The 54,581-nt window shown below is 57.4% G+C and carries 44 protein-coding genes, 2 tRNA genes and 1 pseudogene; 21 read left to right on the top strand and 26 right to left on the bottom strand.

Annotated features, from left to right (window positions below):
* Nucleotides 1–239 (top strand): annotated as a pseudogene (locus HDF15_RS25615) (nucleotidyl transferase AbiEii/AbiGii toxin family protein); the annotation flags it as partial.
* A gap of 216 nt (nt 240–455) precedes the next feature.
* On the opposite strand, the gene HDF15_RS24175 reads toward HDF15_RS25615, so the two are convergent.
* Both HDF15_RS24175 and HDF15_RS24170 read right to left on the bottom strand, forming a co-directional pair.
* Nucleotides 456–767, bottom strand: coding sequence for a HEAT repeat domain-containing protein (locus HDF15_RS24175; protein WP_184260592.1), 312 nt, complete (start codon nt 765–767; stop codon nt 456–458).
* Between the two features lie 226 nt (nt 768–993).
* Entirely contained in the window at nt 994–3,189 is a 2,196-nt protein-coding gene (locus tag HDF15_RS24170; RefSeq protein ID WP_184260588.1) for a winged helix-turn-helix domain-containing protein, read from the bottom strand.
* A gap of 423 nt (nt 3,190–3,612) precedes the next feature.
* Between HDF15_RS24170 and HDF15_RS24165 the strand changes: the two genes are divergently transcribed.
* The 4 genes from HDF15_RS24165 (at nt 3,613) to HDF15_RS24150 (ending at nt 12,431) form a co-directional block, all read left to right on the top strand.
* Nucleotides 3,613–6,861, top strand: a complete 3,249-nt coding sequence (locus tag HDF15_RS24165; RefSeq protein ID WP_184260585.1) for a TonB-dependent receptor — start codon at nt 3,613–3,615, stop codon at nt 6,859–6,861.
* Nucleotides 6,862–6,939: 78 nt separating this feature from the next.
* Complete coding sequence (locus HDF15_RS24160; protein WP_184260582.1) at nt 6,940–8,307, top strand: CehA/McbA family metallohydrolase; 1,368 nt, start codon at nt 6,940–6,942, stop codon at nt 8,305–8,307.
* A 172-nt stretch (nt 8,308–8,479) separates the two neighbouring features.
* Complete coding sequence (locus tag HDF15_RS24155; protein WP_184260579.1) at nt 8,480–11,194, top strand: glycoside hydrolase family 2 TIM barrel-domain containing protein; 2,715 nt, start codon at nt 8,480–8,482, stop codon at nt 11,192–11,194.
* 181 nt (nt 11,195–11,375) lie between these two features.
* Nucleotides 11,376–12,431 (top strand): hypothetical protein, encoded by a 1,056-nt coding sequence (locus HDF15_RS24150; protein WP_184260576.1) that lies wholly within the window; start codon nt 11,376–11,378, stop codon nt 12,429–12,431.
* A 532-nt stretch (nt 12,432–12,963) separates the two neighbouring features.
* On the opposite strand, the gene HDF15_RS24145 is transcribed toward HDF15_RS24150, so the two are convergent.
* From HDF15_RS24145 to HDF15_RS26095, 3 genes are all read right to left on the bottom strand, one after another.
* On the bottom strand, nt 12,964–13,329 hold the full coding sequence (locus HDF15_RS24145) for a hypothetical protein (protein WP_184260573.1): 366 nt from the start codon (nt 13,327–13,329) through the stop codon (nt 12,964–12,966).
* A 141-nt stretch (nt 13,330–13,470) separates the two neighbouring features.
* A complete protein-coding gene (locus HDF15_RS26100) occupies nt 13,471–13,995 on the bottom strand; it encodes a LysR substrate-binding domain-containing protein (RefSeq protein WP_260331326.1) in 525 nt (174 codons plus the stop codon).
* 60 nt (nt 13,996–14,055) lie between these two features.
* Complete coding sequence (locus HDF15_RS26095) at nt 14,056–14,487, bottom strand: LysR family transcriptional regulator (protein ID WP_260331322.1); 432 nt, start codon at nt 14,485–14,487, stop codon at nt 14,056–14,058.
* Nucleotides 14,488–14,857: 370 nt separating this feature from the next.
* On the opposite strand from HDF15_RS26095, the gene HDF15_RS26530 reads away from it, so the two are divergent.
* Entirely contained in the window at nt 14,858–15,100 is a 243-nt protein-coding gene (locus tag HDF15_RS26530) for a helix-turn-helix domain-containing protein (protein ID WP_409254887.1), read from the top strand.
* Nucleotides 15,101–15,264: 164 nt separating this feature from the next.
* On the opposite strand, the gene HDF15_RS24135 is transcribed toward HDF15_RS26530, so the two are convergent.
* The gene (locus HDF15_RS24135) at nt 15,265–16,131 is read right to left on the bottom strand and encodes a 2-dehydropantoate 2-reductase (protein ID WP_184260570.1); all 867 of its coding nucleotides are present in this window, start codon (nt 16,129–16,131) and stop codon (nt 15,265–15,267) included.
* 173 nt (nt 16,132–16,304) lie between these two features.
* Between HDF15_RS24135 and HDF15_RS24130 the strand changes: the two genes are divergently transcribed.
* A complete protein-coding gene (locus HDF15_RS24130) occupies nt 16,305–16,559 on the top strand; it encodes a hypothetical protein (RefSeq protein WP_184260567.1) in 255 nt (84 codons plus the stop codon).
* Nucleotides 16,559–17,332 (top strand): hypothetical protein, encoded by a 774-nt coding sequence (locus HDF15_RS24125; RefSeq protein WP_184260565.1) that lies wholly within the window; start codon nt 16,559–16,561, stop codon nt 17,330–17,332. Before HDF15_RS24130 ends, HDF15_RS24125 begins: the two co-directional genes overlap by 1 nt.
* A 34-nt stretch (nt 17,333–17,366) precedes the next feature.
* Here HDF15_RS24125 and HDF15_RS24120 read toward each other — a convergent pair whose 3' ends face one another.
* The 10 genes from HDF15_RS24120 to lon all read right to left on the bottom strand — a co-directional run bounded on the left by HDF15_RS24120 (nt 17,367) and on the right by lon (nt 25,649).
* On the bottom strand, nt 17,367–17,798 hold the full coding sequence (locus HDF15_RS24120) for a site-specific integrase (protein WP_409254886.1): 432 nt from the start codon (nt 17,796–17,798) through the stop codon (nt 17,367–17,369).
* Nucleotides 17,799–17,823: 25 nt separating this feature from the next.
* Entirely contained in the window at nt 17,824–18,408 is a 585-nt protein-coding gene (locus HDF15_RS26090; RefSeq protein WP_260331320.1) for a hypothetical protein, read from the bottom strand.
* A 143-nt stretch (nt 18,409–18,551) separates the two neighbouring features.
* Nucleotides 18,552–18,638, bottom strand: a tRNA-Leu gene (locus HDF15_RS24115).
* Between the two features lie 53 nt (nt 18,639–18,691).
* A complete protein-coding gene (locus HDF15_RS24110; RefSeq protein WP_184260560.1) occupies nt 18,692–19,729 on the bottom strand; it encodes an Asd/ArgC dimerization domain-containing protein in 1,038 nt (345 codons plus the stop codon).
* Between the two features lie 43 nt (nt 19,730–19,772).
* A complete protein-coding gene (gene pssA, locus HDF15_RS24105) occupies nt 19,773–20,603 on the bottom strand; it encodes a CDP-diacylglycerol--serine O-phosphatidyltransferase (protein WP_184260557.1) in 831 nt (276 codons plus the stop codon).
* Nucleotides 20,603–21,229 carry a phosphatidylserine decarboxylase family protein gene (locus tag HDF15_RS24100; RefSeq protein WP_184260554.1) on the bottom strand — a complete coding sequence of 209 codons (627 nt, stop codon included), beginning with the start codon at nt 21,227–21,229 and terminating at the stop codon, nt 20,603–20,605. The genes pssA and HDF15_RS24100 overlap by 1 nt, the downstream gene beginning before the upstream one ends.
* Before the next feature lie 9 nt (nt 21,230–21,238).
* On the bottom strand, nt 21,239–21,730 hold the full coding sequence (rimI, locus tag HDF15_RS24095; protein WP_184260550.1) for a ribosomal protein S18-alanine N-acetyltransferase: 492 nt from the start codon (nt 21,728–21,730) through the stop codon (nt 21,239–21,241).
* Nucleotides 21,727–22,368 carry a tRNA (adenosine(37)-N6)-threonylcarbamoyltransferase complex dimerization subunit type 1 TsaB gene (tsaB, locus tag HDF15_RS24090; protein ID WP_184260547.1) on the bottom strand — a complete coding sequence of 214 codons (642 nt, stop codon included), beginning with the start codon at nt 22,366–22,368 and terminating at the stop codon, nt 21,727–21,729. Before tsaB ends, rimI begins: the two co-directional genes overlap by 4 nt.
* Complete coding sequence (locus HDF15_RS24085) at nt 22,365–22,934, bottom strand: DUF488 family protein (protein WP_184260544.1); 570 nt, start codon at nt 22,932–22,934, stop codon at nt 22,365–22,367. The genes tsaB and HDF15_RS24085 overlap by 4 nt, the downstream gene beginning before the upstream one ends.
* Nucleotides 22,935–23,216: 282 nt before the next feature.
* Entirely contained in the window at nt 23,217–25,649 is a 2,433-nt protein-coding gene (lon, locus tag HDF15_RS24080) for an endopeptidase La (RefSeq protein WP_184260541.1), read from the bottom strand.
* 344 nt (nt 25,650–25,993) lie between these two features.
* On the opposite strand from lon, the gene HDF15_RS24075 reads away from it, so the two are divergent.
* The 6 genes from HDF15_RS24075 (at nt 25,994) to HDF15_RS24050 (ending at nt 32,986) form a co-directional block, all read left to right on the top strand.
* Nucleotides 25,994–26,075: transfer RNA gene (locus tag HDF15_RS24075), tRNA-Leu, on the top strand.
* Between the two features lie 23 nt (nt 26,076–26,098).
* On the top strand, nt 26,099–26,431 hold the full coding sequence (locus HDF15_RS24070; protein WP_184260538.1) for a DUF3467 domain-containing protein: 333 nt from the start codon (nt 26,099–26,101) through the stop codon (nt 26,429–26,431).
* Between the two features lie 4 nt (nt 26,432–26,435).
* Complete coding sequence (locus tag HDF15_RS24065; RefSeq protein WP_184260535.1) at nt 26,436–28,040, top strand: glycosyltransferase family 39 protein; 1,605 nt, start codon at nt 26,436–26,438, stop codon at nt 28,038–28,040.
* A gap of 73 nt (nt 28,041–28,113) precedes the next feature.
* Nucleotides 28,114–28,482, top strand: a complete 369-nt coding sequence (locus HDF15_RS24060; RefSeq protein ID WP_184260532.1) for a hypothetical protein — start codon at nt 28,114–28,116, stop codon at nt 28,480–28,482.
* A 191-nt stretch (nt 28,483–28,673) separates the two neighbouring features.
* Complete coding sequence (locus HDF15_RS24055; RefSeq protein WP_184260529.1) at nt 28,674–31,529, top strand: TonB-dependent receptor domain-containing protein; 2,856 nt, start codon at nt 28,674–28,676, stop codon at nt 31,527–31,529.
* A 53-nt stretch (nt 31,530–31,582) separates the two neighbouring features.
* Entirely contained in the window at nt 31,583–32,986 is a 1,404-nt protein-coding gene (locus HDF15_RS24050) for a PepSY domain-containing protein (RefSeq protein ID WP_184260526.1), read from the top strand.
* 8 nt (nt 32,987–32,994) lie between these two features.
* Here HDF15_RS24050 and HDF15_RS24045 read toward each other — a convergent pair whose 3' ends face one another.
* The 10 genes from HDF15_RS24045 to HDF15_RS24000 all read right to left on the bottom strand — a co-directional run bounded on the left by HDF15_RS24045 (nt 32,995) and on the right by HDF15_RS24000 (nt 48,170).
* Nucleotides 32,995–33,453 carry an N-acetyltransferase gene (locus tag HDF15_RS24045; RefSeq protein ID WP_184260523.1) on the bottom strand — a complete coding sequence of 153 codons (459 nt, stop codon included), beginning with the start codon at nt 33,451–33,453 and terminating at the stop codon, nt 32,995–32,997.
* On the bottom strand, nt 33,450–34,634 hold the full coding sequence (locus tag HDF15_RS24040; protein WP_184260520.1) for a VanW family protein: 1,185 nt from the start codon (nt 34,632–34,634) through the stop codon (nt 33,450–33,452). The genes HDF15_RS24045 and HDF15_RS24040 overlap by 4 nt, the downstream gene beginning before the upstream one ends.
* A gap of 134 nt (nt 34,635–34,768) precedes the next feature.
* Nucleotides 34,769–35,929, bottom strand: coding sequence for an aminofutalosine synthase MqnE (gene mqnE, locus HDF15_RS24035; RefSeq protein WP_184260517.1), 1,161 nt, complete (start codon nt 35,927–35,929; stop codon nt 34,769–34,771).
* Between the two features lie 240 nt (nt 35,930–36,169).
* Nucleotides 36,170–38,173: a hypothetical protein gene (locus HDF15_RS24030; protein WP_260331319.1), complete on the bottom strand. Its 2,004-nt coding sequence runs from the start codon at nt 38,171–38,173 to the stop codon at nt 36,170–36,172.
* Nucleotides 38,174–38,391: 218 nt separating this feature from the next.
* The gene (locus tag HDF15_RS24025; protein WP_260331318.1) at nt 38,392–39,975 is read right to left on the bottom strand and encodes a hypothetical protein; all 1,584 of its coding nucleotides are present in this window, start codon (nt 39,973–39,975) and stop codon (nt 38,392–38,394) included.
* 973 nt (nt 39,976–40,948) lie between these two features.
* Nucleotides 40,949–42,652, bottom strand: a complete 1,704-nt coding sequence (locus tag HDF15_RS24020; RefSeq protein WP_184260508.1) for a hypothetical protein — start codon at nt 42,650–42,652, stop codon at nt 40,949–40,951.
* Between the two features lie 264 nt (nt 42,653–42,916).
* The gene (locus HDF15_RS24015; protein WP_184260506.1) at nt 42,917–43,534 is read right to left on the bottom strand and encodes an NADH-quinone oxidoreductase subunit B family protein; all 618 of its coding nucleotides are present in this window, start codon (nt 43,532–43,534) and stop codon (nt 42,917–42,919) included.
* Between the two features lie 178 nt (nt 43,535–43,712).
* Nucleotides 43,713–46,292, bottom strand: coding sequence for a [protein-PII] uridylyltransferase (gene glnD / locus HDF15_RS24010; protein ID WP_184260503.1), 2,580 nt, complete (start codon nt 46,290–46,292; stop codon nt 43,713–43,715).
* A gap of 145 nt (nt 46,293–46,437) precedes the next feature.
* Nucleotides 46,438–46,776 (bottom strand): P-II family nitrogen regulator, encoded by a 339-nt coding sequence (locus HDF15_RS24005; protein WP_014266498.1) that lies wholly within the window; start codon nt 46,774–46,776, stop codon nt 46,438–46,440.
* A 35-nt stretch (nt 46,777–46,811) separates the two neighbouring features.
* On the bottom strand, nt 46,812–48,170 hold the full coding sequence (locus HDF15_RS24000) for an ammonium transporter (protein WP_311733198.1): 1,359 nt from the start codon (nt 48,168–48,170) through the stop codon (nt 46,812–46,814).
* Between HDF15_RS24000 and HDF15_RS26085 the strand changes: the two genes are divergently transcribed.
* From HDF15_RS26085 to HDF15_RS23970, 7 genes are all read left to right on the top strand, one after another.
* Nucleotides 48,151–48,273, top strand: coding sequence for a hypothetical protein (locus tag HDF15_RS26085; RefSeq protein WP_260331317.1), 123 nt, complete (start codon nt 48,151–48,153; stop codon nt 48,271–48,273). The two genes, HDF15_RS24000 and HDF15_RS26085, sit on opposite strands and share 20 nt — an antisense overlap.
* Nucleotides 48,274–48,493: 220 nt before the next feature.
* Nucleotides 48,494–48,856, top strand: a complete 363-nt coding sequence (locus HDF15_RS23995; RefSeq protein ID WP_184260497.1) for a cupin domain-containing protein — start codon at nt 48,494–48,496, stop codon at nt 48,854–48,856.
* Nucleotides 48,857–48,998: 142 nt separating this feature from the next.
* Nucleotides 48,999–49,874 carry an N-acetylneuraminate synthase family protein gene (locus HDF15_RS23990; RefSeq protein ID WP_184260494.1) on the top strand — a complete coding sequence of 292 codons (876 nt, stop codon included), beginning with the start codon at nt 48,999–49,001 and terminating at the stop codon, nt 49,872–49,874.
* A 125-nt stretch (nt 49,875–49,999) separates the two neighbouring features.
* Nucleotides 50,000–50,539: an HAD family hydrolase gene (locus tag HDF15_RS23985; protein WP_184260491.1), complete on the top strand. Its 540-nt coding sequence runs from the start codon at nt 50,000–50,002 to the stop codon at nt 50,537–50,539.
* Nucleotides 50,540–50,600: 61 nt separating this feature from the next.
* A complete protein-coding gene (locus tag HDF15_RS23980) occupies nt 50,601–52,430 on the top strand; it encodes a thiamine pyrophosphate-binding protein (RefSeq protein ID WP_184260488.1) in 1,830 nt (609 codons plus the stop codon).
* A gap of 86 nt (nt 52,431–52,516) precedes the next feature.
* Complete coding sequence (locus tag HDF15_RS23975) at nt 52,517–53,374, top strand: sugar phosphate isomerase/epimerase (RefSeq protein WP_184260485.1); 858 nt, start codon at nt 52,517–52,519, stop codon at nt 53,372–53,374.
* Nucleotides 53,375–53,555: 181 nt separating this feature from the next.
* A complete protein-coding gene (locus HDF15_RS23970) occupies nt 53,556–54,413 on the top strand; it encodes an SDR family oxidoreductase (RefSeq protein WP_184260482.1) in 858 nt (285 codons plus the stop codon).
* Nucleotides 54,414–54,581 lie beyond the last annotated feature (168 nt).

Below are 54,581 nucleotides of genomic sequence, written 5' to 3'. Positions count from 1 at the left end.
ACCTAACGTTGCTGAGATCGGTTGTCAAATTCAAGGAGCGGTTCTACTACTCTTCCTGGGCGCGTTACGACTTGGCTGTCCCCGGCTCATTCCGGTTGAGTCCTCCTGATAGCCAACTCCCAGCACTCGAAAGGGACTACCGTGCCATGCGCGAAATGTTCTACCGGGAACCTCCAACATTTGGAGCGATCCTGGCTGGCTTGGCGTCATTGGAACATGAAATCAATACTGAGAAATGAGCCCGTTAGGGCATACATCGGGATCGTCCATGAGAAACTTCCAAGAAGACGACTTGCCGTTCCTAATACATTCTTGGCATCAGCGGCGTGTGAGCGGTCGGCCGGTCATCAGACCCTCAAAGTCTTTTGCGGACGGGCGATCGACGGTGTAATTATAGTGCTGGGTTGTGGGTTCTATGTCTCGCGCGTCGAACCGTCGGTGGAAGTGTCTCGTGCCTATTGCTCAGCGCGGTGGAGTTCTCTTAGCGTTTCCACTGCTGCTGAACGTACAGCAGGATCAGCATCGCTGATTGCTTTTTCTGCTAGTTTCAGCCCTTCCGGTAACGGAACCCAGCGTTGAGCCAGCGAACGGACGACGCGTGCTCGCACCTCGGAAAATGCAGCGCGCAGGAGTCTCACAAGAGATCCAGCTAGTCGGTCCATTTCTTGCTGGAACTCCCCAAGCAGAGCGTCAAGGACTTGCACAGCGCCCCTGGCTTCAACGAAGTTGATCGCAGATTCCAGTGAGTGGTCGTCCTCGAAGGCCATGGATGCGACACATGCAACTGAGACATTTCGCTCGGGAGAACCCTCTGCTTCACTGGTCTCAAGAAGCTCAGACAGCGTCACGGAGCCAGCCTTTGCCAGTAGGAATAGCAATTCCTCTCTCGGGTTCGGAGGCACAATATTGCAGCGGGAAGATGTGATAAGGCTGTCCCACCTCGTTTGGAAGACTGAAGTAGAAATGAAGATGGCCCTGCGAGCTTTCACCGTTTCAATGCATTCGAAGATCCGTTGCCTGAATATTTGCCGATACAGGATCCGCAAGAACGACTAACAATTGTCGCTCGTCTGGAGAAAGCGAGAATCCAGACAAACCTACAGGTGGTAGGTTTCCATTGAATTCAGCGACCACTGTCTCTTTGCCTGAAGCGAGGTCATGAAAACAAATGACCGGTCTTCCCGAGATCATTTTGATAAAAATCAACCCTTTAGACGTAAGAATCCAAGAGTCAGAATAACCCGGCATTAAAGACGAAACAACAATGTTCTGGTGTTCAGTCGACGGATCAAGACGAGAGAGTGTCGGGTCCATTCGCCCTTGGGCAAAGTAGAGAGACCGGCCATCTGTGGATTGAATTGCTGGCGTTCCCCCCTGATCTGTGATCTTCAGCACAGCCCCATCGGCAATAGAAATCCGATAAACAAAATTGCTATGGCTTGCAAATACAAATTTCCCTTCAACCGGACAGGAGGGATGACTCAATGGAATATCGGTAAGGTGACGAAGACCGTGTTCTTGCGACAAAGAGACCTCAAAAAGTCCAGGAGCTGAAATCGATGAAAAGATGAGAGCTTGGCTGTTGCGTTCCCAGCAATAAACGGAAGGAATCAACTTCCCCGTATCGATCTTCGCGGCGCCAGTACCATCTTTTTTGCTGACCCAGAGTTGGACACGCCCGGAGGTGTCCGAACGAAAGGCAATCTTTTCACCATCGGGAGAGAAGGACGGCTCGAAATCCTGTCCCGGTGTTCTGATCACAGGTCCCCAATCTGCCGACAAGGGCGGTTTTTTTGCGAGAGGAACAGACCAGATATTGAGATCGGAGCTATGTGCTGAAAAGGCAATCTGCTTCGCGCGTCGTGAGATAGAGAACTGTGACGGCATGTCTGTGCCAACAGATGAAGCAAGGACGGCATAAGGTTCTGTAGCGTTTAGATCCTGTCTCCAAAATTTGAATTCTCGATCTAGTCTTCCACTAAATATGACGCTGTCATTCGTCGCCCAATCCACGTCTCCCAGCGAATGCGATTGCTCTGTCAGCTTGCGCGCCTCACCACCGCCTACGGATAATACGAAGACGTCATTTTCAAATTGATACTTGACTCTGATGAATGCGACATGAGTTCCATCTGGAGAGAATCGCGGTGAGACATCGCCGATAATATCCATCGTGGGGTACGTTAGACGGAGCTTCTTCCCATCGGCAACGCGGACCAGATAAAGACTCAGAGGATCAATCTCATTGTTCTTATCATCCACGACCAGAAAGCCTCCGTCGGGGGACCAATCGAGGTGGCGATAATTCAGTCCATAGCGATGAGGAAATAGGGTCGTTAAGCTTCTCTGTTTTGCATCAGCAATGGAGACCACAAGAATTTCTGCCAGGTCATCCTGCAGATGGATGAACGCCAGCGACTTGCCATCCGGCGACCAGGCGGGACTACTATATTCTCCAGTGCCAGAAACAATCTGCTGCGGTCGCAGCTCATCAGACGACTGGATATAGATAGAGAAGCGGCTATTGTTCGAATCGGCGCTGATAAAAGCGAGCTTAGTTCCGTCTGCGGACCAGGAAGGTTCGTACTGCGCTCCCTCCATCCTGGTCAATGTTGTGACTTCCGCAGGTTGACTTGCTACTGCAGGAAGATTTTTCCGCCTCATTTTAATCAAGAGGATGAGCAAAAGAACACTAAGAGCAATACAAACAAGCAATACGACAACTGAACTATTTCTCTTTCGGTCCTCCTCGTAATTTTGTCTAGCGCCAGGTGGATTTGGAATCTCGAAATTCGAGGCGGATGCTCTCTCCGTCTTTACATCGGTGGAAGTATCCTCTACGGAAACGATATCCGTTGCGGCAAGCAGAGGATGACCGCCATCCACCGAAACTGGCTCGACGAATCGATAGCCGTGCCCATGAAAGGTAGCAATATATCTTTTTCCATAGGTAGTTTCTTCAAGGGCCTTCCGCAGAATCGAGATGTTTTGAGTTAGGTTGGCTTCCTCTACGGTTTGGTGCGGCCAAATATGCTCAAACAACTCATCCTTGCTCATGACGCGGGTGTGGTTTTCAACCAGGACAAGCAAAGTCTGGAAGACTTTAGGTGTCAGGGTAACGATGTCATCACGACACCGTAGAGTCCGTGTATCAACGTTTAGAGTGTAGCGATCAAATTTGAAAATCATGATTGTTACATTCGTGTTGAGACGCCTTAACTCGGCCTTTTTTGATTCTAAAACGCAATTTTGAGCAGGCTTTTAGGACATATACTCTGCTTTCCTGCCAACCTACTGCTATCGATCTCGATATACAAAATCTTATTCCACACAGCATTAACACCATGTGAATAGCCTTTCCGTGCCTCCAACTCCGGCAGATCTGAGCTGGCCATGTCGACGCAAGAAGCATGGTTCGAAATAGAAGCTTTGGTTGAATGTTTCCCCGTCAAGCCAAGATCTGCAATCAGATTTCACGTAAGTGGCAAACAGTAAGTTATGCGATACAAGTCACCGACACTGCCTGAATTAAAAACAGAATCGATCCAGAGCTTCAAGATCGTCACGTAGGTACTACAACAGTTTCACCCTGATAACTGGAGGAGAGATTCCATGAAACACGAAAGCCTGCCGCGAAATCGATTTGCAGTCCTTGCCGTCCTCTTTGCCCTTATCTTAATGGTCGCACGGCCTGCGTCCAGCCAGACCGTTACAGGTTCGATCTATGGCACCATCTCGGATATCACCGGGGCCATCATTCCGCAAGCCAACGTCACGGTCACAAATATCGATACCGGCCAATCGCTCTCGGCCAAAAGCAATGCTTCCGGTGCTTTTGTCTTTCCTGTGCTTGATCCAGGCAACTATAAGATCTTTACGGAGGTCCCCGGCTTCCAAAGCATGACGCAGAATGATCTCCGGCTCTCCGCTAACCAGAATATTAATGCCAGCTTCACATTGCATGCTGGTTCTGTGGATACTCAGGTCGTCGTCGAGGCCGGGACCACACTGATCGACACGCGCGAATCACAGCTTGGCGAGACCATCGACCAGCGTCGCATCCAGGATCTCCCTCTTGTTGGCCGGAGCGCGTACGACCTAGTACAGACCGTCGCCGGAGTCACTAACTATACGGCCAGCGCCCAGATTGGAGATAACGGTGGCACGCAGTTCAGCGTGAACGGCCTTCGCCCCAATTTCAATTCCTACTATCTGGATGGCTCCTACGACAACGAGTTCTTCCGCGGCGGCGGTAATATTATTCCTAATCCTGATGCATTGCAGGAGTTCCGGCTGCTCACTACCAACTTTGATGCTGAGTTTGGCCGTTATCCAGGCGGAGTCGTCAACGTCATTACCCGTTCCGGTGCGAATCAGTTTCACGGTGTTGCCTATGATTACCTGCGCAACACCATTCTTAATGCACGCAATTACTTCGTCACCGGCGGAGTAACCCACCTCGTCTACAACGTCTTCGGCGGTGGCGTGGGAGGCCCGATTCTTAGGAACAAAGCCTTCTTTTACATAACGTATCAGGGAACGCGCATTGGCTCGCCCACTGTCATTACGTCTTCCTCATTGGTGACAGCGACCCAGGCGGAGCGCATGGGAGACTTCTCTGGCGATTCCGCGAAGGTCAAGGCCTCGCTGACCAACCTGACTACCTGCGGTAAAGCCTACGTCATCTGCCCCACGGCCTTGGATCCAGTCGCCCAGAAGATGCTGGCTCTGGTTCCAGTAGGTGCGCCAGCCACATCCTCCACTCCCGGAGCTCCAGCGCAACAGATACTTGGCAGCCCGACCAAAGCTGATCAGGGAACGGCCCGAATCGACTATGAATTGAACCCCGCACACAAGTTGCAGTTCACCTACTTCAACTCGCAAGGCTCAGGCTATGGCCTTACCGGTGGCGGCAATCAGATACTTGACTATGGTGGCAACACAACTTATGCCGGCCAGTCAAACTATGTACTTGGCGATACCTGGATTGTTTCGCCAAACGCTGTCAACAGCGCTCGCGTCTTCTATACATTGAACAAAACGATTCTAGGCAATGCCGTTCAAGGTAACACCTGGGCAGATTTCGGCAGCTCCGTAGGAGAAGGCGCACCTATCAGCGGCCAGCCAATGATTGCCATCACAGGTTATTGGACGATGGGCACCGGCGGAAGCGGCCAGGACAATCAATCACAGAGCGCATACGGCATTCTGGACACATACAACTACACCAAAGGCAATCATGCACTGAAGCTTGGAGGCTCCTTCATTCTGGACCGGTATTCGGAGACAGCCGAATTCCTTGGGTCCGCGAAGCTCGCTTTCAGCGGAAGCACGACGGGCAATGCGCTCGCCGATTTTCTTGAGGGCCACGCCAATACCTTCCAGCAGAATAACGGCAGCTACCATCGGCTTCACGCTCCCGACCCCTCGCTCTTTGCCCAGGATGACTGGCACATCGCACCCCGACTGACGTTGAACCTGGGAGTCCGCTGGGAAGTGTACTATCCCTTCGCCGGACAAGATAACTTCACCACCTTTCAGCAGGGGGTGAGATCCACGCGTTTCCCGACGGCTCCCCTTGGAGTGCTCGTATCCGGCGATCCTGGTGTTCCTGACGGCATCCTGCAAACGTCTTATACAAAGTTTGCACCACGTATCGGTTTTGCCTATGACGTCTTCGGCACGGGTAAGACTTCCCTGCGCGGCGCTTACGGCATCTTCTACTCAGCCAGCCAGGAGACGCTGGTCGGAAATCTTGAACAGCAACCCTTCGCACTCTCCATTACAGTCAATAAGACGCCTAACCTGAGCACGCCCTATGCACCGGCTGCCGACCCATTTCCCTACACAGTCAATCCTCAGCATCCCACCTTTGTTGCAGGCGCGACGATAGCCGGCATGCCTGCCAGTACGAGCGCAATTCCCTATCTGCAGCAATACAACCTTACGGTCGAACAGCAGTATGGAAACAACTGGAGCACACGCATTGCCTACGTCGGCAGCGCCGGACGTCACTTCTATCTGGTTCGCGATCAGAATGCTCCGGTGTATGCTCCAGGTGCAGCTACGACCACCGCCGGCCTCAATGCACGCCGTCCCATTCAACCTTACGCTGCGATCAGTCTCATCGACCCTTCCAGCAACTCATCGTTCAACTCTCTGCAGGCAACCATCACGCGCCGCTTCGCTCATAGCCTATCGATCAACGCCAGCTATGTATGGGAGAAGGAGATCGATAACGCTTCAAGCGATCCCACCAGCACTACGGCGTACACTCTGGCGAATCAGAACTGCATCTCCTGCGACCGTGGCTTGTCCTCCCTGGACACGCCGCAGCGATTCGTCGCCTCCTATCTCTATAGCCTCCCGGAGATTCATCGGTGGGGGCTCCTCGGCAAAGAGCTGGTCAATGGATGGCAGATCAACGGCATTACGACGCTTTCTACTGGCGGCCCTTTCAACGTAACTTCGAATGTGGATACGAATCTGGACGGGATCAGCACGGATCGGCCCAACCTGACCGGCAATCCACGACTTGGAAACGGCCGCAGCCGGGCCCAGAAGATCGCGGAGTACTTCAATACAGCGGCGTTCACGGTTCCCTCAGCAGGCACGCCATATGGCAACTCGCCGCGTAACCCACTGGTTGGCCCCGGCACCGTCAACACGGATATCTCGGCCTTCAAGCGGTTCGCACTTTACGCGAAGAGTGATCTGTTATTCCGTGGTGAACTCTTCAACGTCTTCAACAACGTGAACCTCAGTGGCCCCAACGGAACAGTCGGCAATGCGAAGTTCGGCCAGATTACCGGCGCCGGCAGCCCGAGGGTAGTGCAGTTCGCATTGAAGTATGAGTTCTAAACCTCAGTAGGGGAGAGGGGTTCTCCCTCCCCTTTCAACCTCGAAATTATCAGCCAGGTCACTCAAGAGGAAGATCCGATGTCTTATCGTTCTGCTTCAATCGTTCGTATCGTTGCCGCTGCTGCGGCAAGCTTGGCACTCCCCCTCTCGGGAGTTGCTCATGCTCAGATCAACGCACAGCCTCATGCTACGGCAAGATCTAAACCGCATGCCGCTACCCCTATGTCTGAATATCACATCTACGCGGGCAACACGCATGCGCACACCAGCTATACCTGGTCCCACGGCGACCAGTATCCCAAGAGCGACTGCAAGGGCGTTCCCGTTTATGCACCTGACCGCAATTCACCGGAGGTGCATAGTTGGACAGCGGAGGGAGGCGAGGCCCGAGGCAACTGCCCGGCCATGATCATCATGGGTTCCAGCCAGTATCCAGGACCCTATGACGACCTGAGACCGGACTGGAAGAAATATCAGGGTCCACCGTCCGAGCACTTCGCACTGGCGAAGGAGAATGGCTACGACTTCTACGCCGTCACGGATCACTCCCAGGAAGCCAGCCTGCAGCCGGCCAGCCGCACCAACCCCACATGGGTCAATACGAAGCGCCAGGCGGCTGAAGCAACCACTCCTGAATTCGTAGCACTCACGGGATACGAACACTCCGAGAACGATGGTCCGAATGGTGTCGGCCACCTGAATGTATTCAACAGCGATTCCTATCTGAATGCGCTTGATCCCGGTGTTGATCTTCCCTACTTCTACAAATGGCTCAAGACAGCGAAGCCCAATGGTTCAGGCCCTGTTGTTGCCAGCTTCAATCACCCTGGACCAAAGCAGTACAACAACTGGGACTATCGCGATCCTCAGATCACTGACATTATCACGATGCTTGAAGTCATCAACTCCAACAGCCATATTCACTATGAGGGATTCATCAATGCTCTCGATAAGGGCTGGAAGGTCTCGCCGGTAAGCGGCAACGATAATCATGGAACCTCCGGCATCTCGCGTCAGACCTCACGCACCTTTCTCCTTGCCACCAGCCGAACGAAGCTTGCGCTGCTCGACGCGATGAAGAACCGCCGCACCTATGCTTCGCTCGATAAGAACATTCAGTGCCGTTACAGCGTGAACGACGCCATCATGGGCTCAACGCTAAAGCGGTCGGACACCTTCAAATTTCAGATTCATGTCAGCGATCCGGATACAGATCAGCCTAAGGACAAGATCACCAGAATCGACATCGTGAAAGACCACGGCGAAGTAGTACAGACCTACACCCCGGACACACCGGACTATACCGTGGAATGGGCTCCGACCATCACAGACTCTACCAGCAGATACTTCTTCGTCCGGGTGTGGAATGCGGGTGGGGGCGACGCTCCAGGAGCCGATCCCGCTAAACCGATCGCGTGGCTCGCTCCCATCTGGACCGGCCGCTGAACGAATCAATCCTCATCAAGTAATGCATTCATAAGAACGCTTCCCCGCTCACCCTCCAGTCGCTCCGGTCCTCTCTACCGGAGCGGCAAGGACGGTACACGTTTATCACCGTAATTTTCTGTCGTGATGGATTCGTATGCAGTACAGCGAAGGAAAGAAAGCCATACCAACCATGCCTGTAAAGACCTATATTCTTCTCGCGGCACTTACTCTACTCTCCCCTGCCAATGCCCCTGCAAAACCTCCGGCCGCGCTCCTCCCTTCGCCAAGTCCGCGCACGGTAACCAACTTTGACTTCGACTGGAAGTTCAAACTCGGCGATGTGCCGGCAGCTTCCGCGGAAGTCTTTGATGACTCTGCGTGGCGCACCCTCGATGTGCCGCATGACTGGTCAATCGAGGGCGAATACAAAGAGACCAATCCCGGTGGCGCGGTAAGTGCGTGGTTGCCCGCAGGTGTGGGCTGGTATCGCAAGGAATTTACAGTATCCCCCAGGATGCTGAAGCAGGATGTTTCCATCTTCTTCGACGGCGTCTTCATGAACTCCACGGTGTGGATCAACGGCTTCGAACTGGGGACGGAGCCCTATGGCTCCATCAGTTTTTTCTACGATCTCTCGAGTCATCTACATGAGGGCAAAAATGTAATCGCCGTTCGCGTGGACAACCAACTACAACCGGCAGCACGCTGGTATACAGGCTCCGGTATATACGGCCATGTCCATCTGCTGGCAACCGCGCCGTCCCATATCTCGCAATGGGGCACGTTCGTTCGAACTGCGAAAGTTGAGCCCGACCTCGCCACAATCGCTGTTTCAACGGCGCTCACGCTTCCGCACGATGCAGCAGGGACACAAAGAACCCTACGCTTCCTTGTGCGAGACACACAAGACCGCGTGGTTGCGTCCCAGACGCTGCCACTGCACTCTTCTTCTGTCCCGGATGAGGCACATCCGCTTTCGCTTCCCATCTCACAGCCGGTCCTCTGGTCGCCAGAACACCCGACTCTGTATACCCTGCGCATTGACTTACTGCAGGACAAAGAAGTCGTAGACAGCGAGGAGACGTCCTTCGGCATACGAACGATGTCGTTTGACGCGGAGAAGGGCTTCTTGCTCAACGGGCAGTCACTAAAGATTCGAGGCGTTGGAGACCATCTCTACGGCGGCCCCATGGGAACCGCAGTTCCCGACGGCATTCTGCGACGGCGGCTGCAGTTGCTAAAGGATATGGGCGTCAACGCGATTCGCACCTCACACAACCCGCATACGCCTTACTTCTACGATCTGTGCGACCGTATGGGTTTCCTGGTGATGGATGAGATCTACGACGGCTGGAAACGCAAGGTCAGGAATGAATATGCCGATCGCTTTTATAAGAGCCAGTGGCATCACGATGTCAGGAGTTGGGTATTGCGTGACCGCAACCATGCCTCCGTCTTTGCCTGGAGCATAGGCAACGAGACTGGACTCGCAGATGTCAATCACATGTCGGAATATGTCCACTCATTTGATCCGACGCGGCCAACAACCGGCGGCATGATGACTGATGGTGTCGATCTCTCCGGCTGGAATGGACCGGGTGAAGTAGCGGGCGTGCTGGAAAAGTATCACGCAGAAAATCCCTCCGTCCCTATTGTCCTGACGGAAGAGCCGCACACCCTGCAGACGCGTGGATTCTACCGCGTGCGTACCTGGTGGCGTGACTGGACACACTTTACCGAATTTCCGCCGTACGGTACGCAGGAGATCTTCTTCGACGGCAATCAGTGGTACAACTCCTCCTACGACAATGCCGTTATACGCGAGACGGTGCGCACCGCCTGGAAACGCACCGCCACCACACCCTGGATCAGCGGCGAGTTCCGCTGGTGCGGCTTCGACTACATCGGAGAGGCTGCCTATAAAGGCGGCCATTGGCCCGTGCGCGCCGAGAACTTCGGAGTCATCGACCTTGCGGCTATTCCAAAGGATGATTACTTCCTTTATCAATCCTTCTGGACGACGGCTCCTATGGTGCACCTGCTGCCGCATTGGACCCATCGTGGCATGGAGGGAATTGTCATTCCCGTCGTCGCCTATTCAAATCAACCCGAGGTCGAGCTCTTTCTCAATGGCAAGTCCCTTGGACGACGCAAACCTGAACCTCTCGGTGATTTCGACTGGCAGGTGCCTTACACGCCCGGCGAACTGAAGGCCATAGCCTACGGAGCCAACGGCCAACAGAGTGCAACGACTTCCTTTCAAACAGCCGGCTCACCCACGCAGATCAAGCTGGAGAGCGACAACACGTCCCTTCGTCCAAACCGCACCGACGACGCCGTCGTCACCTTCACCGTCGCCGATAAGAACGGCGTGATGGTTCCGTGGAATATGAACCGCGTGGACTTCGCGGTCGCCGGCCCTGCCCGTCTGCTCGGCAATGAAAATGGTGACCCCGTCGACGTTACGCCAAACCAGGCGCCCTATCGCAATGCCTTCTATGGCATGGGCCGTGGCTTCTATCAGGCCACATCCCTGGATGGGCCGATTGAAATTACCGCTGGCGCAATCCTCGGCGATACCGACCTCGGCACCGTCTATACCGGCGGCCCGCGTCAGGTTGCGATCGCAGTCTCGCGAGTTTCACTTCGCGGTCCGCTGCCCCGAGCCAGAATGGAAATCCGCTACTCACTCGATGGCAGTGAACCGAACGCACAATCGCCTCTCTATACCGCACCGTTCCTCATTGAAGAGGAGACGACCGTTAGAGCTCGCGTATTCCGAGATGGCAAACCTATACTGGCACTTTCGTCGTGGTTTCGCCGAATCGATCCGACCTTCGTAACAGATCCACGGTGGGCGACTGATTCCAGGACAGACCCCAACAGTCGCAGGCGCTTTCCATAGTTTCACAACATCCGTCGCGGCCGCTATCCCCTGTAGAGCAGCCGCAATGAAGCGCTTGTCTGTCTCGAAGCTAGTGGCAACTCGTGCGTCGATCGAATCTCAGCCTCACAGACTGAAGCAACGACCGGCGCGATGCTCCCCCTCGCAGGATCAACAAGTCTTCGATATTGAGGCATTCAAAATGAACTTGAATAAAAAGCATTTATTTATCTCGTTCCTTCGTGCGGCTCTTTTCGGAATCCTGAGTCTAGCCCTTCAGAGCAGTGCGGCCTTCGCTCAAACCTGTACCGTTAGTTCTACCCTCGTTAATTCCTGCGGCCCATGGCTCGGAGCCTACGCCTCTCAATATCCGGCAGCCACATCCAATCTTGAAGCTCAAGTCGAATATCACGAGCAGAGAGTCGGTCGCCAGATGAGCATCGTGCACGATTACAACCCAGTCGGCGATGTCACCATTTCCACGTACGATCAGTTCTTCTACAATCGCGCCAACACGTATCTCTTCCTTAACTGGAAGCCTGCTGACCCTTGGGTCAACGGCACCGGTTGCTCCAGCAGTGCCTGCACCGCGACCAATGCGCAGATCGATCAGATGGCTACTGCCATTAAGGCTCTTGGAACGAAGAAGATGTTTCTCGCGCTTTATCATGAGCCCGAGAACAACGTCTCGGTCAATAATGCGGGCCTTAGCTGCACGTTGAAAGCCGGAGCATCTTCCGGCTCTGAAGCCGACTACGTCAACATGTGGAAGAATGTTCGCAGCCGCTTCGACGCCGACGGCGTAACAAATGTCGTCTGGGTCATGGTCTATCAGGGATACAGTAAATTCGATCCCTGCATGACCAACGCCCTTTGGCCTGGGAATGCCAACGTAGATTGGGTGGCCTGGGACCCGTACGACACAACCGGCGTCGGCTGGGTAGACACCACGAACTTCTTCTACAACACACTCGTCTCATTGTCTGACGACCAACACAGCTACAAGGGCAGACCCTGGATGTTGGCTGAGTTCGGCGTAGGCGGCAACCTTCCGCAGTCGGATGCTTATAGCTACTACGCTGCAGAAAAAACGGCACTCGACAATAACACCTATCCCAACATTCACGCTTACGTCGTATTCGATGCCATAGGCACCCTATACAACCAGGTGCAGTATGGCGGCGACCCCACAGTCGTTCTCGATCCACAAGAGCAAACCGACTACAACTTATTCGCAAACGATCCCGTGTTGAAATAGCTTCACCGTTCCTCGCGAACATGTCTCACCGCAGTAGCAAAAGGGAGGGAGATCGAGCTTGGTCGATCTCCCTTTTCTGTAGCACCCGTTCGGGGTTTCTGAAGAATTCGCTGCCAAGATGCTTGCGCATGGCGAAGTGAGGACAGGCTGCCAAGCTCAGGGGGTTCGTCTTCGAGAAGTCTGATGGCCCCATGAGCTACGCCTGTGATGTACGGCGATGTCCAAATCGATTCAAATCCGGCCACGCTATGCTGACCTCCTCGCAGATATCAAGACGCGTGTCCGCACCGCTCAGGTACGCACTGCTCTTGCTGTCGACTGGAAACTCATCCTGCTGTACTGGTTATGGACTCCGTCCAAATGCACAAGGTAAGTTGATTGTGTCGTTCGTGCCAGATCAGAATTACGCCAGTGTGGATGCAGTCGAATTGGAAGAAGAAACAGAATAGAAACGATCCCAGCACACGTTCCTCGGATCATTCCGTCGTTGCTCTAGTCTCTGATCTTTGGGTGCATAGAAGTCATATCCGGACTAGTAGAAGCCTTGATTGTCACGATTCGCGTTGACCTTTCCCGCGTAGTGCCTGGAAATAAAGATGAAGTATGCCGCTGCCAGAGCGAAGCCAATCGGCCACCAGAAGGAGGCGATCAGCAAAGCAGTGTGATTCGCGGAAACGGTGTAAGCGGTGAGGGAATTGAACGTCCCCATGAGCGTTTGCGCCCCAGAGAAGTCCATCGTGCCTTGCGCATGCGCTGCGCTCGAGAGCGTAAGCGCAAACAGAGCGGGAGCGATTGCGCGCACCGCGCAGAGTAGGTTTTGTTTGGTGAAGGGTTGCGCCAATCGCTTGGCGAATCGGGCTGTGTTACTAGGAATGACAACACGATCTTTACTGAACATCGGCACCTCCATCGACTGGTCTCAGTCGGGAATATGCCGTGATGATTGTGCTCGCACTTGGCCCGCGTCCAATACCTAATATTTATCGGGTGATAGCTTCCAAGTATCACCTCGTTCTATCTCGCACCAATGCTTCAACTTCTAACTTATGAGCGTCATTTGAACCGGCCCATCTTTCTCGCGCTGTGCAGGGCGCATTCTATTTGGAATGGAGGCTTGTGAGGGGATGGATACTTTATTCACTGCTGTCTCTTTGCCATTCTGAGTTTGGGAGAGCTGTTTCACCAGACGCTTAACCAAGATTGGAACGGTCTTTGGATGGCGAGCTTTGTGGTAGATCAAGGCTGTATCGATCGTCCAATCGACACCTGCGATCGGACGAGTCGTTAGCTCTTCATCGAGGTTTGTTCCCTCACGGATCAACGCGAAGCCGTGCCCCCCTTTGACCAGAGTTTGCATCTCCGACGGATCCGAGGCACAGGAATATTCGCCAATCTTCACGCCGGCATCTCCGAGGAGTTCCAGTAACCTCTCGTGAGCATCTGGATGTCGTTGAGGGTGATAGAGGACCGCAAGATTGCCCTGCAAATCGGTGGCCTGTAGAGAAGCTTTCGCAGCGAAGGGATCGTCTCGCCGTAAACAGGCTACGAGCCGGTCACGCCGCAACTCTTCGATACGTAGATCCGGATGACGCAATGGCAACGTTACAAAGGCGGCATCGACCGTTCATGACACGACTTCTTCCGCCAGGTGCGCCGTGTCTCCATGTGTTGGGCGTATCGGGCAGACGGGAAGAATCTCTTTGTGTAGATCGCAGAAGCTTCGGAACAAGCTGTGATCGACCAGAGGGGTGCATCCGAATCGAACAGAACTAACCTCGCCGCGCTCAATCGCGATGAGGGCATCGACAACCTCATCGCGGGTCTCGAGTAGGAATCGAGCCAAGACCTTGAATGCAACGCCAGTTTCCGTGGGACGAATGCGCCCGCCCTTTATCTTGCGAAAGAGACGCACTGAAGCGTTCTCTTGGAACTGCCTGGCCTGAACGCTGAGATTCGGTTGTGCGGTTCGTAACTCCTCCGCAGCAGCACGGAATCCCTGTCGTTCCAGAATCGTCAGCAAATATTTGAAATGGCGAAGCTCGGCCCATTCGTACATGTCCCCACCGCTCGACTAGTAGTACTGCTCTCGACTCAATTCAAAAGGAGCGGGGCAACCGCGTCTCCGCCTGTGGAAATTCTGGCAATATGGATCCCTGTTATCAACAGGAAAGTTTGTTTTGGCCATATTTACTCTTCGCAGTGAGATGCTCACTTGCGGCGAAGTTGCCGCAAGGTGATGTGTGGAACGTATCACCCGATAAATGGAAAGTATTAGACAGGACTCTCTTTTCGAGAGAGGCTGTAGACCTACAGCGCGGTTACATTCCGCAAAGCTACAGTTTCAAGGAACACCAATGATTTAGCGGGCCCTTTTTCAAAGGTGATCCGTGACTCGACACACTAAATGGCAAATTGGAGACTCCAGTATGCAAGACGCGAATCTTACAAGCAGAAAACCACCGATGCATCCGCATATGCCCAACAACCAGCGGTTGCTCGTGGGCAGAAGGGAGGCAGCAGGGCTGCTTTCAATCAGCGCACGCGCCCTAGACTACCTGGTCGCGAACAAGCGGCTTTCGAGCAGACGGATCGGGTCACGTATTCTCATTCCTCTTTCAGACTTGCAGCGATTCGCTCGTGGAGACCATCCGGAGCGTCTTGCAGGCTGATCGATGACGCCACTATCTCCTCACCTGAACGAACGGCGCTCCCTGATTTCGTACTTCCGTGGCAATCGACATTCAGGGCAGCCGACGTTAGGCATAAGTGACGAAAGGCGTGTTCGTGCGGACCAACTCTTTGGTTTTGAAGCTTGGTGAACTCTCGGCTCCTGCTAGATGGCTTCGAGAAGAGCGAGCAATAGGCTGTTTCGCGGCGTCGGAATGTTATGCTGCCGTCCGTGGCGAACTATAGCGCCGATGCGAGCGTCCGTCTCCATCGGGCGGCCAGCAAGTCGATCGGCCAAAAGCGAGTTCACGGAGTCGATAGGGTAATTGCGGTATTGAGTGAGCACTTTCTGTGGGATATCCTCGTCGAGGATCGCTCCTACAGCGCGGCCTACGGCGGCGCACTCACGCACGACCTCGAGCGTCGCCTCACCGATCGCCTCACCCTGAAAAACACCAGCAGGTTTGCCCAAAAGCGCAGAGATCGAACCGGCGGAGTTCATACAAAGTTTGCGCCAGGCGGCGGAAAGAAAGTCAGCGGTCAGGGTGATCTGCGCGGCTGAGCCCTGAAATAGGGCCGCGAAAGATCGGCCAAGCACATCTGCCTGTATGAATAGCTCAGCGGGTCCGCGTTGGTGCACGCTCTCGGGTGCTCGGCGCTCGGCTGGGCAATCGATAATGACAGAGACGATCTGGTCCCTCTGTACATAGGAAGCAAACCGTTCGTGATGCTCCACTCCATTCTGAATCACCGCGACGGGAGCACCTTGCCTGCAGAAATGTTCGACCCATGCACCGGCACCCGGAGCATCGTAAGTCTTGGTGGCAACTATGACCCAATCCACTGACCCCGCCTGTGAAAGGTCGGTAAGGTTCGAGTAGGAAATGTTGATGCTTCCCTCAGGCGTCTCAACATTGAGGTGAGAGAGAGGACGTCGCGTACATAGTATAAGTTCGTGCTGTTCGACGGACTGTAGTAGCGCAGCGACGACAGATCCGATTGCGCCCACTCCCACGATTGCGATCCGTGCCATAGCACCATTATGGCAGGAGAGGCATCACGTTCCGATCATCTCTGATAGGCCGTCTTATAGCGACCGAATTTCGATCGGGAGAAGCACGCTGGTTTCTCTAAAGGCAACATGGTAGAAAAGGGCATTAGCCCCTACGCTCTCGACACGAAGACTGTAATTCCAAGGAAAGAGCTATGCCAGGATTCGAGAAGGTGGACGTAGATGACGTGGTTGTGAGGATGCTGGCCGGTACTGTCCCGATGAAGCTGCGTGTATCCAAGGTCACAAACCAGGTCATCACGTGTGGCGACTGGGAATTTGATCGGGCAACGGGCGCGGAGATCGACGAGTTATTGGGCTGGGGGCCTCCTCCACTCACGACCGGAAGCTATCTTGATCCATCCAAGACGGAGCTTTCCAATCCGACGGCGAATTCCAGGGAAAACTGATGCTGAAATCAGAACTCAGGGCGGGCGTCGAATATGCTTTTCGTGAGAAACGGGTTTCGGGAACTCCCCTCACGAGGATCAAGCTGCTTCAGCATGTCAGGGGAGCCAGGTGGAAGGCCGAATGGATCGACACCCATCCCGGTCTGGTCGATTATGTGACTACCGCTCAAATCCTCGTTCCTTGGAAGGAGCACAAGCAGTTTCAACAAGAGGAGACCGATCTAGCTCATCTACGTGAATACAACTTGTCACACGGATATGACGGAAATTTTCCCGTATGTCAGGCCCTTCAGCAGGTGTACGAAAGCGTGGAGGATCGGATCAGCTATGATCGCGGGATTCTTCAAACGACTTTGGAGTCGCTAAACCGGCTTCGCGTGCGTAGTCAACTTTCCGAGTACACACTTCAATCCCCTGCGTTCGAAGGTCGAGACGGCTTCTTACGGCTGCCACACGATCAAGCTGAAGAGCTCGCTCGCAATTTCTGCATGGTCGAGCCTGCCCCCGTATTGATCGGTATTGAGACGACAGAGCGGAACTGGTCTATGGACGTTGCTCGCCCCGGAAATGAGTACCTCGTTCCCCTGCTGAATCAATACCGTGCGTCATGGGCGATCATTCGCCAGTGGTGCGGTTCTGACGCAGCAGTGGCGGAACGAGATAAGCGGATCGAGATTCTTGAGCGGCTGGTATGGGACGCCATCTATGCCCTGCAAAAGGCCGGATTAGACACTGAAGCTACAAGGTTGAGGCGCACAATCGATAGTCATTAAGCCCTTGTCCGTAGCTCAAGTCCCGGTGAGCCCTTCAACGGATCTTCGGATCTAGCTTCTCGATCGCTGCTTGATTGTGCTCCGGAGCAAGATGGGCGTACCGTACGGTCATCGAGATCGTCTTGTGCCCCGCAAGTTCTTGAGCTGTTCTCAAATCGACTCCGGCCATGACCAATCGACTGATGAACGTGTGGCGCAGTGCGTGCCATGTGAAGTTCGACACCTTTGCGTCCTCAACTACTCGATCAAACCAAGCCCTCGAATCGTTAAGATCCCGACCATATTTCGATTGAAAGATCCGGCCCTCATGCGGCCGATCTGCGTGCAGTTCTTCGAATGCCTTCACGCAGGTTTTGTTCATTGGTATCTCACGGCTGCTCCCGTTTTTCGTCTCGTCGAGAAGGATGCGCTTACGCCGGAAAGAGATTTGACTCCACTCCAAACTGTACTGCTCGCTCTTTCGCATTCCCGTATTCAGGGCAATGTCGAACTCAGGCAAATGCCGAGGGCAACGAAGGTTGATAGCTTCGCGAATCTTCGCTTCCTCCTCGGCAGAAAGGAAGCGGAGGCGCGCATTCTTCTCTGGCCGCTGCTCTACGAGCCGGAGCCGGATTGCCTGAGACTTTGCCATCGGCGAATGCGATTTTGAAGGTCTTGCCGAAGACATTCTTGTAGCGGTTCTTCGTCGCCGGTGACCAGTCATGTTTCTTCAGCCAAGCGTCAATCTCCGAGGGCTTGATTTCATCCGCAACTCGATGACCGAAATCTTTCAGGATGATATTCATCCTTATGCGAAAGTTCTTAACATCCTTGCGGCAGTGTTCGATATACCACTCAAGAGCGTGCTTACCGATCACCTCGAACTTCACGCCCTTGTTTTTCATGTTCCCAGGCATCTTCGCACCACGCAGGGCGTCTGCACGACGAATCCGGTAGAGGTCGACCGCGTCACTTTGCCGGCCCACCTTTTCCCGGTGTTCGCGACCATCGACGTAATAGCGAATCCACCAGATCTCCGAGCCAGGCACCTTTTCAAATACGCCACACTCTTTTCGGATCACCTTTTTTCTCGGCATCCAGCTACCCTCCTCAAATCGACGATAGCAAATGAGGTACAGACCGGCACCAAAACCGGCACCAGTGAGTTTTGGGCATGAAAAAGCCTCTCGGACTGAGAGGCTTTGGTCTTCGTAAGCTATTCATTTTGTGAATCTTATCTTGGTGCCGGGAGGGGGAATCGAACCCCCATGGAGTTGCCTCCGGCGGATTTTGAGTCCGCTGCGTCTGCCAGTTCCGCCATCCCGGCGCTCTTTTATTTTAGCGCATAATTTATCGGTACTACCGCATACCGACGCTGCTCTACTGCACTTTGCCTGCCGGTCGCAGAGCGATCAACTCCATCGCACAGGCCGAGGCATTGCGGGCAGAGAGACGGAGGTTATCCGCCGCCATCCATAGCCAGAATCCGTTCGTGGCATGAGACTCCGCGCGTACGCTGACCAGCATCTGGGACTGTTCGATCACACTCATATTGCTTGGCCCCGGATCGTCCGCCGCCACCACGCTGACCATTCCTCCCTGCAGCGCGCGTGCGATGTCTTCCTGCTTCAACTTCTCGCCAAACGTCGCAAAGATCGAGGCCGTATAGCCGTTGAACACCGGAGCCTGCAACAACTGTAGTGCCAGCGCCTGGGAAGCCTCTGCACCCGCGATCGCGCCAAAGTGCCGTCGTACCTGCGCGGTCAGCGTGCTGAGGTCCAGCTTCGCGGCTCCGCCCAGCGTCGCGTTCAGGTTGAAGGCCACCTGAGCGTCGTACACATCCTTCGGCAGTGATTGGAACGACAGCGTCCCCACCGTCTGCTGGTGCAGTTCTTCGAGCCCTTCTCTGCCCTGTTGCGAAGCCGGTTCCAGGACCGTCGCCACAAAACGCGCCGTCTTCCATTGAGCCCGCAGCCGAGCCGTTACCGTCGCCAGCATCACCGCCGCAGGATGCGCTGGAACAACAACCTTCGTCGTCAGATCGGGAGCGGGCGTCGTCCCTGCTTCAACCGTTTCGATCCACGGACACCGCACCAGCGTGCCCTTTTCGCCCTCGAGTGCGAAGCTCAGATCGATCACACTGGCTCCGGCGGTCAAGGCGTCCTTCCAGTGCTTGCGCGTCGTCGCGGCATCGCCGGCAAAGAACACCACATCGATTCCGACGAAAGAAACAGGGCCAATCTCCTGAATCACCATGGGCTCATCGCCCGCTGCTGTCACCTGTCCGCTGATATCGCCCGTGTCGAACAACGCGAGGTCCCACGCAGCCGCCAGGGACGCGTTCAGTTCGTCCGCAAGCTCTTTCCCCAGAATGCTGGAAGCTCCAACGATCGCCGCACGTACCACTCTTCCTGCCACGCTATCTCTCCTCTTGGCGACATCGCCATTCCAATACGTGCCACTAGCTTGCTGTGCTGCGACGTCCCCACGAGTACGCCAGCCGAGCCAACACTCCCGACAGCAAATAGGCCATCGCAATCGCGATCAAGGCATACTCGGAGAACCAGATCACGAGCGCCAGCACAACAACGATCAACAGAACGCCGCGCACAGGCTGTCGCTCGGCGAAGTTCAGTTCCTTGCCGCTCCAGAACCGCCAACTGCTCACCATCAGGAACCCGGTAAACGCCAGCAGCGCGAGCCAAACCCCGGAGAGCCACAGGTCATGAATCGGTGACCCCAACTCAAAGTGAACGACCGCCGCAATCACACCGGCTCCAGCCGGAATCGGCATGCCGACAAAGTACTTCCTCCCCGGCCTGCCAGGGTTGCGCGGCTGGGGATTAACACTGATATTGAACCTCGCCAACCGGCATGCGCCGCAGATGAGGAACAGGAAGCAGATCACAATTCCCAGGCCTCGCAGCCGTTCCTGCACCTCTGGATACGCCGAGGGCAGCACAGCATGCACGCCCCACAGATAGGCCAGCAGGCTTGGAGCCACGCCGAAGGTAATGACATCGGCCAGCGAATCGAACTCCTTGCCAAAGTCGCTGGAGGTGTTCGTCATGCGGGCGACGCGTCCGTCGAGCCCGTCGAACATCACCGCAAAACCAATCGCCAGCGCGGCATGGTCAAAGGCCCTGGGGTCGCCAGCGGCTCCGCGGATACTCTCCGTCAGCGCGTAGTAGCCCGCTGCAATATTGCCCGCTGTGAAGAGAGACGGCAGCACATACATGCCGCGACGCTGCGGCGTGTGTTTTTGCACCGTGCCCAACTCCGGCATAGCCATTAGGCTGTCTCACCCGGCATGGCGGCCAGAATGGAGCTACCACCCTTGACGCGATCCCCTACCTTGACGGCCAGCTTGGCCTCAGGGGGAAGCAGCACATCCACACGCGAACCAAACTTGATCAATCCCATGCGTTGTCCTCTTTCCACGCGGTCGCCCACCTTCAGGTTGCAGACAATACGACGTGCCAGCAGACCGGCGATCTGTTTGAAGCTGACGGAGTACTCTCCCGTATTGATGGTGATCAGAGTCTGCTCGTTATGGATAGAAGACTCCGGACGCATCGCATTCAGAAACTGCCCTTCGCGAAACTCTACCAGTTCCACCGTGCCACCCACCGGCACGCGGTTGACGTGCACGTCGAAGACATTGAGGAAGATCGTCACCCGCAGGCGACCACCGGCAGTGGTTTCGATCCACTCCGCCTCTTCCACCTTGCCGTCGGCGGGCGAAACGATCAGCCCAGGCCCCGCAGGCACCGTGCGCGACGGATCGCGAAAGAACCAGAGGAAGAACATCGCCAACAGCACAGGGATGACCGTCAGGCCACCAGACAGCGTGAAGTGCCAGACAATCGCCGCCACCACCGCCAAAGCGAGTCCGTAAAAAAATCCGTCGCGAACCATAGTCCCCGATTATAAATCCGCTGCCGCTGAAAGACTTACGGACATTAATACCGCATCGTCAGAGGGGTCGAAATAATAACCACGCCGCAATCCTGTCTCCTGAAACCCCAGGCGACCGTACAAAGCACGCGCCCCCGCATTCGCCGACCGCACTTCGAGCAAAATCTCCCGTGCACCGGCTTCGCGAGCCCAGAGCATCACCGCCTCGGACAGGGCCCTGCCCACTCCCAGGCGACGCTGCACAGGATCTACCGCGATACTCTCCAACTCTGCCTGGTCGACAACAACGGTTGCGACCGCAAATCCTGCAAGCTGGCCATGATCGACCGCGACAAACAGCGCTCGCTGCAACGTTGACACCGGCTCTTGCAAAAGAATGTCACGATAAACAGATTCCCCCCAATGTGGGGCCTCCGGCACAGACCGCTCAAGACGCAGCACTTCGGCAAGGTCATCGACCGTTGCGCGACGAATGTCCGGCGGCTTCAAGAACGTGGTCATAGGGCTACGGCGGAGGGCGATTTCGCATAGATATCGCGCTCCCCGCGAACATAGTTTGCATCCGTCGTCGCGACATCACTGCCGCCCTCCTGCAAGACTCGGAGCATGACCGGAAGGGCCAGCTCAACACTCAGAAGATGAAGCTCAGGGCTTAGGCTTGCGAGAGGCTCGGCCAATTTCGGCTCGGCGATCACGACACGATTGCCCTCCGCCCGGACCAGCAGATCCTTACGCTGGCAAAGTGCATCCTGCGCCTTCTCGCTCTGCCGCACGAAGCGCACATAGTACTCGCCACGTCCGGCATCGAGCACGGCACAACCCTCTTCAAGCACTGTGGCCTCCACCAAAACAGCCAACCGCGATACCGCCGCCAGCGGCAGATTTGCGGCCACGCATAATCCCTTCGCTGCGGCGAGCCCTACCCGCACACCGGTAAACGACCCCGGCCCAGCGACGACGCCGATGCCGTCAAGGTCAGCCAAAGCCCATCCCTTTTCTTTCAGCAGGCGCGACACAGCGGGCAACAGAGCAGACGACGATCCTCGCTCCGGCAGAGTCTCGCTGGCGGCGATGCTCTCGCCCTCACTCAACGCGACACCACCCACATCGCCGCAGGTATCGATCAACAGCAGTCTCACACATCCTCCACATTGCTATCCGCTCCGAGCATACCGCTAAACAGCTCGCCGTTCTCAGCGGGATACCAGACGCGTTCGCCCTCCACCTGCGCGAAACGGGTAAGTTCGTGTGGCTTGCGTGAGCTCAAACCCTCGGGCGTAACGAAGATATTCTCAACCACAACGCCGCGAGTGAGCACTGCATCAGCAATCAGCGAGCGATGGCATCGCCACGGGAGCGCCTCGGCACACATCACGGCCAGCGGCTTCTCCTGCGCGAGCAGCCAGTCGATCTCACGCCGAAACTCGGCAGTCTGCATGTGGTCCGCATAGCCTCGAAAGCTGTCCTTGTGCCAGCCCGTGTTGATGCTGTCTTTACGCGCCTCGCGCCATCCACCCAGGCCCTTGCGCCACACGGGCTCGATTCCAGCTTCTCGTAACGACGCAAACAGGGCCTCCTGCCCGAACTGCGGATACCTCCGCGATCCAGGACGGCTCCGCACATCGACCAGCAGTTCAACACCGCTGTCCCGAAGCGCTCGCAGGAACGCTTCGATGCTCAACGTGGAATGGCCGATTGTCATCATGTAAGGCTCCTGCAAAAGCAGAAGATAATCTACACCCGGGTGCCCCATCCTCGACGCGCGGCTTTTTGCGCGGCAGGGTGGGGTATAGACGCTAAGCGGGGCACAGATATTAGCATCGCGCTCTGCGTCGGGGGTATCGTTTGCGGTAGCGAACGACCGCTCTCCTCAATCAGGCCACGATCGCCTCTATAAGCCAAAAGCGGTCGTGCTTTCGCACGATACCCCACCCTGCCGCGCATAAAACCGCGCGTCGAGGATGGGGCACCCGTTTCGAGTCTCACGTTACTGCGCTGCGGCAAGTACCTCTTCGCGCACTTCCTCGTTCTGTACCGCTTCCTTTACCGACTTCGGCAAAGCCACAGCCAGAACATCTTCAATACGCGAAGCATAGTGGATCGTCACGCCCTCCACCTGGTCTGCCGTGAGGTCCTCTTCCACATTGGACTTCACGTCGATCGGCAGGATCACGTCGCGAACACCTGCCCGCTTGGCCGCAAGGAACTTCTCCTTGATGCCGCCGACCGGCAGTACATTGCCGCTCAACGTAATCTCACCGGTCATCGCCAGCAGAGGACGCACAGGCTTGTCCGTCAGTAGAGACACCAGAGCCGTCGCCATCGTGACGCCTGCACTCGGGCCGTCCTTCGGGATCGCTCCCGCCGGTACGTGGATGTGCAGATCAATGTCCTTCAGCACATCTTCATCCAGGCCCAATGAAGTTGCATTGGACCTCACCCATGTCAGCGCCGCCTGCATCGACTCCTTCATCACGTCGCCGATCTGACCCGTGATGCTGAAGCCACCCTTGCCCTTCATCTTGTTGGCTTCGATAAAGAGCACGTCGCCGCCAGCCGGCGTCCAGGCAAGACCCACAGCCACGCCTGCACGTTTGGTGCGCTCGGCGATCTCCGTGTCCACGCGAACCTTGATACCGCCCAGGAACTCGTGGACGATCTCAGACGTAATCACCAGCTTCTCGGTGCGTCCTTCCGCTACTTTCCGAGCCAGCTTGCGGCATACCGTTCCGATCAACTGCTCCAGCCGGCGAACACCCGCCTCACGTGTGTAGTGCCGCGCGATCAGCGCCACGCTCTCCGTCGGGAACTCGATCAGGTCTACGGAGATTCCGTTCTCCTTGATCTGGCGAGGGATGAGATACTTCTCCGCGATGTTGACCTTCTCCTCTTCCGTGTAGCCGGTCAGTTCGATGATCTCCATGCGGTCCAGCAATGGCGCCGGAATCGGGTCGAGTTGGTTCGCCGTGCAGATGAACAGCACCTTGCTCAGATCGAACGGCTGATCGAGATAGTTGTCGCGGAACGTGTTGTTCTGTTCCGGATCCAGCGTCTCCAGCAGCGCACTCGACGGGTCTCCGCGGAAGTCGCGGCCCAGCTTGTCGATCTCGTCCAGCATGAAGACCGGGTCGTTGACCTCAACGCGCTTCAGGTGCTGAATGATCTGCCCCGGCAGAGCGCCGATGTACGTGCGCCGATGTCCGCGGATCTCCGCCTCGTCATGCATGCCGCCCAGCGAGATGCGCGAGAACTTGCGTCCCAGGGCACGAGCGATCGAGCGTCCCAGCGAGGTCTTACCCACGCCCGGAGGTCCGACAAAGCACAGGATCGGCCCCTTCATGTCCGGCTTCAATCGCCGCACGCTCAGGTAGTCCAGAATGCGGTCCTTCACCTTCCGCAGCCCATAGTGGTCCTCATCGAGCACGCTCTGCGCATGAACGATGTCCACCTCACCGGCCGAACCCTTCGACCACGGCAGCACTGCCAGCCACTCAACATAGTTCCGGGTCAGCGAGTAGTCCGCCGCCGCAGGGTTCATCCGGCCCAGCCGTCCGAGTTCCTTCAACGCGTCCTTCTTCACGTCCTCCGGCATGCCCGCGGCTTCGATCTTCTCCTTCAGGTCGGCGATGTCCTTCTGCGTATCGTCCTGGTCGCCGAGCTCCTTCTGGATCGCCTTCATCTGCTCGCGCAGGTAGTAGTCCCGCTGCGACTGCTGAACGGAGTCCTGCACCTCGGTCTGGATCTTGTTGCGAAGCTGCTGCACCTCGATCTCTTTGGCCAGGTGGCTGTTGATCTTCTCCAGACGCGTCTTCACATCCTGCGTCTCGAGCAACTCCTGCTTGTCAGTGGTCGAGAGGAACGGCAGGCTTGACGCGATGAAGTCCGACAACCGGCTCGAATCCTCAATATTGATCGCAATGGTCTGCAGGTCATCCGACAGGGTTGACGAGGAGGTCACAATCTCCTGGAACTGACCGACCACATTCCGCTGCATGGCCTCGGCCTCCGGAGAGGTCTCCGGCTCTACCTCGGGCAGAACCTCGCACTCCGCCATCAGGAACGGCTGCGTCTGGGTGTAGGCCCCAATCTTTACGCGCTCCGTGCCTTCGGTAAAGACAAAGAGGCTCTGGTTCGGCATTTTTACGACCTTGTGAACGGTCGCCCGGGTGCCGATGACGTGCAAATCTCCACCATCCGGCTGGTCCTGACGGGCATCCTTCTGGGCCACCACGAGGATCGTCTTCTCCTCGCCCAGGGATTGGATCAATTGGATGGAACTCTCACGCCCTACAGTCAAAGGCAGGACGGCATGGGGGAACAAAACGGTGTCCCGAACAGGCAAAACGGGGTAAGAGCGGCCCTTGTCCTCTCCACTTCTGACCTCGGACGGTTTGATCACGCTAACGAATTCACTTGGCATCTTGAGTGTTCCTCTATCAACTTTCATGAATAGGATGCACTATTATCCTTGTCGGTCGCAAATCTGCGTCCAAATTTCTCTTCGGACCCGGCGGCTCTACCTCATGAGACGTAATCTGGGAGGTTCCGAGCGTCGTTCTGTCTTATAAAACGCTGGCGAGCAGCAAACGGTTCACCCGGAAACCACGCGTGACAAAGAATTGACATAGAGCAGGTTTCGTTAACGCCAAAACTCACTCTTGTCTCCTCCTCTGCACCTTCTCCCTGAATACTGGACACCGAATTCCCGGCATTTGGCCCTTCCGATTGCAACCCGCCTCCATTCCCGTTACCCTTAACCTCACCGCGGGAGTGGTGAAATGGCAGACACGCAGGTCTTAGAAGCCTGTGCTTCGGCGTGGGGGTTCGAGTCCCCCCTCCCGCACCAACGAATTCGACTTCAGGATGACGATGAGCCAGACCATTACCCAGCCCGATAACACCCGCATCACCCTGAACAAGTCCGCCGATTACCGTGACTCCTATGCCAATAGCGTCCAGGTCCGCCTCTCCGTCTGGGATTTCTTTCTGGTCTTCGGCACGCTCGAGCAGCAGTCTGCCGAACAGGTGAACATCGATAACTTTCAGGGCATTTATCTTAGCCCCCAGCAGGCCAAGGCGCTGAACAATCTATTGAGCCACAACCTCGCGCAGTACGAGCAGACCTTCGGCACCATCTCGCTGGAGAGCTCGCAGCAGCCGGGCGCTCCGCGTTTCGTCCCGGGCAACGGCCCCGTCCACTAAAACAGTGGAGTCTCTTCCGCAAGCTCTTCGCAGAAGCACGGCGCGGCTGGCTTCCCTGCCCGGCCCCGTGCTCTTCGCGATCTTCTTCGCCGCCATTGCCCTGGGGCACCTTACCCTGCTGCAACTGCCCTACTTCTGGGATGAGGGCGGCTACTACATCCCAGCCGCGCTCGACTTCTTCCACCGCTTCACGCTGATCCCCGAGTTCACCAACGCCCATCCGCCGCTGCCGAACATCGTCCTCGGCACGCTCTGGCATGTCACCGGGTATCACATCCTCGCGACAAGGCTCATGATCTGCGCCTTCGCCGCGGCGGCCATGCTCGCTATATTCCGCCTGGCGCAATCCCTGCTGGGCCCCAGCGCCGCCGTCGCCACCACCCTGCTCATGGCGATCTATCCCATCTGGTTCGCGCAGAGCACGCTGGCACACGCCGACATCTTCGCCGCCGCATTCACGCTCTGGGCCTTCGCGCTGTACTTCACAACCGACGCAAATGAAAAGAGCAGACAGCTCTGGATCGCCGTACTGTTTTCTCTCGCGGCGCTCTCGAAAGAGACGGCCATCGTCGAACCGGCAGCCCTCGCCGCGATGCATCTGGTGCTGCTGATTCGCGACCGGCGCTCCGCCCTCGCGCGACGCCTTCACTCATCGTGGATGGTCACTCTATCCATGCCACTCCTGCCTTTGATCGCGTGGTACGGCTATCATCACCACCGCACCGGCTTCACCTTCGGCAACCCCGAGTACCTGCGCTACAACGCCACGGCGAACCTCAGCGCGGCGCACATCTTTCTCTCGCTGTACTACCGTTTCCTGCATCTGGCCTGGCAGCGCAATCTCTGGGTCGCGCTCGTCATCGCCATTGCCTGCCTGTTTCTTCCACTTCCAGCTGAGAACAGGCCCCAGTCGCTATCGACGGCAACCCTGCGCACCATCGCGATTCTTGTGGTTGCCAATTGGCTTGCCTTCTCCGTGCTGGGAGGAGCGCTTCTCACGCGCTACCTGTTGCCTGTCTACCCACTGATTCTGCTGGTCTGCGTCGCCACCTGGCGTGCACGAACTCGTCAATGGCCCTGGCTCGCGGCACTCACGGGAATGTCTTTTCTGACAGCTCTCTGGATCAGTCCTCCGACGTCGTACGCTCCTGAAGACAGCCTCACCTATCGCGACATGATCGTCGTCCACCAGGAGGGAATAGCCTATATCGACCAGCACTTTCCCGATGCCCGCGTCCTCACCGCATGGCCGGCGGCGGCGGAGCTGGTGCGTCCCGACCTCGGCTATACGAATCGCTCCATCAGGGTCACACCCATTGAAAACTTCACGGCATCTGAAGTCCTGAAAGCAAAGCAGGAGCCCGACCTCTTCGACACAGCACTGGTAGTCACCACGCGCTACACGACCCCGGAGCTTCGCAAGTATCTGCTGCAACATCCAGACACCCACCGTGGACGCGAGTTCGCCGACCAGCGCGATCTATCTCCTGACGAAGTAGCGGCCATTCTTGGGGGACAGATTGTATGGAAGGACACCCGCGATGGCGAATGGGCCGCCGTCATCCGCTTCTCGCGCAGCTACGAAGCGCTCCTGCAGCCGATGCCATAAGGCCTTGCCGTAGATGTCCTACTTTTGTCTTTACGCTTTTGATTTTCAAACTTCCTGCTAGACTCGTCACAACATGCGTCGTGCCCTCACATTGCTTCTGCTCGCAGTCTTCGGTCTCCCGACCGTCGCACCGCTGCTTGCAATGGGACAGGACACCGACTCGCATCTGCCCATATGCTGCCGCCGCAATGGCGACCACCATTGCGCGATGGGCATGAGCCAGCCGACGACTACGCCTGCTGTCAGCGCACGCTGCCCGCACTTTCCGCAGCCCACCGTACCGTCTCCGACAGGCACCTTCGCAGCGCTCGTTACACCCGCGCAGCTCGTACAAATCGATCTCTCGATTCTCGCCGCCCCTCAGCGTGCCGACACCCAGCGTCGCATCTCCCGCGAGCGCTCCCGCCACAAACGCGGCCCTCCTGCCGTTCATCTCTCCTAGAGCAGTTTCGGCTTTACTCGTTACACCAGAGGGATTGTAAGGATGGTTTTCCTGGGGGAAAACCATGCAAACGATCTTCGCCCCTGTAAATGTCTAAGCCGAAACAGCTGTAGTTCTCCCTTTTCATCGCAACTGAAGAACTTTCGCGGCCGCGCCTTGTCGTGCGCTCCGCTGTCCCATGGAGGACGAACGTGTACCGGTTTTTATCCCTCTTTCTGTTATCCCTTCTCATCCCCTGCCTTGCTGCGCAGGAGACGATCAACAACGCCTCGCTCTCCGGACGAGTAAACGACTCCACCGGAGCCATGATTCGCGACGCAACCGTAACCGCACGAGCCACAGCCACCAACGTCGCAACCAAAGCCGAAACCGACGCCGCCGGACGTTTCCGCTTTCCCTATCTCCAGGTCGGCCAATACCAGGTAACGATTCACCACACAGGCTTCGCAGACGCCAACGCGACCCTTACTCTCACCATTGGTGCGGCCTTCAACCTTCCCGTCACCCTTACAGCAGGTTCCACGGAAGCTGTAACTGTCACCGCAGAGTCGCCTGTCCTCGAAGCCGATCGCAGCCAGATTGCAGGAACGATCTCGCAGACCGAGGCCGCCAATCTTCCGTTTGAAGGCCGCAACTATCTCGACATCGCTCTCCTGCTGCCCGGCGTGTCGCCGACCAATACAGCCAGCACACAAACTCTCGCGGAGACCTCCGAGGTTGCAGGCCAGGGATACTCCGTCAACAGCCAGCGGAACTTCTCCAACAGCTTCGTCGTCGATGGCCTCTCGGACAACGACGATGCCGCCGGCGTAGCCGGAAACGTCTTCAGCCTGGACGTGGTGCGCGAGTTCCAGGTCGTTACCTCGGGAGGGCAGGCGGAGTTCGGCCGCGCTCTCGGAGGGTACTTCAACCTCATCACCAAGAGCGGCACCAACCAGCTCCACGGAACGGCCTATGGCTTTCTGCGCAACCAGCGCTTGAATGCAGACAATGCGCTCTCGGGCAGCAACCTGCCGATTACACAAGGGCAGTATGGCGCAAGCCTGTCAGGCCCTCTGCGGAAAGACCGCACCTTCCTCTTCGGCAACTTTGAAGAGCAGCGCCTGCGCACCGATGGCATCATCACCATCACGCCGGCGAACGCCGTCACGATCAACGCGCGGCTGCAAGCTGTCGGCTATCAGGCTCCCCTGCTCACAGTTGGAACAGGGCCGACCACTCTCTATCCCACAACGCTGCATACAGACACCGCGTTTCTGCGCGCCGACCATCGCTTTAGCCCCAACGATCAGCTCAATGTGCGATACAGCTACTACAAACTCAGCAGTCTTAACGCTAGGGGTGCTGGAAGCCTCAATGCTGTGAGCAACGGCACCTCCGTCTTCGACACCAACCATACGGTGGCCGTCAGCAACATTGCTACGCTATCGTCGCGAACCTTCAACGAGACGCGCGGACAGTTCATCTACGACAGCCTGAACGCACCGCCGAACGATCAGGTCGGCCCGGTGGTGACGATCTCCGGAGTAGCCACCTTCGGACGCTCCGTCTCTTCGCCCACGGCACGACTCAATTATCTGGGCGAGGTCGTAGACAACCTGGTGATGGAGCGTGGAGCACACACCTTCAAAGCCGGCATGGACTTCCTCTACAACGACGACACCATCACATTTCCGCAGTCGTTGCGCGGCTCCTACACCTTCTCTTCCCTCGCGACCTTTCTCAGCGGCACCTATATCTCGCAGGGCTACACCCAGAACTTCGGCATACCCACAGTCCAGCAGAGCAATCCCAACGTCGGGTTCTACGCGCAGGACGAGTGGAAGATTTCCCCGTCCTTCACGTTGAACGCCGGAGTCCGGTACGACCTTGAGTTCCTGCATACGATCAACACCAATACCGGCAACGTCTCGCCTCGTATCGGTTTCGCATGGGCGCCCTATGCCAATCGCGAAACCGTAGTGCGCGGCAGCTATGGCCTCTTCTACGACCGCATTCCACTGCGTCCCCTGGCCAACGCACTGCTCTCGGCACACAACACAACCGACCCCAATCAAGCAGCCCTGCTGAGCTATACCTTCTCTCCCGGACAGGCAGGAGCTCCTGTATTTCCCGACGTAGCCATTGCTCCACCAGCGGGAGCGGTCGAAAACTACTCCACGATGAATCCCAACATCCAAAATCCTTTCTCCCAACAGGCAAGTCTGGAGATCGAGCAGCAGATTCTAAAGACCGAGACATTGGGCATTAGCTACCAGCACCTGCGCGGCGAACATCTCATCGGGTCGATCAACACCAACATCAACCTCGATGGAACGCGGCCCGATCCAACGCGCGGCAACATCAAGCCCTACAGCTCAGCCTTCGATTCGTACTTCGACGCGCTGGAAGTTTCACTGCAGCAGCGCCCTTTGCCCTGGGGCTCTGCACGGCTCTCCTACACCTACTCCAAGGCAATCGACAATATCAGCGAGTTCTTCTTCAGCGCCCCCATCAACAACTTCAATCTGCGCGAAGACCGTGGCCGTTCCGACGACGACCAGCGTCATCGCCTCGTCTTCGATGCAAGCCTGACCTCATCCACCAAGCCCTCTAACAGCTGGGTCGATCACGTGACACACGGCTGGCGGCTCGGAGGAATCCTGCAGTACTACTCGCGCCTACCTTTCAACGTCACCACCGGCGCAAATACCAAACAGGCGACTGCGCAAAGACCCTGCGCCGCGGGCTTCAGCCTCACGGCGAATGGAGGCTTGAACCCTTGCACGGAGGCGCTCCCGGGAGCCGTCATCGGCCGCAATACAGGCACTGGCTTTGACTTCTTCAGCCTGAACTCGCGTCTCAGCCGCACCTTCTCGCTAACGGAGCGAGTCAAGCTGGAAGGCATGGCCGAGGCCTTCAATGCGCTCAACCATCGCAACGACATGATCCCGAACGGTACCTTCGGCACGGGCAACTATCCGACCAAACCCAACGCTACCTTTGGACAGGCAACAGCAGTTGGGGATCCCCGAAGCATTCAACTTGCCGTTCGATTGAGCTTCTAAGCCAGGCTGGTTGAGTCGGCCCTTGGGCCGGCTCAACCGGACGGAGACACCCTATGCCGACCGCACCTGCCTCAAAAGGTTTAGATCATCGCATCGTCTGGCGCTGGCACTTCTATGCCGGCCTCTTCTGCATTCCGTTCGTCCTGTGGCTTTCGATCACCGGCACGATCTTCCTCTTTCATCCGCAGATTCAACAGTGGCTCGACCAGCCCTACAATCACCTCTCCACCACAGGCCCGGAAGCCTCGGTTAATGCTCAAGTGCGAGCCGCGCTGGCAACGATTCCCGGCTCCCGGCTTCATGCCTACCAATTGCCCTTTACTCCATACTCGCCCGCACAAGTGCTCGTCGACAAAGACCTGCACGAGTTCCGCATTTACATAGACCCTCGTACGCTCCAGGTGCTCAAGACGGACGACGAAGACAAGCGCATCGACAACTTCGTCTCTCGCCTTCACGGCGAACTGCTCATCGGAAGATACGGCTCATGGATCGTTGAGCTCGCTGCCTCATGGGCCGTCGTCATGATCCTGACCGGCCTCTTCCTTTGGTGGCCAGCTAATGCCAAAGGTCTCGCGGGCGTGCTCTATCCTCGCCTTCGTCAGGGCCAGCGCATCTTCTGGCGAGACATCCACGCCGTCACCGGAATCTACGTCTCATTCTTCGCGCTCTTCCTGCTCTTTACCGGGCTCCCCTGGGCCAAGAGCTGGGGAGCGTATCTCAAAGCCGCCAGACATCTCAGCAATGGACACGCAGTGAAACAGGATTGGACCACGAGCAGCGCCGACATCATCGCAACTCGCGCCTTGCACGCGAGCAACAGCAACAGCGATATGTCCAGCATGCCAGGTATGGATATGAGAGAGAATCCCGCTCCTGTATCTCATCACGACAGCGCCCTTGCAGCAGACTCATATCTTGCTATCGACAGGATGGTCGCCACCGTCGCACCGCTCGGCCTTGCCAATCCTGTCCTGGTCTCTCCTCCCACAAAGCCCGGCGGAAACTGGACGGCGAAGTCCGACACGCGTGATCGTCCACTTCGTGTCGACCTCACTCTCAACCCCACGACCGGAGCCATCCTCGCACGCACCGACTTTCACTCCAAGCCCTGGCTGGACCGGGTCATAGGTACTGGCATCGCTGCGCATGAGGGCCAGCTCTTCGGACTGGCGAATCAGATGCTCGGTCTCTTCACCACTGCCGGACTGGTTACACTCAGCCTAAGCGGCCTGGTGATGTGGCGTCGCCGCAAGCCAGAGGGAGTACTCGGTGCCCCCACACCGATTCGTCGCGTTCGTTTCTCCGCAGGGCTCATCGCCCTACTGATCGCCTTCGGACTCTATTTCCCATTTCTCGGCGGCTCAATGGTTCTCGTCGCACTCGCGGAGCGCTTTCTACTGCGCCGCTTGCCAGCAGCTCAGAGATGGTTGGGGCTCAATGCGATCGATGCCTGAGCAAACTTCTAAGCAGGGTTCAGCGCGCGGATGTACACCCTCGCGTCGCTTCCCTCACCATAAAAATCCTCATCGATGTGCAGAAACCTATACCCCATCCGTTCATAGAAACGAATCGCCGCAGAGTTCTCCGTATATGCATGCAGCCACATCGAAAGACAACCCGCGTCCCTGCACTCTGCTTCCAGGCACTTCATGAGCAGGCGTGCAACACCGTTCCGTCTATACGAAGGATCGACATCCAGTGTCACAACGTATCCCATGTTCTCCTGCTCGACATGAGCAATGCAGAAACCGACGAGCTCCTTGTCTTTTTCCGCCACCACAACGCGCGCCACTGAAGCTTCGGCAGAGTGCCGCATCATCTCGCGCGTGAACCGAAACTGCGACGCGAAACAGACCTCATCGAGCCGGAACATCGCTTCGAGATCACCCTTAAGATATCCCCGCAACACGCAATCGATCATGCGCTGACCATCTTCGCGATCCTGGATTGGCCGGTTGGCGCATCCCCCACCTCTTCCAGAGTGACCAGCCGATGCGCCGCCTTCAGTGCCTCTTCCTCATCCCGGCTCAGCCCTCGATCTGTAGCCCGACCTGTAGCCCGATCCGCAGCCTGCGCAGATTCAGTTGTCATCAGCACGTCGAACGTGCGACCACCCATCACGCCCATGCGCCACAACCAGGACAGCAGACTCCGGCTCACACAGAGATGAGTCACCTCAGGACGCAGCGTCTGCGCAAGCCTCGCCGCCATGCGCTCCGCTTCTTCGGCTTTCGTTGCCCGCGCAAAGACGTCACCAACCCTGCGACTCCGCTGAACATACGCCTCGAACTCAGGCGAACAGAGATCAACCAGATAAGCCATACACTCTTCGGACATCACGGCAGATTGCGGTGTCTCATGACGGAAGCAATCCGTCACATCACAACTGGCACAGCTTTGTACCTGCCGCGCAGCACGTACGCCAACGATCTGATCCAGTGGCACGAAGGTTGAAGTCACAGCCGCGACGGAAGAAGCAGTCTGCCACTCGACGATCAGTTCCTCGCCACTCATCCATACTTTGATACGCGTCCTCTCACCCACGCGAAAGCGAAGGTCGATGTAATTCCAGGCCACAGTCGCGTCGTGGATCGGAGCATTCGGCATCTTCGCGGAGTGCGCATGACGCTCAACGATCTCGCAACCACTCCTCAGAGCAAGACCATAAAGCGCATTCGAAAGCTGGCATAGCCCGCCACCAATCGCCGGAACGACACAGCCCTGCTGCAGCATCCTGCCTGTAACGAATCCCTTGCGTTTACTGGCTTTGCCCACCTGCTGCCAGAAGCTGAAAGTTCCCCCGGCCTCAATCACAACGCCGTTTAAACGCAGGCAGGCCCTGCGCAGATTTTCCACCTTGCCAAGCTCAAACCGCCGCTCACGCCGGTCCGCATCGGACCAGAGATGCGAACGCAACTCGTAGTTTGACCGCCATTCTTCCTGGGGATATCTCTCGACCGGCCAGCGGCGAGCCGTATAGCCAAGATCGTATACGCCACGTTGCGCACGCAAGATCCAGACTTTGAGGGCAAAGAGAGCGGCCTCCCATCGCGTAGGAGTCTTACGGCCTACGTCCTGAGCCACACCCGCGACAAGTTCCACCGCTCGCCTCACCCAAAAGGATTAAAGCAGAATCTCTATAGATATACCCGATGGCGATCATTTGAAGGGCACTTTTCCCCAAGAAAAGTACCGCTCCTATGCTCTTTCCGAGGCGTAGTAATAGGGATTCTGCTCTAGACCGCAACTGTAAAGCTATCCTCAGTGCGCGTCACCGCGCGATACAGCGTGTCGCGCTCGTACGGCACGCGACCAGCCTCGGTAATAAGGCGTACAAGATCCTGCCGCCGTAATCCCTGCGGGGTCTTCGCACCGGCATCATGGTAGATCTTCTCTTCCACCACCGTGCCGTCGATATCGTCCGCGCCGAAGCGCAGCGAGATCTGCGCCATCTTCGGCGTCACCATCTGCCAGTAGCTCTTGATATGCGCGAAGTTGTCCAGCAGCAGACGGCTCACGGCAATCTGCCGGATGTCCGTCATGCCGGTCGACTTCGGCAGATGCCCCAAAGCCGTGTTCTCCGGATGGAAGCTCAGCGGAATAAACGTCTGGAAGCCGCCAGTCTCGTCCTGCACCGCACGCAGCTTCAACAGATGATCGACACGATCTTCATCGTTCTCAATGTGCCCGTAGAGCATCGTCGCATTCGACCGCAGCCCCGCCTTGTGCGTAAGCCGCGCGGTCTCGAGCCATTCACCGCCATCGATCTTGTGATCGCAGATGATGTGCCGCACACGGTCCGCGAAGATCTCCGCGCCGCCGCCGGGGCAGGAGTCCACACCCGCAACCTTCATGCGATCAAGGGCCTCTTCGATCGTCATCTTGCCCCGCTTGGCGAGAAACGCAATCTCCACCATTGTGAAGGCCTTGATGTGGACCTGCGGATAGCGCTCCTTCAAGCCGCTGACCAGGTCCATAAAGTATTCAAACGGAAGGTCCGGATGCAGGCCGCCAACAATATGAAACTCCGTCACCGCCTCGGTCAATCCCTTGCCCGCAGTCTCCCAGGCCTCTTCGAGCGCCATCGTGTAGGTATCGGCTGCGCCCTTCTTGCGCCCAAACGCACACAGGCGGCAGGAGGCAACACAGACATTCGTCGGATTGATATGGCGGTTCACGTTGAAGTAAGCAAGATCGCCATGCATCCGCTCGCGAACGAGATTTGCCATCCAGCCCACGGCCAGGATGTCGCCGCTGCGATACAGCGCGACCCCGTCTTCAAAGCTCAGCCGCTCGCCGCGCTGAACCTTGTCCGCGATCGGCTCTAAGGCCGGATCGTCGGTCTGGAAGGAATGGCGCGGACGGTTGCTGATAGCTTCGGTGTTCATCACATTCATTCTAGACCTCCGGGGCGATCGAGAGTCGAAAAGTCAGCCCCAAAGGGGCGGTATATCCCAGCCCAAGGCGGAGGCGGCCGGCGAGCGCTTTTGCTCGCCGTGTCGCCGGAACCCTGGGTTGCGGATTGAAAGAAGCTAGAGCCCTGAAGGGGCGATCTATCGTGGCTGCACGCTACACCGCGCTTACAGCGCTCATCTTCTTGAACACCTGCCCCAGGGTTCCGGCACCTTCTAACCCTCTTACTTCGTCGACGAAATCTCGGACACGACCATCTGGGGCTGCACCACCATCCCGTCAAACATCGTCGCGCCGATCAGGTGATCGCCCACCGGGCGAACAAATCGCAGGTTCCAGCCGCTCTCCCAATAACTGATCTTATGGTCCGGCACACTGACGCCAAAGGAGAACGTGGAGCTCCCGGATGCCACCAGGACGCGGTGATTGGCTGCGTCGTAGAAGACACCGGCCACATCCTTTACATAGAGGTTAGGCAGGGTCTTCCACGATTGCCCATGGTCCGTCGAGCAGAACACACCCGCCTGGCCTCCGACCCAGAGCCCCTCCTGCCCGTCCACCGCGATCGTCGCAATCTGCGTCAGGTCTTCCGGCAGGCTGACCGTACTCCAGGTTGCGCCTGCATCCGTCGACAGCTCAATATTCTTCAACCCGGCAACCATGATCGTCGACTTCACAGCGGCGACGAAGTGCGGATCGGGGAGATGTAGAGAAGCGATCGGTGTCCAGGTATGCCCATCGTTCTCACCACGCAGCAGCCCTTCAGAGGTTCCCGCATAGACAATGTCATCGTCTTCAGAGAGAGAGTAAACAATCGCACTGAAATTCGGAGGTCCAGCTACGACAGCGGGCTTTTTCGCCCGAGCCGTGCTCTTGGCCGCTACCGTCCGCTTCTGCGGCGCATGCGCTGCTTTCGACTTGGCTGCCGTCTTAGCTTTTACAATCGGGGCTGCCGCCGGTTGAAGCAGCGCTCCGGAATCCGTCCAGCCCGAATCTCCAAGCCGGAAGATACCGTGTGCCGTTCCCGCAAGCAGCGTTCCTTCAGGCGTCGAAACCAGGCTGAAGACATCGCGGCCACCAAGGCCGACACTCTGCTGCTCCCACCGTATGCCGCCGTCGAGGCTCTCAAAGACGCCCCCAATCTCCTTGCCGTTCGCCACGCCTACGTAAATTCTGGCCCTGTTATGAGAGTCCATCGCAAAGGACGTCACCTGCTGCGTGGAAAAGCCCGCATTCGACGCAACGAAGCTGGTGGCTGAATCTTCGCTGCTCAACACGCCACCCCGATCGGTTGCCAGCAAAACATGACTGGGGTTCTTCGGGTCTACATAAATATCGTTCACGACAATGTCTGGCCCGGTCATGAGTGAAAAGGTCTTGCCACCATCCTGCGTGCGGTACAAGCCCTCTGTCGTGCCTGCATAGACCGTCTCGGGATTGGCGGGGTCCTGCAGCAGCTTTCGCGTCCTGCGTGCGGTGGACGGAATCCCCTGGATCTTCTTGAACTCTGCCCCCGCATCCAGGCTCTTGTAGATGCCCGAGCAGGCACTCGCATAAACGACATGGGACTTCGCAGGGTCGATGATGATCGAAAAGACATCCGAGTCATCGATAAGGCCCTTCTTGATATTGTCCCAATGCTCGCCGCCATCCACCGTCTTCCAGGGCAGATGCCACGTTCCTGCATAAATAATCTTGGGGTTCACGGGATCGATCGCCAGGGACTCCACCTCGTGGATCTCCTTGCTTCCCTCGGGGCTGATCAGTGCCCAGTGCTTGCCATTATCCGTGCTGCGGTAGATGCCCTGCAGCGTGCCTGCAACAATTACATCCGGATCGGACAAGGACTGGGCCATCGAACGGATCGACTGTCCGCGCATCTCGGCCTGCGCATACCAGTTCCTGCCGCCATCCTCGCTGATGTACAAACCGCCATCGGTATGACCGACCTCGAAGGCGCCCACCATCAGGTGCTTCGGGTTCCGGGGATCGATCAGGATGTGGTCGAGCACCAGGTCGTCGCGCTTGTCGATGCGCGATACGCGTGCCCACTTTGCGCCACCATCCATGGACTCATACAGCCAGCCGGTAGCCGTGCCCAGATAAAGATGCCTGGAGTTACTGGGGTCCGCCGCAAACGAGCGGGCATAGCCACCATAGGGGCCCAAAGGAAACCACGTTACCGCGTGCATCGCGGTGGGCATGATTCCCAAAAATACAACCGACATACCGAGTCTGCGTAACGTCCGCCAAATCATTCTGTTTCTGTGACCTCTTACTATTAAACTTAACCGCTTCCGCCGCCGATTGCACTCTTCTAAAGCGCTCCCCGGATTTGTGCCTCAAGAGAGATACCTGAGTAATGACTGTTACACCCAAAAGAGACGGCTGGCTGGGACATCCCAGCCAGCCGTAGTTGTGTAAGCTTCCGGAGAATCTCGGATGCTTACTTACGACGGTGCCGTGCAGCGGGCAGAGGTTCCCGCGGCGTAGGCCTGACGGAACCCTCATCTACAGCGTTGAGCCCTGAGCTATCGAAGCTGGCGCCAGCCGGGATAAGGGTCGTCGTCGCGCTTCTCGCGTCGTCCGTGCCCGTATACACCGAGATGCGTGAGGCATCGATTCCCTTTTCGCCCACCAGGTAGGCCTTCTCATTCACCGCGCGCTCCGCGGCTTTATGATCGCCCATGTTTTCGCCATCCGCAGCGTTGCCGACAACCGCCAGCTTGGACTGAGGATCACGCTGTACGCTGAGGGCAATGTCATCAAGGCAGGCCTTGGCTTCATTGTCCACACGTGTCGGACGCCTTGCATCACGACTGAATGAGATCGAGCAGAGGCTGCTGGCCGTTGCCGCCGGAGGAGGCGGTGCCGGCGCAGCGATCATTACACTCGCTGTCTGCGAAGCAGTCTGCCGTCTGTCGTCCACCACATCGCAGGTCACAGTGATCGTCGACCCGGGAGCAGCTCCGTCCGTCGCCAAAGTAGCCGTCGAGGTATTGCCGCTGACCGTTCCAGCCGTAGCGCTGTAGCTGTAGTGCAGAGGACGGTTTTGTGGGCTGACACCGTTGGCCGTAATCGTCGAGGACTCGCCCGGATTCACGTTCGAGGGATTCGCCGAGCAACTGACCGTTGGCGGATCAAAGTTCCGAATCGTAAACTGCGTCGTGCAGTCGGCCATCTCGTAAGGCTTGTTCCCCTGCGAAACATGACCCCGCACGGTGTAGGTTCCAGGAGCCAGAGCTTGGGTGTTGACGCTCACGACATCCGAGGTCCCAGAGACAGGGAAACCCTGTGCCGACCATGTGTAGTTCGCGTCCTTCTTCGGATTCATCTGGCCAGCTGTTCCGGTGATCGTAACAATATCTCCCGGATAGATGGGTCCCGTCGGGACCGTTACCTCGCAGCCATAGGTCATGACAGCCTTCCAGCTCTCACCGGAGGGATGGATCACGACACCGGCGCTGAGATCTACCCCTTTAAGGCCGACCGTGCCCCCTAGAAAGGCAGTCTGAAAATCGGGAATGCTACCGGTGTAAGGAGTGCCAAAGTCAGCATGTGAGTAACGGAAGTCTGCCTGGATCACGCGAACGCTGATCCGACGACCCCAAAGCGGCGTATCGTAGTCCAACCCGCCGCCCACGGTATAAGCTGGCCCCCAGGTCCAGGGCTCGTGCTCGAACTGCGCTCCATCGTTGTTCGGTCCTACAATGGCCCCCGCGCCAAACAAGGCATGTACAAACGGGGTAAAGTTCTGCACGGGAAAACGAACAATAGGACCGACCGACAAAGAATCGAAGCCATCATTATTGCTGCCGTTATCGCCCGTGCCGTGATGCAGGACAAAAGAAGCTTCAGCGCCGACATGATGAGTAAAAAAGTAAGCACCCGACACAATGCCACCGGCGGGAATCGACGTATAGGGGAGATTGAACGGCTCAACCTGCCCATGCGCATTGAAATAGGAATACCCGAGGAAGATGTTATAACGCGGAAGAGTATCTCCCGAGGGAGCCGTTATGTTGGGCATTCTCTGCGCATTCAAGCTCGCAACTCCAAGGCTGAGCGCACTGACAACGAATAGACACCGGCCAATATTGCGAAATGGGCGATAGGACATGAGATTCCCCATAGGTTGAAGATGGAATAGATACAGCGGATAACGCTACGCTTTACTTACGTTACGCCTTACTTGTCGGTTGATGTATATGATTCGCAAAAGTTTGACACAGATGCCCCATCTCTATCTAAATCTAACAAAAAGAAACAGCTTCCTGTAACTTCCGCGACCCTGTTTTTCTTGGCTCTATAGTACTGCATCCATAGTCATTTATAGATAAGGCTCGAAGCTACTTGCGCATTACAGATTAAAAACGATCAAACCATTGAATAAGAACGGCTTGCAAGAACTATTCACCCAGGAGAAAGTAGCTCCATCATCTTACAATCTTCGAAATTGTTGCTATTACGCAACTAGCCAGCGAAAAGCTTTCCTGGCTTCAGCACGCTTTGAAGTTACTTCGTCACTAATATCTGAAACGATACCTCCTGCCTCCATTCATAAAATCCAGCCTATTTAAATGGAAATAGTAAGCAGCATCAATCCCCACTTCATCGAACGCTGAAAGTACCGCTCATCATCGAGACTTCGAGCATTTAGGCTGCGGAAAAACTCTTGGAGGGGAAGAGAGTCTTGATCTTTAGGGCCAAGGGCCCGTTTCATACCAGCCTGGGGTGGAGCGCAGCAGCGAGCGGTTTTTAGCTCGCTGCAAGCGTAGCCCCAGGTACAGGACTAACTCGAAAGCAGAGGGCTGTAAGCCCGACTCATCATGCCTGCACAAAGATGAGTCGGGCTTACAGCCCTCAACGTCTATTCCAGCCACAGCAGAGTGCTTGCACACTCCAAGCGAGAAACCGGACAACATACTCTGAAATAAAAAACGACTGGCTGGGGATATTCCCCAGCCAGCCGTTGGTGTATAGCTTCAGCTAATTACTTAGCGTTAGCCCTTGTGGTGGTGACGGTGACCAGCACCGAGCGACTTGCGAGGCTGGACCTTGATTGCGCTCTCATCCACAGGGGTGAGACCGGTCGTGTCCAGCGTAGCGCCTACGGGGATGATGGTCGTTGCTGCGCTCTTGTCACCAGCGCTGCCGGTGTAGACCGAGATGCGCGAGGAGTCGACACCCTTTTCAGTTACCAGGTATGCCTTCTCGTTCACAGCACGCTCAGCAGCCTTGTGCTCTGCCATCTTCTCGTTTGCTGCAGCGTTACCGATAACAGCCAGCTTGGCCTGCGGATCGCGCTGAGCGCTGAGGGCGATGTCGTCAAGGCAAGCCTTGGCTTCATTGTCCACACGCGTCGGGCGCTTCACATCGCGGTTGAAGGCGATGGTGCAGAGGCTGGTCGTGGTGACCGGGGTCGGAGCAACCACAGGAGCCGCAACCGTAACGGTCGTCATCTGCGAAGCAGACTGGCCCTTGTCATCAACTACGTTGCAAGTCACGGTAACCGTGCCAGGAGCAACGCCAGCTGTGGTGAGGGTGGCCGTTGAGGTGTTGCCGCTGATCGAACCAGCCGTGGCGCTGTAGCTGTAGGTCAGAGGACGGTTCTGCGGGCTGACGCCGCTGGCCGTAATCGTCGAAGGATCACCGGGGTTCACCGTCGAGGGGTTAGCCGAGCAGCCTACTGTCGGAGGAGCGAAGGGGGTGACAGTGAACTGAGCCGAGCACTCTGCATTCTGGTAAACCTTGTTACCCTGTGAGATCTTGCCCTTCACAGTGTAGTTACCAGGCTGGAGCGACTTGGTGTCGATGCTCGCAACGTCCGCAGATCCGGAGACCGGACCGGAATCCGAGGTCCAGGTGTAGTTCGTCTTACCCTTCGCAGCCAGGTTGGTGGCCGTTCCGGTAATCGTGACCACATCGCCGGGGTAGATCGGACCGGTGGGAGCTGTCACAGCGCAGGCATAGGTAACAGGCGGCGGCGGAACAACGCTGCCGATGTGCCACAGGATGCCGGTGCTGAGGTCAACACCGTTCAGGTTCGCGCGACCACCCAGCCAGGGAGTTCCATAAACAGGAGGAACAGTGGTGAAGGGGGGAGTAACCGTCGTAGCGACCGGACCGAAGTCAGCGTGAACATAGCGGAAGTCAGCCTGGAACAGGCGAATGCCGAGGTGATGATGGAAGAGCGGGGTGTCATAGTCCATACCGCCGCCGACCGTCAGGGCAGGGCCGTATGTCCAGGGCTCATGCTCAAAGAGAGCAGGATTGTCATTGTTCGGTCCCAGGAGGCGACCGATGCCGACAAGTCCGTGAGCGAAGAGCGTGAAGTTCTGCATCGGAGCACGGAAGATAGGACCAGCCGACAGAGAGTCAAAACCGTCGTTGGACTGACCGGTATCTCCGCCGAAACCGTGATGGCTGACGTAGACAACTTCGCCGCCAACATACTTGTTGAAGTAGTAGGCGCCTGAACCGATCGCACCCACGTTGATCGACGAGTAGGGAATATCCGACGGCTTCACTTCTCCATGAGCGCCAAAGTACGAGTAACCCACAAAGAGATCGACTCGCGAAGGATTGGGCCCACTGGGGGCGGTTGTGCTGGGCGCGGTCTGCGCGCTCAGGCTCACTATTCCAAAGCTGACCGCACTGGCTGCCAGCAGGCACCGGCCGATACTGCGAAACGGGCGATAAGACATTCGACAATCCTCCACTAATGACGTGCTTACATGTTCTGCTTTTGCGGACTCAGTTCGAGCTATGATCCGCTTACGTATGGGAATTCTTCAAAAGTGTAACGCAGATGTTCTCTGTGTCTACAACAAAATTCCTTACCCTGCATCAATTTAGCCATTTACCAATGAGCAAACCCATAAGTATTTGGCCGATTAGAACGGCTGCAAACTTCTAAAGCAATCGTTCCCTGCCCCAACAGAAAGCTAGACGAATAACCCTGCTTTCCGTTACGACAAATTCAATGTGTCTCTCACCGTGCCCCGACTGCCCTGAATCTTTTCCTGCAACAAGGTAATGGCATAGAGCAATTGCTCCGGCCGCGGTGGGCACCCGGGAACATATACGTCCACCGGAATGACCTGGTTTACGCCCTGCAGCAGCGCGTAGTTATTGAAAACACCACCGGAGGTCGCGCAGGCCCCCATCGAAATCACCCACTTCGGCTCAGGCATCTGCTCGTAAAGCCGGCGGATGACAGGAGCCATCTTCTGCGAGACGCGGCCCGCAATAATCATCAGGTCGCTCTGCCGGGGGGAAGGCCGGAAGACCTCCGCGCCAAAACGCGCAATGTCATAGCGCGATCCACCCATCGACATCATCTCGATCGCGCAGCAGGCCAGGCCAAAGGTCATCGGCCAGACCGAATTCTTGCGAACCCAGTTGATTGCTGCGTCCAGCGAAGCCAGAACTACACCCTCAGGCTGTTCTTCGCCCCAACTTACTTCCGCCACTTTATCGCGATTTTTGCCAAAACTATCGAGCGTGCCGAAGATATACCGGTCGTTGCGCTGAGGAACCGAGGTTGGCCGCCCACTGGTCGAAGTCTGATTTGGATCCATGCTCATAAAAATCAGTATAACGATGCGATGCCAGCTTGTTTCAATACGTTGCCGTCGGCAGCGCATCTATTTTGTTCGTCTTGTCATATTTGAGCCTCACCGAGGCCCCGAAGATGTCCCATAATGACCCGGCCAGCATGCCCTTCGAGTACCTTTTGCAGCTTCGATGAAGAAGAGCGGTTGACTAGCGTGCATTCTCATCGATCGCCTCCAGCAGCGCACTCCGCAGCTCCGATTCCTGCTCCTCATTCAGCCGCATCCCGCCATGCGTGAGGTAAAACACATCGATGGCCGTCTCGCCTTCCGTATCGACGAGAGCCACTTCAACGTTGTGCCCCGACGCGCTCAGGGTCAGGCTGACGGCGCGCAGCAATCCCGGCACGTCCTGCGCAACGATCTGCAGCAGCGTGCTGTGGCTCGAGGCCTTCTCGTCGAAGTCGATCTTCGTCTCCACCGTAATGCGTGGAGCGCGGCGACGACTGCGGCGGCGGCCGCTGAGCATCTTCTCTACCGAGGCACGCCCCGCCACCAGCTCCCGCACACTTTCCACAAATCTCTCGCGCTCGCTCACATTCAGTTCGAGCGTGCGAAAGGTATCGGTAAACCGAAAGCTGTCGACCACCACCCCAGCTGCATTGGCAAAGGCATCAGCCGTTACGACGTTCATCCCCCACGCAGCCAGAGCGGAAGCCATACCCGCAAACAACCGAGGCCGGTCCCGCGTGACCAGGGTGATCTCGCTCATGGACGTCCCATAGTTGCAGGAGATCTGGAACGGCTCCTCGTCAAAGTGCGTCGTCATCTCGAAGTGACGGCGAATCTCCTCGGCAGAACGCGTCTTCAAGTACCGCTCTGGAAAGCCCTCCAGAAACTGCTCGGCCTCGGCTTCCCGCTTCGGCAGCAGAGCCAGCACACGGGCGATGCGTTCGTCCCTGCCGCGCGTGCTGACGCGCTCTTCATCCACATTGCGATCGAGCTGGTTGGCCGCATTCATCGATAGCCGCCAGAGGTTCTCCGCCTTCCATGGCGTAAGCGCGTCCGGATGCACGGCCTGGATATCCGCATAGGTAAACAGCGTCAACATGCGCAGAGACTCGTGCGTCTGCACCTTGCCTGCAAAGACACGCACCGTCTTCGCGTCGAAGATGTCCCGGCGCAGCGCCGCGGACATCTCAAGGTGCGTTTCGATCAACCGCATCACCAGAGCAGAGTCGTAGGCATCCATCTCCAGCCGCACCAGCACGCCCTTGGCCATGCGGGCGCTTTCGCTGGCATGATCGCTCCCGGCCCGGCCCTTGCCCGTGTCATGCAGCAAGGCAGCCAAGTAGAGTAATCCAGGATTTTGCAGCTCTCGAATCATCGAACCAAACTTGATGCGCCACTCCGGTGCATTCGGCCCAGGATCGCTCTCCAGCCCATGCAGCGTGTCCACCACGACAAAGGTGTGCTCATCCACCGTGTAGCGATGATAGGCATCGCGAATCACCAGGGCATCGATACCGTGAAACTCGGGGAGAATCAACTCCAGCAACCCCAGAGCGTGCATCGCACGCAGGGCCATTCCCGCACGCGCTCCTGTGAGAATCGCAGAAAGCTTGCTCCAGAGTGCCGGCCCTTCTTCCAGATAAGCCGACAGACGAGGCAACGCCGCCGCAATCCGTTCTTCGCTCTCTGTGGAAAACGCAGCCCCAGTCTTTGCCATCGCGGCAAACGCAGCCAACACAGTATCCGGATCGGCCGCGGGATCAGCCGCACCTGCCGGATCGAGTACGATTCGCCCATCTTTCAGGCGAAATCCGGGCACCGGCACAAGCTTTACGCGGCGGAGTTCACTCTCCCGCACCAATCCATTGACTTCCAACTCTCGCAGCAGGCGACGCTCAACGATGCGCGCATGCCGAAAATAAGCCCGCATCCAGTACGCGGCATCGATCTTGCCACCCTCGGTCCGTCGGCCCAGGCCAATACCCTGCTCCGCCGCTGCATCCTGAGCCAGCCAGTCCAGCGTGTTGTCGTCGCGATCATGCCTGTAGTGCAGGAAACATCGCACGGCGGCCAGGAACGCCAGGGCCTCTTCAAACTCGCCATCGCCCTTGGCAACATCGGGAGAACGTCCCTGCAGCATCCTCAGCCAGCCACAGACATGCGCATCGCGCAGGCCGCCAGGACAATCCTTGATATGCGGCTCCAGGTGGAAGAGCGTACCGCCATACTTCGCGTGCCGCTCGCGCGTCAGCGATGCAATCTCCGAACGAATCGCCTTCGCGTCGCGCACCATCAGCTTGTTGCGGATCTTGTCATCCAGCTTCGCAAAGATCGCCGCGTCGCCCGTGATGGGTCTTCGATCCATCAGAGACAGCCCGAACTCCGCGTTCTCCGGCGCAAAGCGTTCGCACTCCGCCAGGGCTCGCGTCATCGGAGAGGCCCGCATGCCGCAGTCCCACAGCGCCTGCGAGACACGCCGGATGGCATCCTTCGCACGAAGGGCCTCACCCTTTTCAGCGCAGAACAGCATGTCGATATCGGAATGAGGAAACAACTGCGCACGGCCATACCCACCAATGGCCACAATGGCAATTCCCTTTGCGAATCGAGGTTCGGCTGCGACCTCCACAGCCCACAGCCGCCGGATGAACGCATCTACCAGGCCCGAACGCGATCCTGCCACGGCGAGGCCGCTGTCCCCGACCTCAAAGTCGCGGCGAATCTGCCCCATCAACCGCTCATACTCCGCGCGCATCGTATCGTCGTTCGTCGCCGTCACCCCACGTGTTCAGCTTTGGTTCGTCCCCCAACTACAACCAGATGCGGCAAAGACTGGAAAGCATAGATCAACCATGCCGCATGGGCTCTTAGCCATGCTCTTCCAGTCCTTGCCCCGCCCATCGACACTACAAATAAAACAACACCTACAGCGCAATCTCTCCGCGCTCGTCGTTGCGGATCCGGATCGCTTCATCGACCTTCGAGACGAAGATCTTGCCATCGCCGATACGCCCCGTCCGCGCTGCCGTAATGATGGCTTGAATGGCCTTCTCCGCCATGTCGTCCATCACAACCAGTTCGAGCTTCACCTTCGGCAGAAGGTCCACCGCATACTCGCGGCCACGGTAGAACTCCGTGTGTCCCTTTTGCCGTCCATGGCCGCGGGCTTCGAAGATCGTAATCCCCGCGATACCAAGCTCCACCAGCGCATCTTTTACCGCATCCAGCTTCGAAGGCTGAATCACCGCCTCAATCTTCTGCATATCCTTCTCGCTTTTCCTGTTTCCTGTTCTCTACTCTAAGCCGCTTCCCAGTCATAGCCCTCTTCGCCATGTTGCGAGAGATCCAAGCCTTCGCGTTCATCATCTTCGCTCACACGAAGACCCATCAGCTTATCAACTACAAACAGAATTATCAGAGTACCCACGATGGAAAGTGCCCAGGCGATGGCAACACCCACCAACTGGTTCACCACCTGGGCATGATTTCCTTCAAAGAAACCCGTCGCCTTGCCCGCTCCGAAGATCGGGTTGATGACCGAATTCGCAAACAAACCCGTCAGAATCGCACCCAGCGTGCCGCCTGCTCCGTGAACCCCGAAGGCATCCAGCGAATCGTCATAGCCGAAGATGTTCTTGACCTTCACAACCATGAAGAAACAGAACACACCCGCGATCAGGCCAATCCAGAGAGCATTCATCGGGGTAACGAAGCCGGAGGCCGGAGTAATGGCCACCAGGCCTGCCACCGCGCCCGAGATGCCGCCCAGAGCGGAGGGCTTGCCGTTGCGAATCCACTCAGCAGCCGCCCAGCCGATCGCCGCAGCGGCAGCGGCGAAGTGCGTCGCCACAAAAGCCGAGGTCGCCAGGCCGCTTGCACCGAGTGCCGAACCTGCGTTGAAGCCAAACCAGCCCACCCACAGCAAACAAGCGCCAATAAAGCTCAGAACCACCGAATGAGGAGGCATGGCCTTCTTCGGATAGCCCAGCCGCTTGCCCAGATACAGAGCCGTCACCAGCGCGCTGACACCGGAGGTCACATGAACGACCGTTCCGCCCGCAAAGTCCAGGCAGGGGAACTTGCCGCCAGCAGCGTTCAGAAGGCCGCCAATGCCCCAGACCATGTGCGCCATCGGGCTGTAGACGATCAACGCCCACAGAACCATGAACACCAGCATGGCGGAAAACTTCATGCGCTCGGCAAACGCGCCGGTAATCAGCGCGGGGGTAATGATCGCAAACATCAACTGGTAGACCATGAAGGTCTGGCCCGGAATCGTCGGCGCGTACTCTTTGATCGGCGAGATCCCAACACCGTGCAGAAAGACGTTATGCAGGCCGCCGATAAAGGCGTTGCCCGTGCCGAACGCCAGCGAATAGGTCACCAGGGCCCACAGAACCGTAATCACGGCCATCATCGCGAAGGTCTGCATCATGGTGCCGAGGATATTTTTCTTGCGGACGAGGCCGCCATAGAACAGCGCCAGTCCAGGGCCGCTCATCAGCAGCACCAACGCCGCGCTGGTAAGCATCCACGCGTTGTCACCCGCGCTTTGAGCCGCTGCAATTGCCGTTGCCTGATCGGCTGCGGTCTTCTCAAGAGCTGCGATACGATCGGCCGCCGCCGGAGTCTGGGCCATGGCGACACCTGTCACCATCAACCCGCACGCTACCAATGCCAGCGCACATAACGCTTTCGTTCTGCTTTTCGAGTACAGCTTTGCCACCCAGCGCATGGGACGATCACCCTTTCGCAAGTAAAAAGAACACCAGTGAAAAAACTTTAGGACCCAGTGAATAAAAGGCTACCGGCATCTGCACCCGACCTCGGCGCAGCCCATGAATATACGTTCCCCGCAGGCCATTTTGGGCTCGGAAGACACCTTGCTTTTGAACCAGTTCCGTCTACTTTACATCATGTTTACACGTTGATTCACAGGGAGTGGGCTCCTTACCGCAAAACCCTTTAGTCTTACTCCATATGTCTTCCTCCACCGCGCATCACACATCCTGGGCCGAACTCCCCGTAGAACAGCTCGATTCTCTGCTTACCCGTCAGTTTGTTACCGGGTCGCAGGTCATGCTGGCCCGGCTTGAACTTAAGAAAGGCAGCACGGGACCACGTCACGTGCATCCTAACGAGCAGATCTCCTACCTCGCTGTAGGAGCCATGCGTTTTTCGATCGGCGAAGAAGGTTCCGCCGAAGAAAGGATTGTCCGCGCCGGTGATGTGCTTGTCATCCCCGGCAATCTACCCCATACGGCCGAGGCTATAGAAGACACTGTGATCTTCGACATCTTTGCACCGCCACGAACAGAATGGCTTGGGCGCAATAACGGTTAGGCGCTAAATGTTCATTGCATTTCAATGATTTGCAGCCTAGACGCTCTCCGATGTTCCTGTAAGAATGCAGACAGTCTCTCAAGTATCTCTTTTTGGCCCTCAACCCGCTCCCAGCCTTCTGGGAGCAACCTCTGGAGCATGAATGAGCACCGTTAAAGTCGGAAATAAGCAGCTTGGCGTCGGTCAACCCTGCTATGTCATCGCCGAGATCGGCATCAATCACAACGGCGACATCGACCTCGCGAAACGCCTCATCTCGGTCGCTGTCGCAGCCGGTTGCGATGCAGTCAAATTCCAGAAACGCACCGTAGAGATCGTCTACACCGAGAAGGAACTTGCGACGCCCCGTCCCAATCCCTTCGGCGAGACCAATGGCGACCTCAAGCGCGGCCTCGAGTTCGGTCAGGAAGACTACGAAGAGATTGACAGCTTCTGCAAGCAGGTCAAGATCGACTGGTTCGTCTCTCCCTGGGATGAGCCCTCCGTTGACTTCATCCAACAGTTCGATACTCCGGTCTACAAGGTCGCCTCGGCTTCGCTGACCGACGACAACCTGCTCAAGTACATCCGCAAGACCGGCAAGCCCGTCATCGCCTCCACCGGCATGAGCACCTATGCTGAGATCGACCACGCCGTCGAAGTGCTGGGTAAGGAAAACCTGATCCTCATGCACACCACCTCGACCTACCCTGCCAAGTACGAGCAACTCAACCTGCACGCTATCCCGAACATGATTCAGCGCTACGGCATCCCGGTCGGCTACTCCGGCCACGAAACCGGCATTCCCACCTCTGTCGCCGCCTCTGCTCTCGGCGCCTGCTGCGTGGAGCGCCACATCACGATGGATCGCGCCATGTGGGGTTCGGACCAGGCGGCCTCGCTCGAGCCCAACGGCATCTCGCGCCTCGTGCGCGATATCCGCCTGTGCGAGCAGTCCTATGGCGACGGCATCAAGCGCGTCTACGAGGAAGAGATTCCCGTCATGAAGAAGCTGCGCCGTGTCGGTGCCGCAGTCTAATTGCCCTCAACCAAACAAAAGCGCCCAGTCCAAATGGATTGGGCGCTTTTGCTTGTTCCTGTTTATCCCTGGCACAGCGACCAACCGAGAACTGCTCCCGGACATCCGACTAAACTGGAACTCACATGCCCTTTGATCCCTTACAGCTTCAAACCCTGCAAGCCATCGCCTTTGACGTCGATGGCGTTCTCACGGACGGCACCCTCACCTGGTCTCCCTCCGGTGAAGAGTCCAAGAGCTTCTCCTTCACCGACATCATGGGCGTCTCCCTGCTGCGGCGGCTGGGCATCAAGATGGCGCTGATCTCCGGCGAGCCCTCGCCGCTGGTCGATCTCTACGCGCAGAAGATGCACATCCCTTACGTCGTAAAGGGCACCCGCGATAAAGCCACCGCCCTGCGCGAGTTCGCCATAAAGTTCGAAGTCCCACTGGAACAGACCTGCTTCTTCGGCGACGACGTTAACGACCTCTTCGCCATGGAGATCGCCGGCCTCTGCGCCTGCCCTTCCAACGCCGCAGCAGATGTACTGGCCCACGTCAGCGAACACGGCTTCGTCTCGACGCAGCCCGGTGGCCACGGTGCCGTTCGCTCCTTTGCCGATGCCCTTCTCTCCGCCCGCAATCTGCGTGGCCGCGACGTCTTCCAGATGCGCCCACCCGAATAGGCGGGTCAGAGCCGATCGCCCGGGTTCCTCTTCTCTTGTCAACGGTTTACGATAGGTGCAAATGAAGCTCTCCGATTATGTTCTGAAGTTCGTTGCCGATCTGGGCATTACGAATGTCTTTCTCGTCACCGGCGGCGGTGCGATGCACCTCAACCAATCGCTCGGCGCGGAGTCCCGCATCACCTCGATCTGCAACTCGCACGAGCAGGCCTCTGCGATCTGCGCCGAAGGCTATGCGAAGGCCTCCAACGGCCTCGGCGTCTGCATGGTGACGACCGGCCCCGGCGGCACCAACGCGGTCACCGGCGTGGCGGGCGCGTGGCTCGACTCCACACCGACCCTCTTCATCTCCGGCCAGGTCAAGCGTCCCGACCGCATGTTCGACGCCGTCACCGGCAAGCCGCTCGGCATGCGCCAGCTCGGCGTGCAGGAAGTCGACATCTGCTCCATCGTGCGTCCGATCACCAAGTACGCCGAAACCATCCTCGAGCCCAAAGACATCCGCTATCACCTCGAGAAGGCCGTCTATCTCGCGATGAACGGCCGCCCCGGCCCGGTCTGGATCGACATCCCGCTCGACGTGCAGGCCTCTCCCATCGACGAGACCACCCTGCGCGGCTTCGACCCCGCAGAGTACGCGCATGCGGACTTCATCCACGGGACGTCCAACGTCGCGGAGGAAGTCGCCCGCGCCATCGAGGCCTTCAACGCCTGCGAGCGCCCCCTGCTCTTCGCCGGCAACGGCATCCGCCTCGCTCGCGCTGAAAAAGAATTCGAAGAACTGCGCAAGTATCTGGGCGTGCCCACCGTCGCCACCTGGTGCGCCGCCGATCTCGTCCCCTCCGACGATGCGACCTACGTAGGCCGTCCCGGCTCGGTAGCCGCTCGCGGCGCCAACTTCGCGCTGCAGAACTCCGACTTCCTGCTGGCCATTGGTGTGCGCCTGGACTTCGCGATCACCGGCTATGCTCCCCACAACCTCGCCCGCGAGGCCCACAAGATCGCCGTCGACATCGACGCCGCCGAACTCGGCAAGCTGCATCCCTATCTGCAGCAACCCGTCTGCGCCGACGCCAAGGACTTCCTCACCGAGCTCCTTAAACACAAGGACAAACTCAAGCCGCGCAACATCGACGTCTGGCTGGCCCGCTGCGCCGACTGGAAGACCCGCTATCCAGTGGTCACCGACGAACACCGCAAGCCCGAAGGCCTGGTCTCGATCTTCAACCTCGCCGAAGTCCTCGGCGAAGAGGTCAGCCCCAACGACCGCCTCGTCGTAGGCAATAGCGGCTCCGGCATCGAGATCTACCTGCTCGCCTGCCCCACGCTACATTCGCAACGCCTGTACCACACCGCAGGACTGGGCTCCATGGGCTACGCCATCCCCATGGCCATCGCCGTCTCCATCGCCAATCCGGGCCGTGAGGTCATCGCAGTGGACGGCGACGGCGGCTTCATGTTCAACATCCAGGAGCTCGAGACCATCCACCGCCTCCAGCTTCCGATCAAGTTCTTCGTCCTGAACAACGACGGCTACAGCTCCATCCGCGCCTCCCAGACGGCGTACTTCGGCAAGCCCAACATCGGCGCCGACAAGAACACCGGCCTCACGATTCCGGACCTCTCGAAGGTAGGCGCCAGCTACGGCCTCGGCACGCACATCATAAAGGACCAGACCGACCTCCGCGCCGAGGTCCGCAAGGTTCTCGACATGAAGGGCCCTGTGCTCTGCGACGTCAACGTGTTGCCCGACGAAGTCCGCGCCCCTCGCCTGCAGAGCTATCAGAAGCCCGACGGCAGCTTCGTCTCGAAGCCCCTGGAAGACCTGTTCCCCTTCCTGCCACGCGAAGAGTTCCTCGCCAACATGATCGTCAAGCCACTGCCCGAATAGCTGTTGCGCTTGCTTTTCTGGTTGTCATTCCGAGCGCAGTGAGGAACCTGCTTCCCGCTGCGCCCCCAACCTCTCCTTGAGGTCCCATGTCCCACACCTACGGCATCATGCAGGGCCGTCTCTCCCCTCCGGAAGACGGCCGTTTCCAATCCTTCCCCCGCAGCGCCTGGCGCGAAGAGTTCCCCCGCGCCAAGGCCGCCGGACTGGACTACATCGAATGGATCCACGACGCTTACGGCGAAGGCAAAGACGCCACCGGTCGCATCGCCAACCCCATCTTTTCGGAAGCAGGCCTGGCCGAGTTCGACGCCCTCAAGCGTGAACACAACATCGCCACGCCGGCGCTCTGCGGCGACTGGTTCATGGACGTCCCACTCATCCGCTGCTCCCCGGCGGAACGCGATCGCCGCGAGCGTCACCTGCACGACCTCATCCCCATCGCGAAGCGTATTGGGGCCACACGCATCGTCCTGCCGTTTGTCGACAACTCCAAGATCAATGGAGAGTACGAAAGACAAACCGTCATCGCGATTCTCAAACGCGCCCTTCCCGTCGCCGAGAAGAACGGCGTGGAACTCCACCTCGAAGCCGACTTCAACCCCACCGACTTCGCGGACTTCCTCAAGCGTATCCCGCATCCCATGCTCAAAGTGAACTGGGACTCGGGCAACAGCTCCGGCCTCGGCTACATCGCCACCGAAGAGTTCGCCGCCTACGGCGAACGCATCGGCTCGGTCCACATCAAGGACCGCTACAAGAAGCCCGAAGGCGGCGTAGAAACCCGCCCTCTCGGCACCGGCTCCGCGAACTTCGACGATGTCTTCCAAGCCGTCAACAGCATCGGTTATCAGGGCGGCGTAACGCTACAGGTAGCCCGCGGCGCAGACAACGATGAGGTCGAATTCATCAAGGGCCAACTGGCCTTCGTAAAAAAATACTGGTAACCGCATCACCTCTGTCTTTGCTCTCGCTGTTGTTTTGGCCTTTGCCTTTCTTGTTGTCATTCCCGCAGGGAATCTGCTTCTGCTTTTGTCGTTGCTTTTGCTTTTGCCTTTCTTGTTGTCATTCCGAGCGCAGCGAGTGAACCTGCTTCCTCCCGTTTTTCGTCAGCCCCCAGGAGCCACCATGCCCATCACCGCCGCCGACCTCAAGCTCAACTCCCTCTTCAACCTCGAAGCCAAGACCGCCGTCCTCACCGGCGCCTCCGGCTTCCTGGGCCGCACCTTCGCCCTGGCCCTCCTCGCCAATGGAGCCCGCGTAGTCGCGCTAGGCCGTAGCGAACGCCTGCAGAGCGAAGCCAAAACCTGGGCCAACCAGTTCGGCGCGGACAAGATCTCCGTAGCGCAGATCGATATGTACAACGTCGCCGCTCTAAACGAGCTCTGCGATAAGATCGCCGCTGAAGAAAAATCCATCGACGTCCTCATCAACAACGCCCACGAGCTCGGCTCAGCGACAGGCTTCAACGTCCCCGAAGGCTCGCTCGAAAACTCGACCTTCGATCAATGGCAGCGCAATCTACAGGGCGGCGTCTACTGGGCCGTGCAGACCACCCAGCGCCTCGGCATCAAGATGAAAGAGCAGCACCGCGGCTCCATCATCAACATCGCAACCATGTATGCCTCGGTTGCCCCGCGCCCACAGCTCTACGAGGGCACCACCTCGCTCAACCCTCCGGGCTACTCCGCCTCCAAGGCCGCACTCGCCGCCTTCACCCGCTACACGGCCAGCTTCTGGGGACGCGAAGGCGTCCGCGCCAACTGCATCTCGCCCGGCCCCTTCTCTAACACCGAAGACACCGAAGGCCAGAACTCCGTCGCCGAAGACTCGCCTTTCGTACAAAAGCTCAAGGGCTACACCGTACTCAACCGCATCGGCCGCCCGATCGAACTCTGCGGAGCTCTGATCTTCCTCGCCTCCGACGCCAGCACCTACGTCACCGGCCAGAACCTCAATGTGGACGGTGGATGGACCGCCGTCTAGCGTAGTTGCCGATGGACCTTAGCGTGTCATCCAACTCTCCCTCGTAGCGTGCAAACTCTTTGCGGTGGCAAGGATCGGAAGATTCTCTCTTGAGAAGCAAGGACTTTTCCTAGTTAGGGTGAAGATTTTCTAAGAGGTAAGGAGATTGGGGAAGAGTTTGTCTCCATT

Source organism: Granulicella mallensis, assembly GCF_014203225.1.
Lineage (GTDB): Bacteria > Acidobacteriota > Terriglobia > Terriglobales > Acidobacteriaceae > Granulicella > Granulicella mallensis_A.
The sequence above is the reverse complement of the archived record's forward strand: the minus strand, read 5'-3'. Positions and strand labels throughout refer to the sequence as shown.

What these genes read in the sequence shown, in the direction of transcription:
- mqnE (WP_184260517.1), bottom strand. Translation starts at nt 35,929, where the DNA reads ATGAATGTGATGAACACCGAAGCTATCAGCAACCGTCCGCGCCATTCC.
- HDF15_RS24150 (WP_184260576.1), top strand. Translation starts at nt 11,376, where the DNA reads ATGAACTTGAATAAAAAGCATTTATTTATCTCGTTCCTTCGTGCGGCT.
- HDF15_RS24085 (WP_184260544.1), bottom strand. Translation starts at nt 22,934, where the DNA reads ATGATGACAATCGGCCATTCCACGTTGAGCATCGAAGCGTTCCTGCGA.
- HDF15_RS24155 (WP_184260579.1), top strand. Translation starts at nt 8,480, where the DNA reads ATGCCTGTAAAGACCTATATTCTTCTCGCGGCACTTACTCTACTCTCC.
- HDF15_RS24130 (WP_184260567.1), top strand. Translation starts at nt 16,305, where the DNA reads ATGCCAGGATTCGAGAAGGTGGACGTAGATGACGTGGTTGTGAGGATG.
- HDF15_RS24160 (WP_184260582.1), top strand. Translation starts at nt 6,940, where the DNA reads ATGTCTTATCGTTCTGCTTCAATCGTTCGTATCGTTGCCGCTGCTGCG.
- HDF15_RS24030 (WP_260331319.1), bottom strand. Translation starts at nt 38,173, where the DNA reads ATGTCGGTTGTATTTTTGGGAATCATGCCCACCGCGATGCACGCGGTA.
- HDF15_RS23975 (WP_184260485.1), top strand. Translation starts at nt 52,517, where the DNA reads ATGTCCCACACCTACGGCATCATGCAGGGCCGTCTCTCCCCTCCGGAA.
- HDF15_RS23980 (WP_184260488.1), top strand. Translation starts at nt 50,601, where the DNA reads ATGAAGCTCTCCGATTATGTTCTGAAGTTCGTTGCCGATCTGGGCATT.
- HDF15_RS24100 (WP_184260554.1), bottom strand. Translation starts at nt 21,229, where the DNA reads ATGGTTCGCGACGGATTTTTTTACGGACTCGCTTTGGCGGTGGTGGCG.
- HDF15_RS24050 (WP_184260526.1), top strand. Translation starts at nt 31,583, where the DNA reads ATGCCGACCGCACCTGCCTCAAAAGGTTTAGATCATCGCATCGTCTGG.
- pssA (WP_184260557.1), bottom strand. Translation starts at nt 20,603, where the DNA reads ATGGCTATGCCGGAGTTGGGCACGGTGCAAAAACACACGCCGCAGCGT.
- HDF15_RS23995 (WP_184260497.1), top strand. Translation starts at nt 48,494, where the DNA reads ATGTCTTCCTCCACCGCGCATCACACATCCTGGGCCGAACTCCCCGTA.
- HDF15_RS24015 (WP_184260506.1), bottom strand. Translation starts at nt 43,534, where the DNA reads ATGAGCATGGATCCAAATCAGACTTCGACCAGTGGGCGGCCAACCTCG.
- HDF15_RS24005 (WP_014266498.1), bottom strand. Translation starts at nt 46,776, where the DNA reads ATGCAGAAGATTGAGGCGGTGATTCAGCCTTCGAAGCTGGATGCGGTA.
- HDF15_RS24175 (WP_184260592.1), bottom strand. Translation starts at nt 767, where the DNA reads ATGGCCTTCGAGGACGACCACTCACTGGAATCTGCGATCAACTTCGTT.
- HDF15_RS24045 (WP_184260523.1), bottom strand. Translation starts at nt 33,453, where the DNA reads ATGATCGATTGCGTGTTGCGGGGATATCTTAAGGGTGATCTCGAAGCG.
- HDF15_RS26090 (WP_260331320.1), bottom strand. Translation starts at nt 18,408, where the DNA reads ATGCCGAGAAAAAAGGTGATCCGAAAAGAGTGTGGCGTATTTGAAAAG.
- HDF15_RS26530 (WP_409254887.1), top strand. Translation starts at nt 14,858, where the DNA reads ATGCAAGACGCGAATCTTACAAGCAGAAAACCACCGATGCATCCGCAT.
- HDF15_RS24060 (WP_184260532.1), top strand. Translation starts at nt 28,114, where the DNA reads ATGCGTCGTGCCCTCACATTGCTTCTGCTCGCAGTCTTCGGTCTCCCG.
- HDF15_RS24125 (WP_184260565.1), top strand. Translation starts at nt 16,559, where the DNA reads ATGCTGAAATCAGAACTCAGGGCGGGCGTCGAATATGCTTTTCGTGAG.
- rimI (WP_184260550.1), bottom strand. Translation starts at nt 21,730, where the DNA reads ATGACCACGTTCTTGAAGCCGCCGGACATTCGTCGCGCAACGGTCGAT.
- HDF15_RS24145 (WP_184260573.1), bottom strand. Translation starts at nt 13,329, where the DNA reads ATGTTCAGTAAAGATCGTGTTGTCATTCCTAGTAACACAGCCCGATTC.
- HDF15_RS24020 (WP_184260508.1), bottom strand. Translation starts at nt 42,652, where the DNA reads ATGTCTTATCGCCCGTTTCGCAGTATCGGCCGGTGCCTGCTGGCAGCC.
- HDF15_RS24025 (WP_260331318.1), bottom strand. Translation starts at nt 39,975, where the DNA reads ATGCCCAACATAACGGCTCCCTCGGGAGATACTCTTCCGCGTTATAAC.
- HDF15_RS24000 (WP_311733198.1), bottom strand. Translation starts at nt 48,170, where the DNA reads ATGGTGACAGGTGTCGCCATGGCCCAGACTCCGGCGGCGGCCGATCGT.
- HDF15_RS24165 (WP_184260585.1), top strand. Translation starts at nt 3,613, where the DNA reads ATGAAACACGAAAGCCTGCCGCGAAATCGATTTGCAGTCCTTGCCGTC.
- HDF15_RS24135 (WP_184260570.1), bottom strand. Translation starts at nt 16,131, where the DNA reads ATGGCACGGATCGCAATCGTGGGAGTGGGCGCAATCGGATCTGTCGTC.
- HDF15_RS26095 (WP_260331322.1), bottom strand. Translation starts at nt 14,487, where the DNA reads ATGTACGAATGGGCCGAGCTTCGCCATTTCAAATATTTGCTGACGATT.
- HDF15_RS23970 (WP_184260482.1), top strand. Translation starts at nt 53,556, where the DNA reads ATGCCCATCACCGCCGCCGACCTCAAGCTCAACTCCCTCTTCAACCTC.
- HDF15_RS26085 (WP_260331317.1), top strand. Translation starts at nt 48,151, where the DNA reads ATGGCGACACCTGTCACCATCAACCCGCACGCTACCAATGCCAGCGCA.
- HDF15_RS24070 (WP_184260538.1), top strand. Translation starts at nt 26,099, where the DNA reads ATGAGCCAGACCATTACCCAGCCCGATAACACCCGCATCACCCTGAAC.
- HDF15_RS24170 (WP_184260588.1), bottom strand. Translation starts at nt 3,189, where the DNA reads ATGATTTTCAAATTTGATCGCTACACTCTAAACGTTGATACACGGACT.
- HDF15_RS24120 (WP_409254886.1), bottom strand. Translation starts at nt 17,798, where the DNA reads ATGCGAAAGAGCGAGCAGTACAGTTTGGAGTGGAGTCAAATCTCTTTC.
- HDF15_RS23985 (WP_184260491.1), top strand. Translation starts at nt 50,000, where the DNA reads ATGCCCTTTGATCCCTTACAGCTTCAAACCCTGCAAGCCATCGCCTTT.
- lon (WP_184260541.1), bottom strand. Translation starts at nt 25,649, where the DNA reads ATGCCAAGTGAATTCGTTAGCGTGATCAAACCGTCCGAGGTCAGAAGT.
- HDF15_RS23990 (WP_184260494.1), top strand. Translation starts at nt 48,999, where the DNA reads ATGAGCACCGTTAAAGTCGGAAATAAGCAGCTTGGCGTCGGTCAACCC.